Origin of the sequence: Collinsella sp. LCP19S3_A6 (assembly GCF_052122015.1) — a bacterium.
Taxonomy (GTDB): domain Bacteria; phylum Actinomycetota; class Coriobacteriia; order Coriobacteriales; family Coriobacteriaceae; genus Collinsella.
Genome location: NZ_JBQKDD010000004.1, coordinates 173,015 through 215,068 on the forward strand (window position 1 = coordinate 173,015; position 42,054 = coordinate 215,068).

Genomic DNA, 42,054 nt, shown 5'->3' on the forward strand with positions numbered 1-42,054 from the left:
GCAAGGTCATCCAAAAACGCACCGATCAGATCGCACACCATGGCGTCGAGCTCGGCGGAGACGTTACCGGCGTCCTTCATATCCTGTGCCATCTTTTGACCTTCCCATCGCATTCGGCGTCGTTATAACTCCTGTGCCTCGGCCGCGATTCTGGCGGCAGCGTCACGGGCGCGAACCATATCCGCAGCGCGCTTGTCGAGCACCTTGATCTGGTTGGTCAGCATTACCGCATCGACCACGCCCCAGATCACCAGGCCCGTCGAAATCGAAAACCCAAGCGCACCAACTGTACCACGAAGCCGCGACAAGATTACCGCGGCAAGCGCGGAGACAACAACCATCTTGATATAGGAGTCACGGCGCTCGCGAAGGGTGCGAGCCTGCGTCACATACGCAATGCGCGCGACCTCAAATGCCTCGGCGCGCATATGGGCCTCACGCGCGATAGCGGCTGCTTCGGTCGACACACTGGTACCCATCAGCGCTCGCCGTGCATCGTGCTCAACCGACATTTAGAAATCATCGGGCGAGAGCGTGTGGACAAACTCGTCAAACTTCTCGAATTCACTCTCGTCGTCAACCTCGTCGGCAAGCGGAGAGACGGTGCCCAAGCGATTCATGATGTCGTCCTCCACAAACATGGGGGCATTGCTGCGCACGGCAAGGGCGATAGCGTCGCTCGGTCGTGCGTCAAGCATACGCTCGCCCCTATCGGTGTGCACGACGACCGTCGCGTAGAACACCGGCGGCTCGGCGCGCACGATCTCGATACGCTCGATCTTCGCTCCCACCACTTCGATGGTATCGAGCAAAAGATCGTGGGTGATGGGGCGATCGGTGCGGCCGGTATCGATACCGCGGCTGATGGCCGCTGCCTCGTAGGAACCGGTCTGGATGGAAAGAGAGCGCAGCGGCGCGGACGAATCCGACTTACGGCAACGCTCGCGCAAGACGATCAGCGATGGCACGGGACCGGCGGCCATGACGATGGTCTCTATGTCGACACGAACCATGGAACACCTCCGGTACGTTGTGATTGGCATGCGCGGCAGCTCCGCCGCATTGAATAGCTATACTACCCAAACTTTCGCACCGCACACAAAAACTTATTGGATAGGTAAGAAAAGAGCCCCGAGGCAATAGCTCGGGGCTCTTTACGTTTTAGATGGTGGACCTGACAAGATTCGAACTTGTGACCTCCCGGTTATCAGCCGGACGCTCTAACCAACTGAGCTACAGGTCCATCATGGTGGAGGTTAGGGGGATCGAACCCCTGACCTCAGGCTTGCAAAGCCCGCGCTCTCCCAGCTGAGCTAAACCCCCACGGAGACAGTAATAAACACCCCAGCGGCGACTCGGCTCTCGCTGGGGTGTTTATTGCGAAAGAAAGTGGTGGACCTGACAAGATTCGAACTTGTGACCTCCCGGTTATCAGCCGGACGCTCTAACCAACTGAGCTACAGGTCCATCGCGCAAGGGATATATTAGACGAGTCGTTACGCGCGCGTCAACAACTTTTTTGAAAATCTTTGGGAGGGGTGGTCGCTGGGCTGGCGAGATAGTGTTGGTTTGCTGCTCGGGCAGTCCTGCGCAAGACGAAGGCCACATTAAGTGGCCTTCTTTGCGTGCGGAACTCGCGACAAACCAACACTATCTCGCCAGCCCAGCGACCATGGGGTCCCAAGGTTTTCAAAAAAGCGGTCGGCGCGCAGGTGCGCCGACCGCCGATATATGGGGTCTGATGATTTTTACCAGCTAGGTCCTCTTACTCGTCTAGGAGATCCTCTGGCATGTCGTTGCCGTCGCCCAGGTCGACTGGGGCCTCTTCGGTGACGTCTGCGGTCTCGGCACTTTCGCCCTCGGGCTTCTCTTCGGCGGCCGTCATGCGGGCAACGGCGCACACGCGGTCGTCATCGCTTACGGTCATCATCTTGACACCCTGCGTGGTTCGACCGGTCTGGCTGATCTCGTCGGTCTTGACGCGAATGACCGTCGCGCCCTCCGTCACGATAAACAGCTCATGCTGCGGGCCGACCGCCTTCATGGCCGCAAGGTTGCCCTTGCGCTCGGTCATTTGGATGGTGTAGACACCCTGGCCGCCGCGGTTTTGCTCCGGATAATCCGAGACCGGCGTGCGCTTGCCGTAGCCGCACTCGGTAATGACAAACAGGTCGCCCTCGCCGTTGGTGACCTCCATGCCCAAGACACTCACGCCGTCCTTCATGCCAATGCCGCGGACACCGCTGGTGTCGCGACCGGTAGCGCGAACCTGGTCCTCGGGGAACATGATCGCCTTGCCCGCAGTGGTGGCCATGATGACCTTGTCGCCCTCGCGCACGCGGCGCACGGCGAGCAGCGCGTCGTCGTCCCTCAGGTTGATGGCGATTAGGCCATCGCGGCGGCTGCGATCATAGGCGCTCATCACGGTCTTCTTGACCATGCCGTTCTTGGTGGCAAACATCAGGTACTCATCGGCGGGGAACTCACGACAGCTAATGACGCTCGCGATCTTCTCGCCTTCCTCAAAGGGAAGCAGGTTGACGATTGCGGTGCCGCGCGCCTGGCGCGTACCAACCGGCAGCTCGTGCACCTTCAGACGGTAGACCTTGCCCTTGCTCGAGAAGAACAGCACATACTCGTGGGTGGACGCGATAAACATCTCGTCGATAACGTCGTCCTCTTTAAGGTTGACGCCCGACACGCCCTTGCCGCCGCGCTTCTGGGCGCGGTAAGCGGCCACCGGGATACGCTTCACATAGCCGGTGTGGGTGATGGTCACGACCATGTCCTCGTCGGCGATGAGGTCCTCGACGTCCAGATCCTTCTCGACCTGGCTGATCTCGGTACGGCGCTTGTCGCCAAACTTCTTGGAGATTTCGCGCATCTCTTCCTTGATGACGCCCAGAATCTTCTCCTCGTGCGTCAGCAGGTCCTCGTAGTAGGCGATAGCACGGCGCAGGCCGTCCAGCTCTTCCTGGATCTTGTCGCGCTCCAGGCCGGTCAGGCGACGCAGCTTCATCTCGAGGATGGCCGTGGTCTGCTCGGGCGTAAAGCCAAAACGCTCAATCAGGCGGCTGCTGGCCTCGGAATCGGTCTGCGAGGAGCGGATGATGCTAATGACCTCGTCGATATGGTCGAGGGCCATAAGGTAGCCCTCAAGGATATGTGCACGGGCCTGGGCCTTTTTAAGGTCAAAGTGGGTGCGGCGGGTGACTACGTCGACCTGGTGGTCGATGTAGTGCTGCAGCATCTCGCGCAGGCTCAGGCATTTAGGAACGCCATTGACGAGCGCCAGATTGTTGGCACCAAAGGTGGTCTGCAGCGAGGTGTACTTATACAGGTTGTTAAGTACGACCTGCGGGATAACGCCCTTCTTGAGCTCAATGACCAGACGGATGCCCTTTTGGTTGGACTCGTCGCGCATGTCCGAGATGCCCTCGATGCGCTTGTCGTTTACGAGCTGGGCGATTTTCTCCTGCAGGGTGCCCTTGTTGACCATGTAGGGAATCTCGGTAAAGACCAGGCGGCTGCGGCCGGTCTTGGTGGACTCCACATGGGCCTTGGCACGCACGGTGATGGAACCGCGGCCGGTCTCGTAGCTCTGCCTAATGCCGGCGCTACCCATGATGATGGCACCGGTGGGAAAGTCCGGGCCGGGCATAATCTGCATGAGCTCGTCGACGGTGGCGTCGGGGTTGTCGATCAGGTAGCAGGTGGCCTCGATCGCCTCGGTGAGGTTATGCGGGGCGATATTGGTGGCCATGCCTACAGCGATGCCTTGGCTGCCGTTAACCAGCAGGTTGGGGAAGCGTGCGGGCAGTACCACGGGCTCGGCGAGCGACTCGTCGTAGTTGGGCTGCCAGTCGACGGTATCCTTCTGCAGGTCGCGGAGCAGCTCCATGGCGGGCTTTGCCAGACGGCTCTCGGTGTAACGCATAGCTGCGGCACCGTCGCCGTCGATGTTGCCAAAGTTGCCGTGGCCGTCGATAAGCGGCGTGCGCATGGAGAACCACTGCGCCAGACGAACCATGGTCTCATAGACCGCGGAGTCGCCGTGGGGGTGGTACTTACCGATAACTTCGCCGACCGTCCAGGCCGACTTCTTGTGCGGGCGGTTGGGGTAGATGCCGCTCTCGTTCATGGCGTACAGGATGCGGCGGTGCACCGGCTTTAAGCCGTCGCGCACGTCCGGCAGGGCGCGTGCCGTAATGACCGACATCGAGTACTCGATAAACGACTGCTTCATCTCGCGGCCAAACTCCGAAATCTGGAGCTGGCCGCCGTTGATGTCCTCGCCGGCCGAGGCGCCGCGATCGACCGCGCCAAAGCTCTCCTCGAGCTCGGCGTCGTCGTCCTCTTCCTCTTCATCCTCGACATCGGGGTTGTAGGAATCCGGATCGCCGTCCTCGCCCTGCTCGGCGCGGGCGAGCAGGCGCTTCAGATCATCGGGCATACCGGCGTCGCCGGCCTCGTCCATACCCTCGTTGTTGTTGATATCGTCTGCCACGTTACCTCCTCATGGTTTGCGTGGTCCATTAGTTCCCTACCACGGAGACGGCTTTTCCAGGTGCCGCAGATTCGCCCGAGAGAGGAGGGAAGCGTACTTGGGTACGCAACCGACGATTGAGGGCGAAGGTGCGGTAGCTGGGAAAGCCGAACAGGTTAGGCATCTAAGAAGCGTGCATCATGCGCGTGTTTTTCAATGTACTCGCGGCGATAGCCCACCTCGGAACCCATGAGCTCGCGTACGGCACGGTCCGCCACCACGGCATCCTCGATCGTCACGCGCTGCAAAATTCGGGTCTTGGGGTCCATCGTCGTCGAGGCAAGCTGCTTGGGGTCCATCTCACCCAGGCCCTTGTAGCGCTGGACGGTATAGCCCTTGCGCTTCTTGGTGATCTTGCCATCCTTGGCCTTGCCGTCCTCGTCGTTGTCGTCGGGGTTCAGGCCCAGGCTCTGAATGGTGTCGCGCAGAATCTCGTCTTCGGGCTGTCGGCCGTTGGGATACACGTAGTGGATCTTGTTGCGCACCTTAATGCCAAAGATGGGCGGGCAGGCAACATAGACATAGCCGGCATCGATCAGCGGACGCATGTACTTGTAGAAGAACGTCAGCAGCAGGATGCGGATATGCGCACCGTCGACGTCTGCATCGGTCATGATGATGATCTTGTGGTAGCGCGCCTTGGTGATATCGAAGTCGCCGCCGTCGCCGGCGCTCGTCGTGACGCCGCAACCGATCGCGGTGATCAGCGACTGGATGGTGTCGCTCGAGAACGCACGATGGTCACCCACGCGCTCGACGTTCAGAATCTTGCCGCGCAGGGGCAGAATCGCCTGGATGTCTCGGCGGCGGCCGTCCTTGGCCGAACCGCCTGCCGAGTCGCCCTCTACGATGAAGAGCTCGGTCAGCTCGGCATCGCGCACCGAGCAGTCGGCGAGTTTGCCGGGCAGCGACGCCGTCTCGAGCAGGCTCTTGCGACGGGTCGCCTCGCGCGCCTTGCGTGCGGCGTTGCGGGCCTTGCAGGCCTGCTGCGCCTTCTTGACGATCTCGCGGGCGGGCTTGGGGTGCTCCTCGAGGTAGTCGGCAAGACCGTCGGTCACGATCTTGAGCGTAAGCGCGCGCATGTAGGAACTACCGAGCTTGGCCTTGGTCTGGCCCTCAAACTGCGGATCGGGCAGCTTGACCGAGATGACGGCCGAGAGACCCTCGCGCACGTCGTCACCGCTCAGGTTGGCCTCTTTCTCCTTAAGCAGGTTCTGCTTGCGGGCGTAATCGTTAATCACGCGGGTGAGGGCGGTGCGGAAGCCCTCAAGGTGCATGCCGCCCTCGGGGGTGTAGATGTCGTTGGCAAACGACATGACGTTCTCGCCATAACCGGCGTTCCACTGCAGGGACACCTCGACCTCGCCCATCTTGGCCACGGGCGCATCCGGGTCCGATTTACCCTCAATGTAGATGGGCTCCTTAAAGGCCTCGGGGACGTCCTTGCCGTCGTTGAGGAACTTGACGAAGTCGATGATGCCGCCCTCGTAGCAAAACTCCTCCACGCGGGGAGCCGACTCACGCTCGTCAGTCAGCACGATCTTGAGGTTCTTGTTGAGAAACGCCGTCTCTTGCAGACGATTGTGCAGTGTATCGAAATCGTAGACGCAGGTCTCGAAGATCTCGTCGTCGGGCCAGAAGGAGACGGTGGTGCCCGTCGAATCCGAGGTGCCCACGACCTCCATCTTCTTGACGGTCTTGCCGCGCGAGAATTCCATCTCGTAGATATTGCCGTCGCGGCGCACCTGTACGACCACGCGCTTGGACAGGGCGTTGACAACGGAGATGCCCACGCCGTGCAGGCCGCCGGAAACCTTATAGGCCGAGTTATCGAACTTACCGCCGGCGTGAAGGATCGTCATGACGACCTCGAGCGTCGGAATCTTTTTGACAGGGTGCTCGTCGACGGGGATGCCGCGCCCGTTATCGACGACCGTAATGGAGTTGTCGGCGTGGACCGTCACCTGAATCTCGGTGCAGAAACCGGCCATGGCCTCGTCGACGGAGTTGTCAACGATCTCCCACACCAGGTGGTGCAGACCGCTGGCGCTCGTCGAGCCGATATACATGCCCGGGCGCTTACGGACGGCTTCGAGACCCTCGAGGATCTTAATTTCGCCGCCATCGTAATCGTTTTCGTTTGCCACACGTCCTCCTTCGGTTAAGAAAATCTGTATAGCCTTACTATTTTATCGTAAAAAATACCCTCGGGGACGAGGGTATTTGCCTATACAAGGCCACCAGATGCGATTTAAGACTCTTTTTTGCTTTGCACGCCCTTGGCCCACTCGGCACTGGCCCTCATGGCGTTCTGGAGGGCCTCACGCAGTTTTTGGTCTTCGATGGGCGACACCTGGCGCTCGATCTCGGCGCGCTCGGCTTCATTCAGGTCGGCATGCGGCGCGGGCGGGCGCTCGGGCGCGACCGGGCGCAGGCGCTCTTTTGCCGCGGGCGGCGTGTGGCCGGGGCGGGTCGTCTTAAATACCAGGCCATCCACATGCGCGCCGGCACGCTCCATGCGTGCGCGGATTATCTCGCGCAAAAGTGTCATCTCCTGTGTCCACGAGGGCGAATCGAGATACACCAGCAGCTCGTTGGACTCGGGAAGATAACGCAGCCCCGTCACGTGCCGGCCCTCGCGCGTGCCCGAGCACACCGCGTTCCAAGCACGGTAGACCGCACGCGATTCCTCGGCGGCCTCCATTTGCGCACGACGCTCGGGCGTAGCCGACGCCAAGATGCGCTGGCGCTCGGCACCCAAAAAGTCACTGAAGGCAGCCGCGCCGTTCTCACGCTCGTAATTAGCATGCCTCACCCATGCTCACCACCTTGGCTCGATCAAGTAACTCATCGGTAAAGTATCCCAAATTGGTGGTGGTTATGACTGTCTGGATGTCGTCGCCGATCAGCTGCAAAAAAGCGGCGCGACGATCGCCGTCGAGCTCGCTCATCACGTCATCCAAAAGCAGCAGCGGGGCGGTACCCAGAATATCGCGGGCTACGGCCACCTCGGCCACCTTCCAAGCCAGGACCAACGTACGTTGCTGACCCTGACTGGCAAACGAGCGCGCCGAGCGGCCGGCGACCGAAAACTCAATCTCGTCGCGGTGCGGACCCACGAGTGTCACGCCGCGGCGGATTTCCTCGTCGGCGCGCTCGTCGAGCGCCGCGAGCATGCGCTCGTATGCCCAGCCCCTCAGCTCCTCGCGGTCATCGGTCTGGGGCAGCTCCCCCAACGTGGACGCATAGGCCACATCGGCCTCCTCCCCGGACGCAACCAGCCTGTAGGCATTGCGCACGTGGGCGCCCAAGCGATCGAGCAAGGCCAAGCGGTGCACCAGCAGGGCCGATCCGGCGCGGGCAATCGACTCATTCCACGCACCGAGCATCTCACGGCAGCACCATGTCTCTTTGAGCAGGGCGTTACGCTGCGTCACGCAGCGGCCATAGGCGCTTGCCAGATCGGCATAGCGGGCGCTCAGCTGCACACCAAAGTCGTCGAGCGCGGCGCGACGCACGCTGGCACCGCGCTTAACCATATCCAGATGATCGGGGCAGAACAAAACACTCGGCAGCACGCCGCGCACGCCAGAGGCGGCACATCGCTTGCCGTTGCGGCTAAACGAACGCTTACCGTCCTCCACGCATAGGCCCATGTCCAGCACGCGGCCATCGCCCTCGAGCCTAAGCTCGGCCTTGCACAAACCCGTGCCGTCGTGCACAAGCTCGACGGCAGTGGAATGCCTAAACGAGGCGCCGCTCGTTAGCAGCTGCAGCGCCTCTATGAGGTTGGTCTTTCCCGCCGCGTTGGGCCCCGCGAGCACCGTCACGCCATCGCTCAGTTCCAGGCGATAGCTATCGAAGCTGCGGTAGCGCGCGACGGAAAGATCGCGGGCGAACATGGCCATAGGGCGCCGCTAGATGCGCACCGGCATGACCAGGTACAGATAGTTGATCTTGTCGTAGGACTTAAAGATGCCGGCCTGCGAGTAGCTCTTGAGCTCCAGCGTGATCTCCTTCTCCTTGGACAGGGCGTTGAGACAGCCAAAGATGTAGTGGTAGTTAAAGGCAATGGTACCCGACTCGCCCTCGGCCTCGACATCGATCGTCTCCTGCGCCAGATCCTGGTCATTGGAGATGGAGGACAGGCCCATCTGGCCGTTCTCGACATCGATCTCAAACTTGACGGCGGGGTTGGCGCTCGCGATGACCGCCACGCGCTTGAGGGCGGCATTAAAAGCCGCCACGTCGATCTTGACGCTCGTTACGCACGAATCGGGGATGAGCTGCTTGTAGTTGGGATACATACCCTCTATGCGGCGCGACACGTAGGTGGTGTTGCCGGCTTCAAAGACAACCTGGGTGTCGGTGGCACCGATCATAATGGTCGCCTGGCTCGCCATGATGCTCAGGGCGTCGTTGAAGGCATCGGCCGGCACGTTGAGCTCAAAGGAGCCCTCGAGCGTCGAGGTCTCCACCTGCGTATCGCACACGGCCAGACGGAAGGAGTCGGTCGCCACCAGGCGCACGGTGTTGTTTTCGACCCTCATATGCACACCGCCCAGGATGGGGCGGGCCTTGTCGGTCGAGGTGACGCGCCACACGCGGCTGACCATCTCGGACAGAATGTCGGTCGGGAGCTCAACGGCGCTCTCGATGGCATAGGCCGGGAACTCGGGGAAATCGTTGGCATCGAGCGTATTCAGGCGGAAGGAACTCTTCTCGCAACCGATCAGCACCTGGCGCTCCGAAAGCTCAAAGGTAACTGGGGCATCGGGAAGGGTCTTGGTGATGTTGGAGAGCATCTTGCAGGGGATTACCATCTCACCTTCCTCTTCCACATGTGCCGCGATGCGGTGACGAATCGAGATAGTGTAGTTAGAGGTCTGGAATTCCAAGATGCCGTCTTGTGCCTTGATGAGCACGCCCGACAGAATGGGGAGGGTGGATGCCGAAGCGACACCCTTCATGACGACGCCGATTGCTTGCGTAAGCGAGCTCTGGCTGACGGTGAACTTCATCTTTTAATACCTTTCTATAGATATAAATATCTTAATAATAGTAATAGTACTGACGAAACTGTTGATTACTCCCAAACATGCAGGTCAAACCCAAAAAGAGAATCGACAGTTCCCTGTGTGCAACAGGGGTCGTTTTCCACGTTCAAAACCTGCGCAAAACTTTTCATCGGAGCAGGCTGGGTTTTAGACACCTTATGCCCGCGGTTTCGACAAGTTTTCAACAGGTGTGCCTATTTCCCTACGAGCGCAGTGTAATTTTGTCTCGTAGCGATTTGAGGTCCTCGGTCACGGTCCGGTCTTCCTGGATCATCTTCTGGACTTTTTTGTAGCTCGTGCTGACGGTCGAGTGGTTGCGGTTGCCAAACTCCGCACCCACGGCGGTGGTTGTCATCTCGCACATCTCGATCGCTAGGTAAATGGCGATATGGCGAGCCTTGGCGATATTGGCATTGCGTCGCGGACCAATGAGCTCCTCATGCGTCACGCCGTACTGCTCCTCGATAACAGACTGAACTGTCTGCACGTTGATCTTTTTGGCCGACGTGTCGAAGTACTGGCTGGCGATGGCGTCGATGTCGTCGAAGCTCAGCTCGCTACCCTCGCGCTCGCGGTCGCCCGCCTCCCCGGCGCAGCGCTCGCAGAAGCTCTCGAGCTCACGGATGTTGGTGCCCGATACCTCCGCCATATGTTTAAAGTGCTCGTCGGTCAGATGTCCGCTGTCGCCACCGTAGGCCGCCAGCAGCGAGTCGTCGCCCGCCTCGGGCGCCGCCGCGATCGTGTTCTCGTAATAGCGTTGCAGAATCTTGTACTTCATCTCGTAGCTGGGCTCTGCTACCAAGCAGAGCATGCCGGCGTTAAAGCGGCTGGTCAGGCGCTCGTCCATGTTCAGGTCCTTGGGCGCACGGTCTGCGGCAATCACGACCTTCTTGTTGTTGCGGATAAACTCGTCCATGAGCTGGAAAAAGTAATCCACGCTCGCGCGCTTGCCGATGATGTTTTGGATGTCATCGATGATGAGCACGTCCACGCCGTGGTATGCCTGCATGATGGGGGCGTTACTCTTCTTTTGGCGGTCGAATTCTGTCATCAGATCATCGATGTATGCCTGTGAGTTGGCGTATTTCACTTTGATCTCGGGCGACTTCTCGGCGAGCTCGTTTTTGATGGCGAGCAGCAGGTGGGTCTTGCCCAAGCCCGATTTGCCATAGATGAACAGGGATGTGCAAGTACCGCGTTCGTCTGCGAGTGCGGCGAATTTAAGCGCCGAACGATAGGCGTGGCTGTTTTCGGGGCCGTAGACAAAGTTTTCGAAGGTGAATTTTGAGTTGGCCACGAGGGGCGCGCCATCGGCGTTCTGCTCGCCCGGCGCCGCAGCCGCAGGCACGCTCACAGGCGATGTCGAGACTGGTTTTGCGCTCTTGGCGGGTGCCACGCCCTTCATCTGATTCATCATGCGGCGGAAATCGTCGGCCGACAGCGTGTTTTTGATCGCGATGCCCGGTTCTTCGCCCGGCGCCGCGTCGTGCGCGACGGGCATGTGTGAAACGCTGGGCGCGGTTGCTACCGGCACGGCTGTTGCGTGGGGCATGGTTTCACGGGAAACATCGCTCGCATTGGTCTCCGGAGCCGCCACGGGGGCGACGGTCGTCAAAGGGGGAGTGACGGGTGCCGCCCCTGTGGCGCCTGTCGTGGGACCCTGCGGGGCCACGATGTTGAGCGCGATCGGCGCAAAGGCAATCTCTTCTAGGTAGTGCTCGATAGTCGGCTGGTGCTTTTTGAGCTGCGCAATGGCAAAGCGCGACGGTGCCTCGATGGTCAAGGTGTCCTCGGTCAGGTTCACGGCACGCGATTGCCCCAACATGTTGATGAGGCGTGCATCTTGGCCGTCGCGCTGGCAAAAGGCGATGGCATCCTCCAGGATGATGCTTGCTTCCTCGTCCACTGTCTCTCCCGTTCCTTAACTTTGGGCACGCACGCGAGCGCTGCCGAGTTCGGTCAGATGGTATTTCTGACCGTGTTTGATCACCAAGCCGGCCTGCGCCAAGTCATTGAGTGTGCGTGACCACGTGGGTGCGGAGTTTCCAAATGCTCGCGCCAGGTCGGTGGCGCCGCACTCTTGGTTTTGAGCCAGATATCCCAGCGCCGCGTTGCCGCGCTCGCTCACAAATACGTCCGGTTGCGGCTGTGCGTATTGATTCGCCGCATTAGGATACATCATTTGAGCTGCTGGTTGTTGAGAACTCTGCATGGTTGGCATCGGCTGTTGAAAACTTTGCGGCCACTGTTGGTATGGCTGCGGCGGCATCTGCTGGGCCCAGGGATTGTACGGCTGCGGCATCTGCTGATACGGCTGCTGATAGCCCTGGGGATACTGCTGCATATATTGCTGGGAGTATCCCTGCTGCGGCATATATTGTCCCGGATATGCCTGCGGGTACGGTTGGAAGCCCATCTGCCGAGCTCCTTGCATGCCCGTCACCTGCTGCATCGCGGCTGCATCCAAATCGGCCGGGACCATGGACTCTGCCGAGCCTTGAGTTGTCGTCTGTCCCGCGGGCTGGGGGTCCTGCATGGGCGGCATGCCGGGTTGATGCATCTGCTGCGAAGCCATGGGCTGTTGTAGTGGGGACGCGGCCATGGTTTGCTGCGGAGTCATCATTGCTTGCTGTGGAAATGCTCCCGGCAGTGGGTATTCCGACCCCTGGGCCTCGGGGCGCACGGCTGCCCCGCGCCCTCCCGCGCGCTCAATTTCCTGCACGCGCTTGGGGTCGAGGCTCACCGTGACGACGGTGCCGTTGCCCATGTTGTCTTCGATGGAGACTGCCCCGCCGGCGTTTTCCAGGTATTCCTGCACCATGGGAAAACCTGCCCCGGTGCCGCGTATATACCGCTTCATCTTGCTGTTTGCGCTGGTGACGCCAAAGTCGAAGGCGCGCTCTTTGTCGTCGATGCCCGGACCTTGGTCGGCAAAGCGGATAGTTTCCCCGCCGTCCAGGATCGAGATAATGGGCTCGGCAAAGTGGGCGTGGATAAAGTTTTCGACAATCTCGCGGATAACCATGAGTGAGATGTGTCCGCCTTGCTCTTTCATGCACTGGTAGACGGTGTTAGTCGTCTCTTCCAGATACGTGCGGATGTCTTGCGGCTCGATGACGATCACGCGCGGGGTCGAAAGCATGTCGTCATAGACGGCGATGCGCGCCGCATACATGGTTTTCGGTGTCTGTTTCGATGTCTGCTCGCCCTCTTCGCGCTCTTCGCGTACGCCGTTGATGTGCTCGTTGTCGGGTGCCGGGTCACCGGAATCGACCATGGTGTAAAAGTCGTCAGACATGCCGCTCGCAATCTTTCAAAAGGTTTCGGATAAATAGTAGCTCACCGCGCAATGTTTCTCATCTTTCGACAAGTTTTCAAAACATGTTGAAAACTTTGGAAAATGGGCGAAAAGTTCTCAACATTGGCAACATGACCTGTTGAAAACTCGGTGAAATATCGTGAAAAGTTGGAGTCATACTCAAAAACTCATCCGGCTTATGGCGGAACCGTGTGAACTGCGCAACCTTTTACCTTTGATTTCTTGACATTTGAACATTGATTTCCCTACAATCTTCAAGCTCACGTGTCTATATCTGCGTCCGCGCCCTCGCGGACACTCGAAATGCAGCAGGAGGAACTTAAGATGAAGCGTACGTATCAGCCTAATAAGCGTAAGCGTGCCAAGACCCATGGCTTCCGTGCCCGTATGGCCACCAAGGGTGGTCGTGCCGTGCTCGCCCGTCGCCGCGCCAAGGGCCGCAAGCGTCTCACTGTCTAGCAGCGATACACACATCTCGCATGAAGACTATTAAGTCTCGGCAAGATTTCGAGCATGTGTTCAGTCAGGGGCGTCGTTTCAATCATCCTCTGATTCGAATGACCATATGTGAATCGGTTGGCGAAGGCGACTCTGGAAGGGTCGCCTTCGTTGGTGCTAAACGACTCGGTTGCGCAGTTGTGCGCAACCGTTCTAAGCGTGTGATGCGCGAGGCCGCCCGCAGCTGCGGATTTCCCGTTGCGGGTTATGACATCATCTTGTTCGCGACCCCCAAGACGAGGATCTCGTCGCCGGAGGAGATGAACGAGGCATTGCGTTCGCTTGTGATACGCGCCGGCGTTGCCGGGGAGGAGCGATGAGCAATCACGTTTTGCGACGTGTTGCCATCGCTCCTATTCACATATATCAACAGGTTATTTCGCCCTTATTGCCTGACGCCTGCATTTATTATCCAACGTGTTCTCATTACGCCGTCCAGGCTATCGAGAAATACGGTGTTTGTAGAGGCTGCTGGCTTGCCGTGAGGCGCATCGCTCGCTGCAATCCCCTGCACGTCGGCGGTTATGACCCTGTGCCCTAGCGGGCACTCGCTATCGGAGGAAAAATTACATGTGGGATTGGATCGTTAACATCCTTTTCGAGCTGCTCAAGCTCATCCAGACCTTTGCGGTCGACTGGGGCCTGTCCATCATTATCCTGGTGGTCATCGTCCGTCTGCTGCTGACGCCGCTCATGCTCAAGTCGACCAAGTCGACGGCCCGTATGCAGGTGCTGCAGCCCAAGATGCTCGAGATCCAGGAGCGCTACGCCGACGATCCCCAGCGTCAGGCCGAGGAGATGCAGAAGTTCTACAGCGAGAACAAGTTCAATCCGCTGTCCGGCTGCCTGCCGCTTCTGATTCAGATGCCTATCCTCATCGCCCTGTTTACACTTCTGCGCAACCTGCCGCAGTACTTTAACGAGGGCACCTTCTCGTTCTTCAACATTCTGCCCGATCTGACTACCACGCCGAGCGCCTCTTTTGCCGATGGCTTTATGGTCGCACTGCCTGCGCTGATTTGCCTGATTCTGTTTGCTGTCCTGACCCTGATTCCGCAGCTGTACATGTCGCGCAATCAGACCGGTCAGCAGGCCCAGAGCATGCGCATGATGGCCGTCGTCATGACCGTCATGATGCTCTGGATGGGTTGGAGCCTGCCCGTTGGTGTTCTTTTGTACTACGACGTGTCTTCTGCCTGGCAGGTCATCCAGCAGATCTTTGTGACGCAGAAGGTTATCGAGAAGGCTAAGGCCGAAGAGGAGGAGCGTCTTAAGAACGCCCCGCTGCAGGTTGAGGTCACGCGTCGCGAGAAGAAGCCGCGCCCGCACAAGAAGAAGTAGCGGTATAGTAATCTTATTTAGGTACCTAACTTTTGGAGTACGTTATGTCTGAAGAGATCGTCGAGGATATGCTTGAGGAGGTTGCCCCGCAGGCCGCGGGCGATTATCTCGAGATTGCACAGCGCTACAAGGCTGGTGAAGAGCTTACGGACGAAGAGCTCGACACCATTGCCGATGTTGCGATTTCTATTCTTCGTTCCATCCTTTCGCATTTCGACGCCGCCAACTCTCCTATCGATGAGTTTGAGGGCGACGAGGGCGAACTGATTCTTGATGTAACGGCTCCCGACCTTGCCGTCCTTATTGGTCGTCATGGTCGCACCCTTGATGCCCTTCAGGTTATGTTCTCGCTGTTGGTGAGCCGCAAGCTTGGCTTTAGGTATCCGGTCGTCGTCGACGTCGAGGGATATAAGAGCCGCCGCCAGGACAAGGTTGCCTCTATGGCTCAGTCTGCTGCCGAGCGGGCAGTTCGCACTCACAAAAGCGTTTCGCTTCCTCCCATGAATGCCTACGAGCGCCGTCTGGTTCATATTGCTCTTCGCGGCAACGACGCCGTCGACACGCATTCTGAGGGTTCTGACCCCGATCGTCATGTTGTGATTGTTGCTCGATAACCTAAACGAGCTTATCTTAAGGGGGCGTGGTTTCCACGTCCCCTTTTTTTGTCAAAAGTTCTTGAAACACTGATTTTTGTCAGATAGGAGTTTGTCTTGTTTGTACTAACCGATGAGCAGACAAGTCAGATGCTTAGTCGTCTAATTTCGTATTGCGAAGACTATTCTTTGAAGGTCTCCCATGATGCCCTACGCTCCTGTATTGAGCATCTTGATCTTGTTTTGGAGGCTAATAAGACCACCAATCTTACGCGCATCCTAAATATCGAAGATGCGGCTGTTCTTCATATTCTTGATTCGCTTGTGTTGCTTCCCTATATAGACATAGCTCCAGAAGGCGCTTTGTTAGACATGGGTACAGGTGCTGGGTTTCCTGGTATCCCTTTGACAATTGCGTGCCGACGTAAGGCTACCTATATCGATTCGGTTGGCAAGAAGGTTGATTCCGTCAACTCATTTGTTGAGGCTCTCGGTCTCAAGCATGCTCACGCGGTTCATGATCGTCTTGAAGAATATGCCCGAAGCCATAAGAAACAGTTTGCTGTTGTCACTGCTCGTGCACTTGCACCGTTACCAGTTCTCGTCGAGTATGCTTCACCATTTCTAATAGATAGTGGTCTCTTTGTTATTACTAAGGGAAACCCGTCAGACGTCGAACTTCAGTCTGGTCTAACTGCCGCTAGCATATGCGGGTTCACCACACTTTTGACAGATGATTTAGATTTGCCAAATGGCTTGGGTCATCGCGAGTTTATCATTTTAAAAAAATCTCGTCCGGCAGCTATTTCGCTTCCACGTGCTAATGGCATGGCGAAGAAGAATCCGCTTGCCTAGATGTTTCACGTGAAACATAATGGATAGTAATTACTTGTTATGTTTCACGTGAAACATAACAGATGATGAATCGGAATGTTTCACGTGAAACATCCTCCGTTTAACAGCTTAAAATACACCAGGAGGGACCGTGGGATTTCGCGACGTTAAGCGTTCGAAGAGCGCAAAAGACACGCGTATCATTGCAATCATCAATCAAAAGGGTGGTGTGGGTAAGTCCACCACAGCAGTAAACCTTGCAGCAGCACTGGGTGAACAGGGTCGAAAGACGCTGATTGTCGATTTTGATCCACAGGGTAATAGCACGAGCGGCTTTGGAATCGAAAAAGAAGAACTCGATAACTGCATCTATGATGCATTGCTGAATGATGTTCCAGCTGAATCGCTTGTTCTTGATACAAATTGCAATAAAGTATTTGTAATTCCGGCTACTATTCAGCTTGCAGGTGCCGAAATTGAGCTTGTAAGCGCAATTGCACGAGAAACACGCTTGAAGGATCTGCTTGAGCCTGTTAAGGATGAGTTTGACTTTATATTTATTGACTGTCCGCCTTCACTTGGCTTGTTGACCATTAATGCGTTGACGGCGGCGGACAGTGTTCTGATTCCGATTCAGTGTGAGTATTACGCACTCGAAGGTGTCACGAAGCTGCTTGAGTCGATGAAGATGGTCAAAACACGCCTAAATAAGAGCCTTGATACCTATGGCGTGCTTATGACGATGTATGATTCGCGAACATCGCTCTCAAATCAGGTTGTCGAAGAAGTGCAGTCGTACTTTGGAGATAAGGCATTTAAGACCTTAATTCCGCGTACGGTTAAAATATCAGAAGCACCGTCGTTCGGTGAGCCGGTAATTACATATGCACCGCAAAATAAGGGTGCAAAGGCGTATATGAACCTTGCCAAAGAGGTGATCAAGCGTGCCTAGTCCTAGGAAGCGTGGCGGTTTGGGTCGCGGACTCAATGCATTGGTATCCGAAGCAGAATATGAGACCGGTGGATCTGCGACGTCCGCATCCAATACTGCTTCGAAAACTAAACTTCCAATCGAAGATATCGTTCCAAACCCCAATCAACCCAGAATTCATTTTAATGAGACCGAGCTTCGAGAGTTGAGTGAGTCGATTCAGGAGCATGGTGTTCTTCAGCCGCTTCTTGTACGCAAGCACGGTAATGGCTATGAGATTATCGCGGGTGAGCGCCGTTATCAGGCTTCTAAGCTCGCTGGACTTGAGGAAGTTCCTGTCATCATAAAAGATGTTGATGATGAACAGATGCTTGCGCTTGCATTGATTGAAAATCTGCAACGCTCTGATCTCAATCCCGTCGAAGAGGCTAAGGGATATCGACAGCTCATCGATGCGAGTGGTATGACTCAAGAGGCCTTGTCGAAGGCTGTTAGCAAGTCTCGCTCTGCAATCACCAATTCGCTGCGCCTACTTGATCTTCCAGAGGTTGTTCAGCAGATGATCTTTGAAGGTAAGCTGACTGCTGGCCATGCTCGTGCAATTCTTGCAGTTCCATACGAAGATGCACGCATTAAGTTAGCTGAGAAGGTTGTTGCAGAAGGATTGTCCGTCCGCGCGACAGAAAATCTTGCCCCGTTGTTTTCTGCCGGAGAGACACCAAAAACGCCTCGAACCGCAACGCCTCAGTCTTTTAAGAAGGCGGCACGCGTTCTGCGTCAGGTGTTTAACACGAACGTTCGCGTAAAGAGCTCGCGCGGCAAGAACAAGATCGAGATTGAATTTAAGGATGAAGAGGAACTCTCTCGCATTCTTGGCGAAATCATTCAGTTTGATCAAGGAGGTCAGGATGAGGAATAGAGTTCTGACTGCTGTCGCTTTGGCTGCTACTGTTGCAGTTGGCGCTTTTGCCGGTTATAAGATTGCGACAGATGATGAATTGCGTGGTCGTTTACTTCGCGGAGCGCAGGATATCGTTGATACCTCGAAAAAGAAAATGGATGTTATGACCGAGGACGTTGCCATGCGTACGGCTCAGATGACTAAGAATCCCAAGATCAACAAAGATTGGGTTAATCATCAATGGGAAAATGTAGGCTTTTAGGTACCTAACAATGACTCATCTATTCTGAAGGGTTCCTTGTCTGATCACCAGTACAGGGATCCCTAATATCGTCCTAAATAATGCTGGACAATCGTATGATGCAGATAATCGATGAATATGAAACAGCCCCGGTTGCAATTAAGCAACCGGGGCTTTCTGATGTTTCACATGAAACGTTTAGGCTGGTCGCCCCTACGCGTTCTTCTGAACTTTGAAACGCTGCTTGAGTTGGCCACAAGCCGCATCGATATCGTTGCCACGAGAGTTGCGGATCGTGGTCTCGATACCACGGGACTCAAGACGGCGTTGAAGGTCTTCTACCTTATGGATCGGTGACGGCTTGAGCGGGCTGCCCTCAATATCGTTGAGCTGAATCAGGTTGACGTGGCACAGCGTGCCCTCACAGAAGTCGCAGAGCGCCTGCATTTCGGGGTTGGTGTCGTTGACGCCCTCGATCATGGCATATTCGTACGTCGGACGGCGGCCGGTCTTCTCGGTGTAGAGCTGCAGTGCCTCGTGAAGGCGCAGGAGTGTGTATTTCTTGACACCGGGCATGAGCTTATTGCGTGTGGACTGGATAGCGGAGTGCAGCGAGACAGCTAGGGTGAACTGCTCGGGAATGTCGGCAAACTTACGGATGCCAGGAATAACACCGCTGGTAGACACGGTGAGATGGCGCGCTCCAATACCGATACCGTCGGGGTCATTAAGGATGCGCAGCGCCTTAAGAACCTCATCGTAGTTGGCAAAAGGCTCGCCCTGGCCCATGAACACTACGCTTGTCGCGCGCTCGCCAAAATCATTGGAAACGTGAAGTACCTGGTCGACGATTTCCTGGGCGGTAAGCGAGCGCCTGAGGCCGTTGAGACCGGTAGCGCAAAAAGCACAGCCCATTCCGCAGCCGGCTTGGGTGGATACGCAGACAGAGAGCTTGTTACGACGGGGCATGCCGACGGTCTCGACAGAAATGCCATCGTGGTACTCGAGTAGGTATTTACGAGAGCCGTCCTTGGACACCTGCTTGGTGAGCTCGGTCGGCGTGTCGAAGGCAAAAGCCTCCTTTAACTGCTCGCGGAAAGCCTTGGGAAGGTTGGTCATATCGTCAAACGAACAAACGTTCTTCTCAAAAACCCATTCAATGAGCTGCTTCGCGCGGAAAGCGGGCTGGCCGAGTTCGGCCACGAGCTCGCGAATATCGTTTTGGCTCAAGTCGCGAATGTCCTGAGATTTAGTCCTGGGATTCATGGAAGCCTTTCGATTTTGGGGAAACGTAGGGGGTATCGCTACAATATGGTATCAGCTGCAGAAATCATAGAGGAGGAGTCTGCCCATGCCGGGTAAAAGCCTAGAGAACATGCACGTAGCGGTCTTGGCGGGCGGCCATTCCGCCGAGCGCGAGATTTCGCTCAATTCGGGAAAGAACGTCGTGGTGGCCCTAAAGGAGGCTGGCTACACTTCGGTGGAGCTGCTCGATACGGCTGCCGATGATTTTATGGTGACTATGGCAACTGGCGATTTTGACGTGGCGTTTATCGCCATGCACGGCGCCGGCGGCGAGGATGGCGCCATGCAGGGAGCCATGGAGACGCTGGGTATCCCCTACACGGCGTCGGGTGTGCTCGCCAGCGCGTGTGGCGCCGATAAAGAGGTTTCAAAGCTTCTGTATGCCAAGGCGGGCATCCCCATTGCCCCCGGTTTGGCGCTTGAGGCGGGCGACGAGGTCGATATCGATCGCATCGTTGAGATTTGCGGCGAGCGTTGCTTTGTAAAGCCCGCCGTCAACGGCTCCAGCTACGGCATCTCCCTGGTACACGAGCCCTCTGAGCTGCCTGCCGCCATCGCCAAGGCCTTTGAGTACGGCGATAAGGTGCTGGTCGAAAAGTGCATCGAGGGAACCGAGATTACCGTAGGCGTCTACGGCGAGGATGACGTGCGCGCCCTGCCGATCGTCGAGATTCGCAAGCCTGAGGACTGCGAGTTCTATGACCTGGATGTGAAGTACGTCGATCCCACGGATATCCACCGTATTCCGGCGCAGATTTCGCCCGAAAACTATGCTCGTGCCCAGGAACTTGCCTGTGCGGCCCACAGAGCCCTCGGCTGTCTGGGCATTTCGCGCAGCGATTTTATCGTGAGCGAGGACGGCCCCGTCATCCTCGAGACCAATACGATTCCCGGTATGACCGATACGTCGCTGTATCCGGACGAGATTCGTCATACCGAAGACATGACCTTCCCGCAGGTCTGCGACAGTCTGATTCGCATGGGTCTCCGTCGAGCGGGCATTGCATGCTAATCGAGGACGCTGTATCTCCTGGAACGCCGCAGTTTGTCATTGATTCCTATGCAACGCTCGCCGAGCGTGCCCGCACACAATCGTTTGGCCTTATCGAGGAGGATGTTATCGTCCTCGATACCGAGACCACGGGTCTTTCGGTCCAGGACAACGAACTTATCGAGATTTCCGCGGCCCGTCTTTCGGGCCGCGAGGTCGTTGACCGCTTTGATACGTTTGTGCATCCCAAGCAGCTGATCCCTGCCGAAATCACTGAGCTCACAAGCATCACAAACGCCGATGTGGCCGATGCCCCCTCGGCTGTAGAGGCCGTGGCTGCGCTCGCCGATTTTGTGGGCGGGTGCCCGGTTATCGCGCACAATGCCACGTTTGACCGATCGTTCATCGAATCGGTCAAGGGCGGTGTCAACGTCAGCGACATCTGGATCGATTCGCTGGCGTTGTCCCGTATCGCGCTGCCGCGCCTGGCATCGCACAAGTTGTCCTTTATGGCCGATCTGTTTGGCTGCGACTCCGTGTCGCACCGTGCAAATGCCGATGTCGATGCCCTGTGTGGGGTGTGGCGCGTGCTGCTGGTTGCCCTTACGGACTTGCCGCAGGGCCTTATGGCGCGTCTGGCGGATATGCACGCGGATGTTCCTTGGTCCTATCGTCCCATTTTCTCGTTTTTGGCAGGTCAAAACCCCGGCTCGATTTTCTCGCTTGCCGCCGCCCGCGCCGACGTGCTCAAGGCCGATCGCGCCGATGATCGCGTGGATGCCGACGAGCTGCCGGTTCTTAACATGCCGAGTCGCGAAGAGATTGAGGCGGATTATGCCCCTGGTGGCCTAGTCAGCCGCATGTATCCCACATATGAGCCGCGCGACGAGCAGATTGCCATGGCGCTCGAGGTACGCGACGCGTTGGTTACGGATACGCATCGCGTGATAGAGGCCGGTACGGGTGTCGGTAAATCGATGGCGTATCTCGTGCCCTTTGCCGAGGCCGCCCGCCGAAACAACATTACCGTTGGCATTGCGACCAAATCGAATAATCTTGCCGATCAGCTTATGTACCACGAGCTGCCAAAACTCGCCGAACAGCTGGACGGAGGCTTGTCATTCTGTGCGCTCAAGGGATATGACCACTATCCGTGCCTGCGCAAACTCGAGCGCATGAGCCGAAGTCAGACCGAGATTACCACCAACCGCGATCCTGCCGACACGCTCACAGCGGTTGCGGTGATCATGGCGTATGTGTGCCAATCTGCCGATGGTGACCTCGATTCGCTCGGCATTCGCTGGCGCAGCGTCAACCGCCCCGACTTTACGACGGCCTCGCGCGAATGCGCTCGCCGCCTGTGTCCGTTCTTCCCCGATAAATGCCTCGTCCACGGTGCCCGTCGTCGCGCGGCGCATGCCGATATCGTGGTCACAAATCATTCCCTGCTATTTCGCAACGTTGCGGCCGAAGGGAGAATTTTGCCTCCCATCCGCCACTGGGTAATCGACGAGGCCCATTCCATCGAGCGCGAGGCGCGCCGCCAGTGGGCGCGCGTGGTCTCGGCAGACGAATCTCGCGTGCTATTTGAGCGCCTTGGCGGGTCGAGCTCCGGTGCATTGAGCCAGGTATCTCGTGATTTGGCGACATCCGAAGGCTCCACGCTTTATCTGGGGCTCACCGCGAAGGCGACGTCTACGGTCGCACGCGCGAGCATGGCACTCGCCGAGGTGTTTGACGGCGTGCGTGAGCTCGGCCGTCGCGCCCGCGGTGGCTATGACAGCGCAAATCTGTGGATTGGCCCCGAGTTGCGCGAGTCGGATGACTGGCATGACTTCTTGCAGTCTGCCAGCGCTGCTATCGATGCCCTGGAGCAGGCGGATAAAAATGTTGCCGCGCTGGTGCAGGCTGTCGCTGCCGATAAACCCGAGGTCGTCGTCGACCTGGGCGATATTTCGCGCCGTCTGCACGAGCTGGCCGAGAACCTCAAGCTCATCATTGACGGCACCGACGAGCATTATGTGTACTCGCTGCAGGTCAACCGCCGCCTACGTGCGGGCGGAGAATCCATGACCGCCGAGCGCATCGACATCGGCGAGGCCCTGGCGAACGAGTGGCTGCCCGAGGTGCATACGGCCATCTTTGCCTCGGCAACCATGACGGTGTCCAAGAGCTTTGAGCACTTTAACCATGCCGTAGGCCTCGATCGCATTGGCGCTTCGGCATCCTCGTCACTGCACCTGGATTCGAGCTATGACTTCGATTCGAACATGGCCGTAGTCGTGGCGGGGGACATTCCCGACCCTCGCGACCGCGAGGGCTATCTGTCCGCGCTCGAGCGCGTATTGGTCGATGCCCATCTTGCCATGGGCGGGTCGGTACTCACGCTGTTCACCAATCGCCGCGATATGGAAGACCTGTACGCTCGGGTTGAGCCCAAGCTGGCGCGTGCCGGCCTGGAACTCAATTGTCAGCAGCGCAATTCGTCTCCCCGTCGCTTGCGCGATCGCTTTATCAACGAGTCGACCTCGTCGCTCTTTGCTCTCAAAGCATTTTGGGAGGGCTTCGATGCCAGCGGCGAGACGCTGAGATGCGTCATTATCCCCAAGCTGCCATTCTCGAGCCCCACCGATCCTCTCTCGTGCGAGCGCAATCTGCGCGAGGACCGCGCCTGGGTACGCTACTCGCTGCCCGAGGCGGTTCTCGAGGTCAAGCAGGCGGCCGGTCGCCTGATTCGTTCATCGACCGATTGCGGCGTGTTGATTTTGGCCGACCCGCGTCTGGTGACGAAGGGTTACGGAAAGAAATTTCTGACATCGCTGCCTACCAGCTCGTATCAGCGCATCGAAACGGCGCAGATCGGCCACTATCTTCAGTTATGGCGCCAAGCGCACGAACGCCATCGCTAAGAACGGAAGGCCATTGCCTCGGCGGCATCACATAGACGCTTTGAAAGGGCGGGGTCGTCTGCGATGCGGATGGCTCCGCCCGCTGCGATAATCTGGCTAAACAGCCAGTTTTCGGAGCTATAGCAAACGGTCACGCTTGCCGTACCCTCCCCATCGGCTTTAATTGACCTGATACCTGCCCACCTCACGCGTTCTGCCATATCGAGCGGCATCAGGAGCTTAACGCTCTGGCTTGCCTGTGCAAGGGAATCGTGCAGGGACGTGGTTTCGGTCGTGTGACGCACGACGGAGTCTTCCGTCAGCAGAAGCTCCTCGATCTTGTCCATACGGTAGGAGCGCTGCCCGTCTGCCTCGACATCCCAGGCAATCAGGTACGTTTGGTCGCCGTTGGTCGTAATCTTTAGGGGGTCGATCAATCGCCTGCGTGGATGCTGGTCGTCCAGGGAGCGGTAGGTGACGAGGCATCGCACGCCATCCTGAATTGCACAACAGAGTTGCTGCCAATAAGATCCGCGGGCGACGGTATCGTCAACGCGTTGGTTGTATCCGAGTTCCGCCGGAAGGAGTGCGCGCCGGATGCGCGCCGCCGCGCACTCCTCGATTCCGAGTGACTCCAATTCATGATTGAGTACGGCGCCCTCGGCGGCACTCAGGCGAAGCGGCAGCACACGGCCCGCATCGCCGATGAGAACCACACGTTCATCGTGGCATTCGCAAATGATGCGCGCGCCCGATTCGCGGTCTGCGAGCGTCGAGATGATGCCGATGATCTCGTCGAGCGAAGCTCCGGAGATATCGAAGCGACTGCAGATTTCGTCTCGCGTCATGCCCGCCTCGCCGGCGGCATAGAGTGCCTCCATAATGTCGATGGAGCGCGAGAGCCTTTGTTCGCTGGTGAGCTTACGCACGGCCATGAGCGCTCACTGTCCTTTCGATGAGGCGGTTCCACGCCTGCTTGAGTTCGTTGGGCGCTACGGGCCTCATACCGTCAACGCTGTGTTCCATGCAAAATGACGCCGCCGCATTCAGGTCGCGAACGTCAACGGTCCAGGTCCAGCCGTCTTTGGCGTGCTCGAGCCTTCCTCGCCCACGTGTGAGGCCGTGGACCATGTCGGATTGAGCCTGCGGAGCAAACGAGAAAGTTGCCGTGACGGGCTGGCAATCGGAGAAATCGAATTCAAAGAAGAGGTAATCGTTGAGATTGAAGTCTGCGGGAATGGCGTAGGCCCGCGATGGACGCCACGCACGAACGATGCGATCGCAGCGAAAGGTTCTGATTTTTCCGGTGGCGTCATCTAGGCCGCAAAAGTAGGCCGTTCCTTCGCGCTCGAACATGCCGTAGACGCAAACAGTGCGTTGTCGTTGCTCACCCCGTCCGTTTTGATACAAAAAACGCAGCGCGCATCGGTCGGCAAACGCGCTCCATACCGCATCGACCGTCGGCGAGTGAACAACGGGGGGCTCGGCCGTATTCGTCTCGCCGGTAAGATAGGCAATTTTGGAGCGTATGTCGGCGAGCGGGGTCGCAAAGGCCGAAGAGCCCGTGGTGAGGGTCTGATCGATAGCGTTTAGCAGAATGTCGGCATCGTCTGCGGTGATCAAGCCGCCCGCGGCAAACGTATGCTCACGGTCGATTGTCCAGGCGCTCTCCTCGGTCTCCTGGGCACCCGCGGCGCGAACTTCCTTGATCACAATGCCCCGCTCGAGCAGCTTGTCGCGGTCGCGGCGAAATTTTCGCTTATCCGAGTCGACGTTGCCCGATCCGTAGCCTAGGTCAGAATCCAGCACGATCTGCTCGGTAGTTACGGGCTCGGGGGAACTGTTGAGGACAAAGAAAAGGTTGAGGATACGCTGGGCGGTTTTGTCGAAACCGGGTTCTGGCGCATTTGTTTTGTTTGTCGCGGTCATATCGCTTACCGTCATAGAATCCTCGCATGGGAAGGTTATTTGATGCCATGATTTTAATCCGATATGGAGATTAGGCTATATCCTTGTCCGCTCAGTGCGTTAAGATGCCCAGATTTCGGCCGATTGCGTTCGCTCGGGGTATACTTTCGACTATATACGGTTCTAATGTGCAAGCATTGGGCCTATTTGTCGGATTATGGATGTGGAGCGCACATGGCGAACACCCAGAACTATATCAATCATCTGCTACAGGGCACGGGCATCACGCCGGCGTGCAGCGAAGAAGAGCGTTTGGCTGCCGAGGATATCGCCCAGATCTTCCGCAATCATGGCTTTGATCCCGAAGTCCAGGAATTTAACGCTCCTGCACCCAGCAGGCTGGCATTTGCCGTCACAGGCATTCTGTCTTTTGCCGGCGCCCTGCTTATGGGTATTGGCGGCAGCATCGGCTTAATCGGTGTTCTGCTGGCCATCGTCGGTGCCGTGTTGTATGTGCTCGAGCGTACCGGTCGCCCTGTTATCTCTCGCCTGGGCAAGACGGGCGTGAGTCAAAATGTCATTGCCTATCACAAGGCCACAGGTCCGCTTGCATCTCCGCGCAACCGTCCGGTGGTTGTTGTCGCCCATTACGATTCTCCGCGTGCCGAGCTCCTCGCTCGCGAACCGTACGCGCCGTATCGCGCGCTCATCGCCAAGATGCTGCCGGTCGCCACGATTGTCCCCGCTGCCGTCGCCATTCTGCGTATTCTGCCGCTCCCCGGCGCTTTGAAGGTTCTGCTTTGGATCGTTGCGATCCTCGCCTCTCTTGTGGCGCTCGCCAACGCGGCCAATATCATTGCCAACCGTTTTGTTCTTCCCTATACGTCCGGTGCGGTCTGCAATAAGTCTTCTGTAGCCGCGATGCTCGGTGTCATGGATAACGTTGCCCCTTACCAGGGCGAAAACGAGTTCCCCAACGACATTCCGTTTGATGACTATTTTGGTGAGCAAAAGCGTCGTGCCGAGGAGATGGCGCGCGCGGCGGCTGAGTATGCCGCTGTCCAGCAGCAAAACGACTACGGCAACACGATCGAGTACGAAGAACCCTCCTACAACGAGGACGAGTTTGGCCAGCCGATCGCTCCCGAATCCGAGCAGGGCGAAGTTTTTGACGAGCAGATTGATGGCTTTGAGGGTGCCTCAGCTGACGAAACCCTGATTGGTGTCATTGCTCCCGAGGCTCAGGCTGAAGCCGAGGTTGCTGCCGAGCCGGTCGCGGATGAGGATGACGTCGAGTCGATTGGGGCGCCCGCTGTCGCCGAGCCGAGCGAGCCCGAGCCCAAGCTGTATCGCAATGCTGCCGGTAATATTCGCTTTGGTTCTGATGCCATTCGTGCCCTTGGGATGCTTCCCGAGTCGTGCACGCTTGATTACGAAGAGGGCGAGGAGCCGACGATCGATCCCGAGCCTGCTTCGGTTGAACCTGTCGCCGCGCCTGCCGACGAGCCCGTCGTCGATACCGAGCCCAAGACGGAACCCGAGCCCAGCCCTGAACCCGAGCCGGACGCCGCTGCGCCCGCCCCGGTGGTTCAGGATGTGTACGACGATTCCGCCAGCGATTACGATGGGTATCCGCAGCGCGTTTCCTATGAGAGCGATACCGATTTTTCGGCCGATCTACCGGTCGCGACGCCCCATGCCGATATAGCATCTGCGTTCTCTTCGATTGGAGCTAGCGCTTCAAGCTTCTTTAAGGGCGCGCTCGCTAAGGGTAAAAAACTTGTCGACGACCTTGAGGAAAAGCGTGCCGCTGCGCGCGAGGTGGCAGAGCAGGAGGCTATCGCCCACCAGCAGGCTGCCGAGGCCGAGCGTGAGCGTGCGGCGCGGGAATTTGAACAGCATGAGGCTGAGCAGCCTGCCGCGACGGAGGTCGCCGAGGCTACGACGTCCTTCGAGGCCCAGCAGCCAATCGACGCCACCGAAACGCTCGACGCCGCGAACTTCGATGCCACGATAACGTTCGAGAAGCAGGGTACTGCCATCGCCGAGCCCCTTTCTGTTTCCGATGAGTCCCAGGATGCTGCAGATGAGATCGAGGCGCCCGAAGCCGAGCCGGCTGAGAGTGTCGATGCCGAGCAGGTTGAGAACGTTGACGCCGAGCCGAACACCGCCGACGAGATTGAAGCCGAAGCGACGGTCGTCGTTGAGCAAGAAGAGACACCGGTGATTTCTAACGCCGATGAGTCCAGGCCGTACTCTACGCAGATCTTTACCATGCCTGCCCCGAGCGATCCCGGCTCCACGGTTGCCAACCCCGCATCGGTGCAGGTCGAGACGGTTGATTCGCTCATGGCGCAGATTTCGTCCAAGGCCGCACCGCGTCCGCAGATGAATATCCCCGATCCCGCTTCTGCTCCGGTGCCCACACCTTCTTCTTCGCCGCTTGCCTCGGTCCCCGATCCATCGCTGCCCTCGATGCAGCAGGCCAACGTCGCATCCCGCACATCCCTCTTCGATCTCCCCGACCCCTCGGCTCAGGCCGACGATCCTTTCGCGACGGCTCAGGGGCCCGAGCCCACGTCGGCACCGGTTGCACCCTCCATGCCCGTTTCTTCGGGCGCTCAGCCCATCGAAACCATCTCGGCTCCCGTCGCCAAGGAGGCAAAGCCTCAGAAGCGCGGTCTGGGCGGCTTGTTCGGACGCAAAAAGAAGAATGAGCAGAACAGCATGAGCGACTGGCTGGGCGTCGAGGATGACTACGATGCCAAGAAGTCTGGCCGCGGTATCGGCTCTTGGGATAACTTTGAGGACGATGATAACGGCTGGAAGGGCGGTGCCACCTCTTCTGACGGCGCTTCTGCCGAGGACATGCTTTCGGCTGTTGCCTCCATGGGTGATGACGAGCTGCTTGGTCACGATATCTGGTTTGTGGCAACGGGTGCCTCGGATTGTGACGGCGCCGGTATGAAGGCGTTCCTCGAAGCCCATCGCGATAAGCTGCGTGGTGTGTTCTTTATCAATCTTGAGTCCATTGGAGCCGGTAGGCTTTCGGTCGTGACGGTCGAAGGCGAGCAGCAGTTGCTCAAGGGTGATCGCCGCATCATGAATCTGGTCAGCAAGGTGTGCAAGTCGTTCCACGTTGATTGTGGCGCGTTTGAGATGCCCTATGCCAAGACCGATGCCTATGCCGCGCTCGAGGCGAGCCGTCGCGCCCTCACAATTGCCGGTGTCGATGGCCCGCGTCTTGCCTGCGCGCGCACCGAAGACGATTTGCCGTACAACGTCAACCCGACGAACATCGCTACGGTGTCCGAGGTTGTCACCGAGGTCATCCGCCGTTCGTAGGGGACCTCTAAGGAGTTAGCGTGTTTTCATACATCAAACGCCATTGGCCCGTCTATGTGGTTCTGTTTTTGATCGCCATCGCTATGGGTCTGGGGGCCGCATATATCGTGGGCGCTAAGGGGTCGACGCCCAGGTCCACGATGAGCGAAGAGGTGGAGCAAGAGCAGAGTTTGGGTGCCGACGGCATTTCGGATGGCGATCTGGAACTTGTTGACGGCGGGTCTGCGTCTACGGAATAGCCTTTGGTTGCATACGCCAGATAACGGGCGAGCCGGCATATCGGCTCGCCCGTTATTTCTACCTACTCCTCTTTTGATGCCGAGCTTAGCCAAGTGAGCCAAATTGCTGTGCCACCGGCGGTCAATAATGCGGTGAGAAAAGAGATGATGGGTGCATTGCCCGTATTTGGAAGATCCTGCGGAATGGCGCATTTTTGAACAACACGATCTTTATCGTGCGACTCGAGTTTTTCGCCTCCTCCGTTGCGGCAAAGGTCAACACGGGCACTGTTGGCGAGTGCGGTTTGGGGCGTATAAGATGAGGTTGCACACATCCGGATGATTGCTCCGTGTAAATCCGATTTGAGGGATGCCGTCGCGTCGTCAAGGTCGTCATGCTCGTCTTTAAGCCCATTGCGACTCCAAGAATCGTTGTCGCGCCGGGTCGTAAAGTCTGCGGAAACCGAGCCATACTCAAAGCGAATCCCTGTGATAACAGCGTCGTCCGAAAGCGTAAGGTCCTTTACTTCGAGGGTGGAAGACTCTGTGGTCGAGACATCGGCTTTCCAAAGACTCCAGCCATCGTAATCGACAATCCGCACATCCTCGCCCAGCCGCTCTTTGACCTCGGCTGTCTCGAGCCACGGGTTGGTGTGTTCATCGTCAAGTGTGGCGTTGGCCTTTTCCTTTATGCCCAACTTGTCTGCCGGTGACGTTCGATACCAAACATTGCAGAGCCCATTTAAGTCGCCGACGGCGATCGGGGTTTTAATGGCGACAAGTTTGGCCGTGCCGTCTTTGGCACATTCGAGATCGTCGGTGACGGTGAACTCGTCGACCCAGGTGCTCGATTCGTTTTGAGCGTCGATGGTGTAGGAATAGGAGCCCTTTCTGTCGGGTTGCGTCGCCGCCCGGTTTTTACCGTCGCCGTTCACCACTGTTCCCTTTGCGGTTGGCCGCGCGATTTCTTGTCGCTTGTCGACGCTCCCCTTAATCTCAATCGGTGCATCCGTCATGGTTACGGCCTGGATCTTCCCCGTATCCTCGACTTCAAAGGATACGTCTTCAGCGAGGTCATAGGAGCGCGGGGACATTGTTTCGCGTAGGGTATAAGAACCGGGTTCAAGGTGCTCCACGCGATGGGGCTGCTCGGATGATATCCAAGAATCAATTTCTGTTCCATCGGCGTCGCATAAGACCAGTCGGGCGCCTTTAACTTCATGCTTGCCTGTCATATCGACCTTGGAGAAATCGACCTTGGTGTAATCATTAGGCAATTCGATCTGCGACTCGACCACGGGGACCTTCTGGTCGATATAAGTAAGCTCAACGATATGTGCTGTCCGATCAAGTAGATAGCCGTCGGGAGACTGGGTTTCAACGACTTCGTATCGTGCCGTTCCGCAACCCAGCGAAAGGTTGTCTACGCGAGCTTTACCCTGTTCATCAGTTGTGACGGCGGCAACGGCTTCACCGGCAAGGGCGGCAATGTGGCCATCGGGGCAAACGATATCGTCGGCAGCGCGAATTTCAAACTTGGCACCAGATAGGGCACTGCCGTCTACTGCGTCAGCCTTCGCGATCTCGATGCTTCCGGTTGCCGCGCTGTTGAAATACGAGACGGCGGCGATAGGTGTGAGATCTGCATCGGCAGGAATCGTCACCTTCAGTTCGTCGCCCACAAGGTAGGGCGCTTTGGCTGCGACTTCTCGTACGTAATATGTGCCCGGCTTGAGCGATTCTGGCAACGTGACGGTGCCGGTCGCATTGGTGGTAAAGGTGTTCATAACGTTGTGCGTCGGATACCAGCATGTTTGAGAGATGGGTTCACGGTTGCTGTTGAGCAGCTGAAAACTAAAGCCGGCAAGGGGGACGGAAGCTCCCGTCTGGGCATCGCGTTTGATGATTTGGAGATGTGTCGAAAGGGTGTGATTGTCCACTATGTACTGAAGCTTGGCTCCGTCGGCGATTTGCTCGGGCGCGATGGTCCAATCTTCTGCCCGCTTGAAGCCTGCGGGAACAGTTTCCGGGACCTCGCGAACGGTATACCCCTCACGATCGTAGGGGATGGCTCCATGGACGCCGTCCGGTCGTGTGCCCGCGCCAAACCAGGCCTTGGGCTGGTCTTTGGTGGATGCGAAGCCATAAATATTTGTCGTCAATGTGCCTACGACCTGCTTAGAGCTGTTGCTGACGATTTCAAAGACGACGCCTTCCGCTGGCTGTTCTAATCCCGATTGCTCGCCGTTCCCGTAATCCTTGAACTTGGAAATCTCGAGGTCAAACGCAATATGAGTATTGGGGATGCGGCGTTCGAGCTCAACGACGCCCATGTCGTTTAGTTGATTGGGGCCGACCGTATAGGTCCAGCTGTCATGGGGGAGCAGGTAGCCCTCTGGTGCTTTCGATTCGTAGAGGGTAAAGGTTCCCAGGGGAATGCCGCTTAAGGTCGCCTGGCCATCGCCTTCGGTCGTGAAGGTGCGCGTCCACCCAGGGGTAGATTGCGAGACACAGGTAAATTCGGCTTTGGCGAGCGAGGTTCCCGCCTGCGCTCCGGCATTCGTGGCGGCATCGGTTTTGACGACACGCAGCGTGATAGAACCTGGCTGCTCGTTGATTGTGACATGTCCGCCGCTCTTTCCGGTGGTAAAGGCAATGCGATCGCGTCGGGACAGATAGCCTGTCGGCGCTTTGGTTTCGATTAGGTAGTATGCCGTGTTGGGCAAAAGTGTTGCCCGTGCACGACCGTTGCCGTCCATTTTGATGCTGCCGACGTGTTTGTCTGTGTTTTCCTCAAAGATGTTAAACGTCGCCCCACCTAACTGATACGTATCGTTCCCGCTGGTAATGACAGTGTCTGCAGATCTTTTCTCAAAGGATACGTTGATGGTGGGCAAAACGTAGAGCATATCCTGGTGCCGGCCTTCGTTAGAGACGGGTCCGTGATAGCGTCTGGCGCGATGCGGGTCGGCCTTAATATTTCCGGCTTTTGCGTTGTCGTAGAGCCAGCGCGCCGCCGCGACAACCTCGGCGTCTTGATCGAACTTGCCGCTTTTGGCAACGCCGGCGTTGTTTGTATACGCAAAAGAGCCATCGGGGCGCGTGGTTCCTTTGAGCATCCACACGGCAATCTGGGTTGCGGCGCGGGCGCGTTCGGCCGTTAGGTTATGGCCGCCAAATGATGTGGCGGAGGGGTATCCATGGCAGATGACGGCGGCAAACTCGTTGTCGAGCCATGTCCAACCCTGATTGTAGGTCCGCCAGGGTCCTCCTGGGCTGCTGGGGCCGGGGCAGTCTTGGTTCATGCAGTAAGAAATCGAGGCGTCTTGTGCCTCGTACTTGCCAATGCCAAACGGTCCGCACATATCGCTGATGGTGCGAAAACTAAGCGTATCGTTTCCATCGACGGCGCAGGCGGTACCAGGCGTGGCGCAGGCTAGAAACAACAAGAGGAATAGGAGCAGCGGTGCTGTTGCGATTGCGCTGTGGACAGAGTGCGTGGGTGCATTGGACATGGCTGCTCCTTATCCTTTGTGCGCCGCGCTGGGAGATTGCGGCGCGTGGGATGAGATTAGCGCCGGGGGTCATACGGGTAAGTACCGCGAGCTGACCAAGAACTTGCCAAGTTCCCAACAAATGGAGACCGGTTTTAGATAATCAAACAAAAGAGCAGGTAGAAGACGGTGTAAAACAGGTTACTCGAGTCCCTGTTTTCGCAATTCGAGCAACAAGAAGATGATTTTCCATGCGTAAAACAAGGGTTAGTGCCCTTGTATCAAACAAGACAACCGCGTTATACTATCCCCCACATATGCGGGCATCGCCAAGTGGTAAGGCATCAGCTTCCCAAGCTGACACTCGCGGGTTCGAGTCCCGTTGCCCGCTCCAGTTAAAAGTACAAGCACGGCACCATCACGGTGTCGTGCTTTTTTCAATAAAGCGCCGGGACTCGAACCCGACAGGGTGTGAACGTTAGGCAAATGGCAAAATGTTAGGTTAATACCTGCTGCCTATACTTGCACCTGCGCACGGTACAATGGTTGAGTTACGACCAACGTGCCAATAACCAAAAAGGAGCCGCTATGATCGATCGCTATACCCGCCCGGAGATGGGACACATCTTCTCCCTCGAGAACAAGTACGCCATTTGGCAGGAGATTGAGGTTCTGGCCTGCGAGGCCCAGGCGGAGCTCGGCAAGATCGGTATTTCTAAAGAAGAAGCTCAGTGGATCCGCGACCACGCCAACTTTGAGAAGGCGAAGGTCGACGAGATCGAAGAAGTCACGCGCCATGACGTCATTGCCTTCCTGACCAATATGAAGGAGTATATCGACGCCGATGTTCCCGAGGGCGAGCCTAAACCCAGCCGTTGGGTTCACTATGGCATGACCAGCTCTGACTTGGGCGATACGGCCCTGTGCTATCAGCTTACCCAGGCCTGCGACCTAATTATCGAGGACGTCAAGAAACTCGGCGAGATCTGCAAACGTCGCGCTTTCGAGGAGCGTAACACGCTCTGCGCCGGTCGCACTCACGGCATCCACGCCGAGCCTATGACCTTTGGTATGAAGTTTGGCTCTTGGGCCTGGGAGCTCAAGCGCGATCTGGATCGCCTTGAGGACGCTCGCAAGAACGTCGCCTTCGGTGCCATCTCGGGTGCCGTTGGCACCTACAGCTCCATCGAGCCGTTTGTCGAGGAGTATGTCTGCGAGCACCTGGGTTTGGTTCACGACCCGCTGTCCACGCAGGTTATCAGCCGCGACCATCATGCCTACCTCGCCGGCGTCCTTGCCACCACGGCGGCCACCTGCGAGCGCATTGCTACCGAGGTTCGCAATCTGCAGAAGACCGATACACTCGAGGCCGAGGAGCCGTTCCGCAAGGGTCAAAAGGGCAGCTCCGCCATGCCGCACAAGCGTAACCCCATCACCATGGAGAAGGTCTGCGGCCTGTCGCGCGTCGTGAAGTCCAACGCCCAGGTCGCCTTCGACAACGTCGCCCTGTGGCATGAGCGTGACATTTCGCACTCTTCTGCCGAGCGCGTCGCCCAGGCCGATAGCTTTATCGCGCTTGACCACATGTTCCAGTGTCTTATCCGCGTTATCGATGGCCTCCAGCTGTATCCGGCTCGCATGATGGCCAACCTCAACAAGACTCGCGGTCTCATCTTCTCCTCCAAGGTTCTGTTGGCCCTCGTCGATACGGGCATTACCCGTGAGGACGCCTACGCAATCGTGCAGGAAAACGCCATGGCGACCTGGCATGAGGTGCAGGGCTGCGTTTCCGGCCCCACCTTCAAGGAGCGCCTCGAGGCCGATCCGCGCTGCACCGTCAGCCAGGAGAAGCTCGACGAGATCTTTGATCCGTGGGACTTCCTCACCCGCATCGATACGGTCTTCGATCGTCTGGAGCAGCTGAACTTCGAGTAGGTTCGGGCATAACGTTAGCTTTTTAGGGCGCTTTGCTGGTAATGTGTGTTGCCGGTAAAGCGCCTCGTTGCATTTAAGGAAAGACGGGGATAATAGTCGTCTCGAATGACATTCTGAGAAGGAGATCGCATGATTTCGTTTGATTACAAGCCCCAGGGCGTGTGTACTCGCAATATTCACCTCAATCTTTCCGATGACGGCAGCAAGGTGCTGGGCGTTGAGTTTACCGGCGGCTGCAACGGCAACCTCAAGGCCATCTCTAAATTGGTCGAAGGTGTTTCTTCCGATCGTGTGATTGAGGTGTTGGCCGGCAATACGTGCGGCACGAAAAAGACCTCCTGTGCCGACCAACTTACGCGTGCCATCGAGGCCGCGCGTGCCGAGATTGCCTAATGAGTATTTTTGATCGCGTTAAGAATGGGGTAACGCGCCGAGGATTTGTGTTGGGTGGTGCTGCCGCGAGTGCTGCCACGCTGCTTGCGGGGTGCTCGAAAAAAACGGGCACCAGCGATGATGCTGCCGGTGAGCCGCAGGTTATCAAAGATGATTCCAAGATCGTCTCGATTACCGAAGAGTATGAGGCCGTCGACATTGATCTTAAGCCGACGGCGTCGTGGACGTTGCCATTGGGGACGCTGCTGTACTACTGCGATGGAGGTTACGCTGCGGCGATGATGGCGCCCGCATCTGCGCTGCATGCCAACACGCTTGGCGTGTTCAACATGGGGGACGGCTCACTCACCACGTTGATTGACGATCCTGTCGAGGGTTCCGGTTATGCGTTTTACGACGTTCGCGCCACCGATAGCGTGTTTGCGTGGGTTGAGATGAACTACGCGAATTCGTCGTGGAAGCTCTATGCGCAAACCCTGTCGGGCGCGGCGCTTACTGGTAATGCCGTTGAGCTTGATCGCGGCGGTGAGGACTACGACCCTCCGCTGTTTACCGCCTTCGACTCGTCGGTCATCTGGTACAAGATGCCTTCGACCGGTGGCAATAAGACCGGCAGCGATTCATATTGCTACCGCCGTTCGCTCGATGAATCTAAAGCGGAGGCAATCTGGAAGTCGACAGGCCGCTTTGCGTCTGCACCGCGCGTGAGCGATGGCATCCTGACTATCTCACCCCGCGTGCGCAATGACGAGGGCGTCTACTACGGCATGACGGCGATCGACCTGACGGACGGCAACAATACCAAGAGGGCTCAGCTGGTCCTTCCTTCGTCGGTGTCACCTTTCGAGGCCGTATATATGGGCGATACGTTTGTGTTCTCCATTGAGGCGACCTATGCCGGCGTGGGCGGCCTGGGCAATATGGGTACCTACATTGGTAACGAGGGCGGCCCGTATCAATTTCTATCGCGCGAACCGCTCGCGTGCGCCGCCGGCAGGAAGGGCAAATATCTGGTTAAGGTTCAGGCATCGCATTTTCTGATCGATACCTCCGCTAAAACCTATGGTTCGCTGCTGTCGCCCGACCGCGCTCTCGAATATGGCGACTATCCAGCTACGGCGGGAAAATCGAATACGTTTTTAACCTATGCCACGGTGCGTAATAGCCAAGGAATTCCCGAGACGGTTACCGCTCGCCTGTTCTCTCTTTAGCGCCGAGGGGTTAAAAAGGCGCCGACGGGGGAATAAGCCCATTGTAACCGTGAGTACCGCCCGCCGAGCTGTCGCGCCCATGCGATGCCCGGTGGGCTCAGGTGCGTTAAAATGGGCTTGTTCTTAGCTAATTGAGACAGGGGGGCCGTGTTATGGCTTCAGATGCAAAAAAGATTCTGCTGGTCGAGGACGAGAAGGCGATCCGTGACGCTGTCGCTGCCTATCTCGAGCGCGAGGGCTACTGGGTTGTTGGCGTTGGCGATGGCCAGTCTGCGATCGAGGAGTTCGAGAAGCACCAGTTCGACCTGGTTGTGCTCGACCTTATGCTCCCCAAGATCCCCGGCGAGCGCGTTTGCCGCACTATCCGCGATACCTCGGATGTGCCCATCATCATGCTTACCGCCAAGGGCGAGATCGAGGATCGCATCATCGGCCTCGAGCTTGGTGCCGACGACTACCTGATCAAGCCGTTCTCGCCGCGCGAGCTCGTCGCCCGCGTTCGCGCCCTGTTCCGTCGTGCTCACCAGGCAGACGAGCCCGCCGTTGAGGTGCTCGACTTTGGCGATCTGGTCATCGATATCTCGGGCCACAAGATCTTGGTCGAGGGCAAGGAAGTTGATTTGACCGCTTCCGAGTTTAAGCTGCTCACCACGCTTGCTCGCCATCCCGGTCGCGTCTATAACCGTATGGAGCTGGTCGAGAAGGTGCTCGGCTACGACTTTGAGGGCTACGAGCGCACCATCGACAGCCATGTGAAGAACCTTCGCGCCAAGCTGGGCGACGACCCCAAGAAGCCTAAGTGGCTCTATACCGTTCACGGCGTCGGTTATCGCTTCGAGGCTCCGGCCAAGACCGATAAGTCGGACGAGAAATAGGTAAATCACATATGACACCTGCGCGCTTTGAAATCGGACAAAAGCACAAGCAGGAGAACGAGGCGGGTTCCAAGGCAAGTTGGAACACGCCTCGTTCCGATTCACGGCCGGCGATGAGCTATCCCTCGCGTATGGCTTTGGCTTTTGCCCTGACATCGCTCATGACGGTATTGGTGCTGGTGGGCGTTGTCTCCGTTGTGTGGGGCACCGTCTTTTCGGATTACACGCGCTCCAATATCGTCGAGATCGCCAATTCTGCTGCCGAAAAGCTTGCGACGTCGTATGAGGAAAACGGCAATTGGACTGCGGGCGAGCTGCGCACGGTCGCGACATCGAGCTTGGTGTCCGACGACCTGGGTATGCAGGTCGTCAACAAAAAGGGCGTTGTCGTTTATGACGACTCATGGCCTTCGGCAAGTGCGACCGCCGATGTGCGCGAGAGCGAATTGCCGTCGAGCAGCTCGAGCGGTAAAAAGGCCTCGCATAGCCCGGTCTCGTCAGCGCCCACCGACTCCGATAGCGTTGCCAACGTCGAAATCGTTACGTCCTCTGGCGAGCATGTCGGACAGGTAAAGCTATGGGCTATCGGCTCCGACGCTCTGCTCACTAAGGCAGATTCTGCGTTTAGGGAGAAGACCTTTAACGCCATGGCTCTTGCCGCGGTTGTTGCAATCTGCATCTCGGTCGTCATCGGATCGCTCGTGTCGCGTATGCTTACCAAGCCAATTCATCGTATTACGAGCACAGCCAAGCAAATTCGCGACGGCGATCTGTCTGCTCGTACGGGCTTGCGCGGCGATGACGAAATCGATCAGCTGGGTGAGACCTTTGACGAGATGGCCACCTCGCTCGAGAAAGATATGAAGCACGAAAAGCGCCTGACCTCGGATGTCGCACACGAGCTTCGTACACCGCTCATGGCCATGCTTGCAACGGTCGAGGCCATGCAAGACGGCGTGTACCCCACCGACGACGAGCATCTGGAGACGGTCGCTTCCGAGACGCGTCGCCTGGCTCGTTTGGTGCAGCAGATGCTCGACCTATCGCGTATGGAAAACAGCACGGCTCCGCTCAATCTCGAACCGGTGGACATGGTTCCGTTCGTGCGATCGATTGTGAACGGCCAGGAGCGTCTGTTTGCCGACCGTGACCTTCGCCTTCGCTTTGCAGATGAAACCCAGGGGCACGACGATGTCGTCGAGGCCGATCCCGACATGATCACGCAATGCGTCATCAACCTCATGAGCAACGCCATGCGCTACACCCCCGAGGGCGGTTGGGTCGTAGTGTCGGTGCTCAGTGACCGCAAGTATGTCAGTATTGCCGTTTCGGATACCGGTATCGGTATTGCCAAGGACGATCTGTCGCGTATCTTCGGACGATTTTGGCGCGCCGATGCCAGCCGCGCCCGCGAAGCTGGCGGCCTGGGCGTCGGCCTCGCCGTAACTAAACAGATCGTCGAGCGTCACCATGGCTACATATCCGTGGAGTCGGAGCTTGGAAAGGGTACGACTTTTACGATTCATCTGCCCCGCGAGCACACGGCGGACGCGGCATCTACTACAATGGAGCACTAGCTTTTCGCTATTCGGTGAAGGAGGGGCCGCGTCCCTGCCGCTCCGAGTTTGCGAAAACGTGCGGGAAAGAACCCGCATTTCTATCGTATTTAGGTAAGGAGTGACTCACGTGACAACGATGGAGCGTCGTCCGGATTCCCGTGGCAAGGTTCGTGATATCTACGATGCCGGCGAAAACCTGTTGATGGTCGCCACCGATCGCATTTCTGCGTTCGACTTTATTCTTCCCGACGAAATTCCGTTTAAGGGAGAGGTGCTCAACCGTATCTCGGCGTTCTGGTTCGACAAGTTTGCCGATATCGTCCCCAATCACCTCGTCTCCATCGATCCGGCGGATTTCCCCAAGGAGTTTGCCGAGTATCGTGACTATCTCGCAGGCCGCGCCATGCTGGTTAAGAAGGCCCAGACGATTCCTATCGAGTGCATCGTCCGCGGCTATCTGACCGGTTCGGGCAAGAAGACCTACGACGAGAACGGCACCGTCTGCGGCATCCAGCTGCCTGAGGGCCTGACTGAGGCCTCCAAGCTCCCCGAGCCGCTGTTCACCCCGTCCACGAAGGCCGAGATCGGTGATCACGACGAGAATATCTCGTTTGAGCGTTGCTGCGAGATCGTTGGCGAGGACATCGCCACGCAGATCCGCGATCTATCTCTTAAGATCTACAAGGCTGCCGCCGAGTATGCAGCGACCCGTGGCATCATCATTGCCGACACAAAGTTTGAGTTTGGTGTCATCGATGGCAAGGTCACGCTGATCGACGAGTGCCTCACGCCCGACTCCAGCCGTTTCTGGCCTGCCGCCAGCTACGAGGAGGGTAAGATTCAGCCTAGCTACGACAAGCAATTCGTCCGCAATTGGCTCAAGGCCAACTGGGATATGACGGGGGAGACCCCGCATCTGCCCGCCGAGGTCATCGATGGCACGTCCGAGCGCTATCGCGAGGCCTTCCAGATCATCACGGGCTCCCAGTTTACAAGCATGAAGGAGAACGCGTAAGTGAGTACCCGCAGCGCCACGAACAAGCGCACGCAATCCCACGAGGTTACCGGGGTTGCGCGCAAGTCCGCCGCATCCGCCAAGCCAGCTCGTCAGGCAGCGAGTTCTGTTCGCGTCGTGCCGGCATCATCCAAGGCACGCCGCAAGGAGCTCGAGAAGGGCGAGAGCCTTGAGGGCCTCTCTAAAGAGGAGAAGCGCGCCCGCAAGGCTAAGCGGCGCGCCAAGGAGGACCGCATCTACACGGTGTCGAGCATCCTTCTCAAGCAGGATGAGGACTACACCAAGCGCCGCCGCATCTGGTGGGCCGTGCTTACTATCGGCATGGTGCTCGTCGTGGCCATTTGGTCTTCGCTGTACTTCGCTCCCGCTGGCATGGTGTCCAGCCCCGTCCAGATGGCCGGCATTGTTTTGTCCTACATCGTCATTCTGGGTGACTTCATCTACGACTTCGTGCGCATCCGTCCCTTGCGTAATATGTATCGCGCGCAGGCCGAGGGCATGTCCGATAACAAGCTCAACGCTATCATCGAGCGCTCGGCTGCCAAAGAGGACAAGAAGGCCTCCAAGAAGAAGTAGTAGCGTTACAACCTATAGATATCGCTAAGATATAAGGCGCGTCGTTTTTTGCGGCGTGCCTTTTTACTGTCCTGTAGATAGATGGAGTGGCACATGATTCGAGCTGCCCTGACGGTCGAAGAGGCTCTGGAGGGTATGAAGTCCCTGGAGCCCAAGATTAAAAATTATGCGCGTCTCGTTGTTCGCAAGGGCGTCAACGTTAAGCCCGGTCAGGAGGTCGTCGTTCAGTCTCCCGTCGAGTGCGCGTCATTTGCGCGCGTGGTGGTTGCGGAGGCTTATGACGCCGGTGCCGGTCACGTGACGGTCATCTGGGCTGACGATGCCGTGACGAGGCTTACCTACGAGCATGTCGAGAAAAGCTATTTTGAGCAGACTCCCGAGTGGAAGCGCATGCAGCTGGATTCGTTGGCTCAGGACGGAGCCTGCTTTATCTTTATTGAGGGCACGGACCCTGCTGCCCTCAAGGGCATCGATCCCGCTAAGCCTGCCGCAGCTTCTAAGGCGAGGAACATGCAGTGTAAGGTCTTCCGCCGTGGACTGGACTACAACATTAACCCGTGGTGCATCGCCGGCGCTCCGGTCGCTGCTTGGGCGCGCGAGGTATTCCCGGGAGACGCCGATGAGGTTGCAGTCTATAAGCTGTGGAATGCGATTCTGCACACCGCTCGTGCTGATGGCCAGGACCCGGAGAGCGACTGGGAGCTCCATGACGCCACATTCGAAAAAAACCTGCGCTTCCTAAACGATAATCAATTTGATTGCCTGCACTACACCGCTTCGAATGGAACTGATCTGACGATTGGAATGACGAAAGGCCATGAGTGGGCCGGCGGCAAGGGAAAAACTCCCGACGGTCACCCTTTCTTCCCCAACATTCCCACCGAGGAGGTCTTCACCTCGCCCGATCGTATGCGCGCCGACGGCATCGTGTACTCGGCTATGCCGCTCATTCACCACGGCAATAAGGTTGACGATTTTTGGATTAAGTTCGAGAACGGCCGCGTAGTGGACTATGACGCTCGCGTGGGTAAGGCAACGCTTGCGAGCATTATTGAAACCGATGAAGGTGCTGCTCATCTGGGCGAGGTCGCGCTTATTTCCAAGAACACACCGATTCGTGAAAGCGGCATTCTATTCTACGACACACTCTATGACGAGAACGCCAGCTGTCACCTTGCGTTGGGTGTCGGTTTTCCCGAGTGCATCGAAAGCGGGTATGACATGTCCAAAGAGGAACTTCTGGAGCATGGCGTCAACGTTTCGAGCACGCACGTTGACTTTATGATTGGCACGGACGACATCGATATTACGGGCATTACACCTGATGGACGTGAAATTGTGATTTTCCAGAACGGCCAATGGAGTTGGGAATAGTCTCAGACCGTGGTACAATGCCATCCGCGGGCCGTTAGCTCAGCTGGCAGAGCAGGGGACTTTTAATCCCAAGGTCCAGGGTTCGAACCCCTGACGGCCCACCATAGAATGGAAAAGCGACTGGCGGATGCCGGCCGCTTTTTTGTTGCCGGTGCACGGGTTCGAACCCGAAAGGGCGCGGAGCTGGGGAAACGCGTCAGCGTTTGCCAGCGCAGCGCGCGAGGCGCGGAGGCGCCGAAGCGGCCGCCCGCGCAGCGGGCGCGAACCCCTGACGGCCCACCATAGAATAGAAAAGCGACTGGCGGATGCCGGCCGCTTTTTTGTTGCCGGTGCACGGGTTCGAACCCGATCTTCTCTATATATAAGGACGCCTGGCGGCCAAAACCAGCCTTTTACCGACAGGAAACCAAAACCAGATGCCGTTAGAGTAAAGTAGCGCACCAGAGATGACCGATACCTCAACACCTATAAACCAGCTGGTCATCGCCAATACCGGAAGCCGATGCTTCAGATATGACTTCAGTGGAACAGCTGAAGGATCAATTTATTTGTGAACAAAATATGGAGTGCGTGATTCCCGCCCCCGGGGCCCCTCCGGTCTGGCAATATATCTCCTTGCCGCGCGGCCCGGTCGGACCGGGAACCAGCGCAGGCGTGCACCTTGAGAACCGGATACTGCGAGGATGGACACACCAGATGTGTCGCA

The 42,054-nt window shown here is 57.5% G+C and carries 35 protein-coding genes and 5 tRNA genes (1 of these 40 running past the window's edge); 23 read left to right on the forward strand and 17 right to left on the reverse strand.

Features of this window, described 5'->3' with window-relative positions; all coding sequences use genetic code 11:
* From ACTQVX_RS04185 to ACTQVX_RS04245, 13 genes are all read right to left on the reverse strand, one after another.
* Window positions 1-92, reverse strand: partial view of a hypothetical protein gene (locus ACTQVX_RS04185; protein ID WP_441540325.1) — the beginning only. 358 nt of this gene lie to the left of the window's left edge; only the first 92 of its 450 coding nucleotides appear in the window; it begins with the start codon at window positions 90-92; its stop codon lies off the left edge, out of view.
* Window positions 93-122: 30 nt separating this feature from the next.
* Complete coding sequence (locus ACTQVX_RS04190; RefSeq protein ID WP_441546457.1) at window positions 123-512, reverse strand: hypothetical protein; 390 nt, start codon at window positions 510-512, stop codon at window positions 123-125.
* Window positions 513-1,013 (reverse strand): bifunctional nuclease family protein, encoded by a 501-nt coding sequence (locus ACTQVX_RS04195; protein ID WP_427748159.1) that lies wholly within the window; start codon window positions 1,011-1,013, stop codon window positions 513-515.
* Window positions 1,014-1,166: 153 nt separating this feature from the next.
* A tRNA-Ile gene (locus ACTQVX_RS04200) sits at window positions 1,167-1,243 on the reverse strand.
* A 4-nt stretch (window positions 1,244-1,247) separates the two neighbouring features.
* A tRNA-Ala gene (locus tag ACTQVX_RS04205) sits at window positions 1,248-1,323 on the reverse strand.
* A 67-nt stretch (window positions 1,324-1,390) separates the two neighbouring features.
* Window positions 1,391-1,467, reverse strand: a tRNA-Ile gene (locus ACTQVX_RS04210).
* A 298-nt stretch (window positions 1,468-1,765) separates the two neighbouring features.
* On the reverse strand, window positions 1,766-4,477 hold the full coding sequence (gyrA, locus tag ACTQVX_RS04215; protein WP_441540467.1) for a DNA gyrase subunit A: 2,712 nt from the start codon (window positions 4,475-4,477) through the stop codon (window positions 1,766-1,768).
* Window positions 4,478-4,662: 185 nt separating this feature from the next.
* Window positions 4,663-6,693: a DNA topoisomerase (ATP-hydrolyzing) subunit B gene (gyrB, locus tag ACTQVX_RS04220; RefSeq protein ID WP_441540323.1), complete on the reverse strand. Its 2,031-nt coding sequence runs from the start codon at window positions 6,691-6,693 to the stop codon at window positions 4,663-4,665.
* Window positions 6,694-6,797: 104 nt separating this feature from the next.
* Window positions 6,798-7,361 (reverse strand): DciA family protein, encoded by a 564-nt coding sequence (locus ACTQVX_RS04225; protein ID WP_441540322.1) that lies wholly within the window; start codon window positions 7,359-7,361, stop codon window positions 6,798-6,800.
* Complete coding sequence (gene recF, locus ACTQVX_RS04230; protein ID WP_441540321.1) at window positions 7,348-8,454, reverse strand: DNA replication/repair protein RecF; 1,107 nt, start codon at window positions 8,452-8,454, stop codon at window positions 7,348-7,350. The genes ACTQVX_RS04225 and recF overlap by 14 nt, the downstream gene beginning before the upstream one ends.
* Before the next feature lie 9 nt (window positions 8,455-8,463).
* A complete protein-coding gene (gene dnaN / locus ACTQVX_RS04235) occupies window positions 8,464-9,567 on the reverse strand; it encodes a DNA polymerase III subunit beta (protein ID WP_427729028.1) in 1,104 nt (367 codons plus the stop codon).
* Window positions 9,568-9,805: 238 nt separating this feature from the next.
* Entirely contained in the window at window positions 9,806-11,509 is a 1,704-nt protein-coding gene (locus ACTQVX_RS04240; protein WP_441546456.1) for a DnaA ATPase domain-containing protein, read from the reverse strand.
* A 15-nt stretch (window positions 11,510-11,524) separates the two neighbouring features.
* Window positions 11,525-12,901, reverse strand: coding sequence for an ATP-binding protein (locus tag ACTQVX_RS04245; protein WP_441540319.1), 1,377 nt, complete (start codon window positions 12,899-12,901; stop codon window positions 11,525-11,527).
* 345 nt (window positions 12,902-13,246) lie between these two features.
* Between ACTQVX_RS04245 and rpmH the strand changes: the two genes are divergently transcribed.
* The 9 genes from rpmH to ACTQVX_RS04290 all read left to right on the forward strand — a co-directional run bounded on the left by rpmH (window position 13,247) and on the right by ACTQVX_RS04290 (window position 18,282).
* On the forward strand, window positions 13,247-13,381 hold the full coding sequence (rpmH, locus tag ACTQVX_RS04250; protein ID WP_019127408.1) for a 50S ribosomal protein L34: 135 nt from the start codon (window positions 13,247-13,249) through the stop codon (window positions 13,379-13,381).
* Between the two features lie 20 nt (window positions 13,382-13,401).
* Entirely contained in the window at window positions 13,402-13,740 is a 339-nt protein-coding gene (rnpA, locus tag ACTQVX_RS04255; RefSeq protein ID WP_154516785.1) for a ribonuclease P protein component, read from the forward strand.
* The gene (yidD, locus tag ACTQVX_RS04260) at window positions 13,737-13,961 is read left to right on the forward strand and encodes a membrane protein insertion efficiency factor YidD (protein ID WP_441540318.1); all 225 of its coding nucleotides are present in this window, start codon (window positions 13,737-13,739) and stop codon (window positions 13,959-13,961) included. The genes rnpA and yidD overlap by 4 nt, the downstream gene beginning before the upstream one ends.
* 29 nt (window positions 13,962-13,990) lie before the next feature.
* Window positions 13,991-14,761 carry a YidC/Oxa1 family membrane protein insertase gene (locus ACTQVX_RS04265; protein ID WP_441042215.1) on the forward strand — a complete coding sequence of 257 codons (771 nt, stop codon included), beginning with the start codon at window positions 13,991-13,993 and terminating at the stop codon, window positions 14,759-14,761.
* Between the two features lie 44 nt (window positions 14,762-14,805).
* On the forward strand, window positions 14,806-15,375 hold the full coding sequence (locus ACTQVX_RS04270; RefSeq protein WP_441546455.1) for a Jag family protein: 570 nt from the start codon (window positions 14,806-14,808) through the stop codon (window positions 15,373-15,375).
* Window positions 15,376-15,471: 96 nt separating this feature from the next.
* The gene (gene rsmG / locus ACTQVX_RS04275; RefSeq protein WP_441546454.1) at window positions 15,472-16,209 is read left to right on the forward strand and encodes a 16S rRNA (guanine(527)-N(7))-methyltransferase RsmG; all 738 of its coding nucleotides are present in this window, start codon (window positions 15,472-15,474) and stop codon (window positions 16,207-16,209) included.
* A gap of 130 nt (window positions 16,210-16,339) precedes the next feature.
* Complete coding sequence (locus ACTQVX_RS04280; RefSeq protein ID WP_441546453.1) at window positions 16,340-17,140, forward strand: ParA family protein; 801 nt, start codon at window positions 16,340-16,342, stop codon at window positions 17,138-17,140.
* Between the two features lie 19 nt (window positions 17,141-17,159).
* On the forward strand, window positions 17,160-18,038 hold the full coding sequence (locus ACTQVX_RS04285; RefSeq protein WP_427748147.1) for a ParB/RepB/Spo0J family partition protein: 879 nt from the start codon (window positions 17,160-17,162) through the stop codon (window positions 18,036-18,038).
* Entirely contained in the window at window positions 18,028-18,282 is a 255-nt protein-coding gene (locus ACTQVX_RS04290; protein WP_441546452.1) for a hypothetical protein, read from the forward strand. The genes ACTQVX_RS04285 and ACTQVX_RS04290 overlap by 11 nt, the downstream gene beginning before the upstream one ends.
* A 192-nt stretch (window positions 18,283-18,474) precedes the next feature.
* Here the strand turns inward: ACTQVX_RS04290 and rlmN are convergent, their stop codons facing one another.
* Window positions 18,475-19,527 (reverse strand): 23S rRNA (adenine(2503)-C(2))-methyltransferase RlmN, encoded by a 1,053-nt coding sequence (gene rlmN / locus ACTQVX_RS04295; RefSeq protein WP_154516799.1) that lies wholly within the window; start codon window positions 19,525-19,527, stop codon window positions 18,475-18,477.
* Window positions 19,528-19,612: 85 nt separating this feature from the next.
* On the opposite strand from rlmN, the gene ACTQVX_RS04300 reads away from it, so the two are divergent.
* Together ACTQVX_RS04300 and ACTQVX_RS04305 are read left to right on the forward strand one after the other, a co-directional pair.
* Complete coding sequence (locus ACTQVX_RS04300) at window positions 19,613-20,578, forward strand: D-alanine--D-alanine ligase family protein (protein WP_441540313.1); 966 nt, start codon at window positions 19,613-19,615, stop codon at window positions 20,576-20,578.
* Window positions 20,572-23,466 (forward strand): helicase C-terminal domain-containing protein, encoded by a 2,895-nt coding sequence (locus tag ACTQVX_RS04305; RefSeq protein ID WP_441540312.1) that lies wholly within the window; start codon window positions 20,572-20,574, stop codon window positions 23,464-23,466. Before ACTQVX_RS04300 ends, ACTQVX_RS04305 begins: the two co-directional genes overlap by 7 nt.
* Here the strand turns inward: ACTQVX_RS04305 and ACTQVX_RS04310 are convergent.
* Window positions 23,463-24,380 carry a helix-turn-helix transcriptional regulator gene (locus ACTQVX_RS04310; protein WP_441537032.1) on the reverse strand — a complete coding sequence of 306 codons (918 nt, stop codon included), beginning with the start codon at window positions 24,378-24,380 and terminating at the stop codon, window positions 23,463-23,465. The two genes, ACTQVX_RS04305 and ACTQVX_RS04310, sit on opposite strands and share 4 nt — an antisense overlap.
* Complete coding sequence (locus ACTQVX_RS04315) at window positions 24,367-25,389, reverse strand: helix-turn-helix transcriptional regulator (protein WP_441537031.1); 1,023 nt, start codon at window positions 25,387-25,389, stop codon at window positions 24,367-24,369. Before ACTQVX_RS04315 ends, ACTQVX_RS04310 begins: the two co-directional genes overlap by 14 nt.
* A 198-nt stretch (window positions 25,390-25,587) precedes the next feature.
* Here ACTQVX_RS04315 and ACTQVX_RS04320 point away from each other — a divergent pair, with 198 nt between their 5' ends.
* On the forward strand, window positions 25,588-28,698 hold the full coding sequence (locus ACTQVX_RS04320) for a hypothetical protein (RefSeq protein WP_441546451.1): 3,111 nt from the start codon (window positions 25,588-25,590) through the stop codon (window positions 28,696-28,698).
* A 20-nt stretch (window positions 28,699-28,718) separates the two neighbouring features.
* Window positions 28,719-28,937 (forward strand): hypothetical protein, encoded by a 219-nt coding sequence (locus ACTQVX_RS04325; RefSeq protein ID WP_427729007.1) that lies wholly within the window; start codon window positions 28,719-28,721, stop codon window positions 28,935-28,937.
* A 62-nt stretch (window positions 28,938-28,999) separates the two neighbouring features.
* Here the strand turns inward: ACTQVX_RS04325 and ACTQVX_RS04330 are convergent, their stop codons facing one another.
* Window positions 29,000-32,431 (reverse strand): SpaA isopeptide-forming pilin-related protein, encoded by a 3,432-nt coding sequence (locus ACTQVX_RS04330; protein ID WP_441546450.1) that lies wholly within the window; start codon window positions 32,429-32,431, stop codon window positions 29,000-29,002.
* Between the two features lie 298 nt (window positions 32,432-32,729).
* Between ACTQVX_RS04330 and ACTQVX_RS04335 the strand changes: the two genes are divergently transcribed.
* The 10 genes from ACTQVX_RS04335 (at window position 32,730) to ACTQVX_RS04380 (ending at window position 41,452) form a co-directional block, all read left to right on the forward strand.
* Window positions 32,730-32,804: transfer RNA gene (locus ACTQVX_RS04335), tRNA-Gly, on the forward strand.
* A 194-nt stretch (window positions 32,805-32,998) separates the two neighbouring features.
* The gene (gene purB / locus ACTQVX_RS04340) at window positions 32,999-34,345 is read left to right on the forward strand and encodes an adenylosuccinate lyase (protein ID WP_441546449.1); all 1,347 of its coding nucleotides are present in this window, start codon (window positions 32,999-33,001) and stop codon (window positions 34,343-34,345) included.
* A gap of 129 nt (window positions 34,346-34,474) precedes the next feature.
* Window positions 34,475-34,738: a TIGR03905 family TSCPD domain-containing protein gene (locus tag ACTQVX_RS04345; protein ID WP_427717875.1), complete on the forward strand. Its 264-nt coding sequence runs from the start codon at window positions 34,475-34,477 to the stop codon at window positions 34,736-34,738.
* A 47-nt stretch (window positions 34,739-34,785) separates the two neighbouring features.
* The gene (locus tag ACTQVX_RS04350; RefSeq protein WP_427794048.1) at window positions 34,786-35,949 is read left to right on the forward strand and encodes a hypothetical protein; all 1,164 of its coding nucleotides are present in this window, start codon (window positions 34,786-34,788) and stop codon (window positions 35,947-35,949) included.
* A 152-nt stretch (window positions 35,950-36,101) separates the two neighbouring features.
* Window positions 36,102-36,824: a response regulator transcription factor gene (locus ACTQVX_RS04355; RefSeq protein ID WP_006236208.1), complete on the forward strand. Its 723-nt coding sequence runs from the start codon at window positions 36,102-36,104 to the stop codon at window positions 36,822-36,824.
* An 11-nt stretch (window positions 36,825-36,835) separates the two neighbouring features.
* Window positions 36,836-38,401 (forward strand): sensor histidine kinase, encoded by a 1,566-nt coding sequence (locus ACTQVX_RS04360; protein ID WP_441546448.1) that lies wholly within the window; start codon window positions 36,836-36,838, stop codon window positions 38,399-38,401.
* A 118-nt stretch (window positions 38,402-38,519) separates the two neighbouring features.
* Window positions 38,520-39,398 (forward strand): phosphoribosylaminoimidazolesuccinocarboxamide synthase, encoded by an 879-nt coding sequence (locus tag ACTQVX_RS04365; protein ID WP_154516897.1) that lies wholly within the window; start codon window positions 38,520-38,522, stop codon window positions 39,396-39,398.
* Window positions 39,399-39,974 (forward strand): hypothetical protein, encoded by a 576-nt coding sequence (locus tag ACTQVX_RS04370; RefSeq protein WP_427717870.1) that lies wholly within the window; start codon window positions 39,399-39,401, stop codon window positions 39,972-39,974. It abuts the gene before it with no gap.
* 93 nt (window positions 39,975-40,067) lie between these two features.
* On the forward strand, window positions 40,068-41,348 hold the full coding sequence (locus tag ACTQVX_RS04375; protein ID WP_427717868.1) for an aminopeptidase: 1,281 nt from the start codon (window positions 40,068-40,070) through the stop codon (window positions 41,346-41,348).
* Window positions 41,349-41,376: 28 nt separating this feature from the next.
* Window positions 41,377-41,452: transfer RNA gene (locus ACTQVX_RS04380), tRNA-Lys, on the forward strand.
* Window positions 41,453-42,054: the final 602 nt, after the last annotated feature.

Coding starts and splice junctions, on each gene's coding strand:
- yidD (WP_441540318.1), top strand. CDS start 13,737: ATGAGCAATCACGTTTTGCGACGTGTTGCCATCGCTCCTATTCACATA.
- ACTQVX_RS04310 (WP_441537032.1), bottom strand. CDS start 24,380: ATGGCCGTGCGTAAGCTCACCAGCGAACAAAGGCTCTCGCGCTCCATC.
- ACTQVX_RS04265 (WP_441042215.1), top strand. CDS start 13,991: ATGTGGGATTGGATCGTTAACATCCTTTTCGAGCTGCTCAAGCTCATC.
- ACTQVX_RS04290 (WP_441546452.1), top strand. CDS start 18,028: ATGAGGAATAGAGTTCTGACTGCTGTCGCTTTGGCTGCTACTGTTGCA.
- ACTQVX_RS04320 (WP_441546451.1), top strand. CDS start 25,588: ATGGCGAACACCCAGAACTATATCAATCATCTGCTACAGGGCACGGGC.
- ACTQVX_RS04330 (WP_441546450.1), bottom strand. CDS start 32,431: ATGTCCAATGCACCCACGCACTCTGTCCACAGCGCAATCGCAACAGCA.
- ACTQVX_RS04375 (WP_427717868.1), top strand. CDS start 40,068: ATGATTCGAGCTGCCCTGACGGTCGAAGAGGCTCTGGAGGGTATGAAG.
- ACTQVX_RS04270 (WP_441546455.1), top strand. CDS start 14,806: ATGTCTGAAGAGATCGTCGAGGATATGCTTGAGGAGGTTGCCCCGCAG.
- rpmH (WP_019127408.1), top strand. CDS start 13,247: ATGAAGCGTACGTATCAGCCTAATAAGCGTAAGCGTGCCAAGACCCAT.
- gyrA (WP_441540467.1), bottom strand. CDS start 4,477: ATGGACGAGGCCGGCGACGCCGGTATGCCCGATGATCTGAAGCGCCTG.
- ACTQVX_RS04365 (WP_154516897.1), top strand. CDS start 38,520: ATGGAGCGTCGTCCGGATTCCCGTGGCAAGGTTCGTGATATCTACGAT.
- purB (WP_441546449.1), top strand. CDS start 32,999: ATGATCGATCGCTATACCCGCCCGGAGATGGGACACATCTTCTCCCTC.
- ACTQVX_RS04355 (WP_006236208.1), top strand. CDS start 36,102: ATGGCTTCAGATGCAAAAAAGATTCTGCTGGTCGAGGACGAGAAGGCG.
- ACTQVX_RS04345 (WP_427717875.1), top strand. CDS start 34,475: ATGATTTCGTTTGATTACAAGCCCCAGGGCGTGTGTACTCGCAATATT.
- ACTQVX_RS04360 (WP_441546448.1), top strand. CDS start 36,836: ATGACACCTGCGCGCTTTGAAATCGGACAAAAGCACAAGCAGGAGAAC.
- ACTQVX_RS04305 (WP_441540312.1), top strand. CDS start 20,572: ATGCTAATCGAGGACGCTGTATCTCCTGGAACGCCGCAGTTTGTCATT.
- ACTQVX_RS04245 (WP_441540319.1), bottom strand. CDS start 12,901: ATGTCTGACGACTTTTACACCATGGTCGATTCCGGTGACCCGGCACCC.
- recF (WP_441540321.1), bottom strand. CDS start 8,454: ATGGCCATGTTCGCCCGCGATCTTTCCGTCGCGCGCTACCGCAGCTTC.
- ACTQVX_RS04195 (WP_427748159.1), bottom strand. CDS start 1,013: ATGGTTCGTGTCGACATAGAGACCATCGTCATGGCCGCCGGTCCCGTG.
- ACTQVX_RS04190 (WP_441546457.1), bottom strand. CDS start 512: ATGTCGGTTGAGCACGATGCACGGCGAGCGCTGATGGGTACCAGTGTG.
- ACTQVX_RS04300 (WP_441540313.1), top strand. CDS start 19,613: ATGCCGGGTAAAAGCCTAGAGAACATGCACGTAGCGGTCTTGGCGGGC.
- rlmN (WP_154516799.1), bottom strand. CDS start 19,527: ATGAATCCCAGGACTAAATCTCAGGACATTCGCGACTTGAGCCAAAAC.
- rnpA (WP_154516785.1), top strand. CDS start 13,402: ATGAAGACTATTAAGTCTCGGCAAGATTTCGAGCATGTGTTCAGTCAG.
- ACTQVX_RS04315 (WP_441537031.1), bottom strand. CDS start 25,389: ATGACGGTAAGCGATATGACCGCGACAAACAAAACAAATGCGCCAGAA.
- dnaN (WP_427729028.1), bottom strand. CDS start 9,567: ATGAAGTTCACCGTCAGCCAGAGCTCGCTTACGCAAGCAATCGGCGTC.